This window comes from Frigoribacterium sp. VKM Ac-1396 (genome assembly GCF_015350895.1).
In the GTDB taxonomy this organism is placed as follows: Bacteria; Actinomycetota; Actinomycetes; order Actinomycetales; family Microbacteriaceae; genus Frigoribacterium.
The window spans coordinates 1,353,625-1,409,395 of record NZ_JADKSD010000001.1 but is presented as its reverse complement, the minus strand read 5'-3'; the positions used below and the strand labels follow the sequence as shown (position 1 = coordinate 1,409,395).

Sequence of the window (55,771 nt, the reverse complement as noted above, 5' to 3'; positions counted from 1 at the left end):
GTCCGACCGCGAGTTCACCTTCGACTACGACGCCTACCGCCTGAACCTCCTGCACCTCGACCGGCGCTGGCTCGCCTGGTACGCGTCGGTCCGCGACGGGCGCGAGCCGACACCGATCAGGCTGCGACACGACCGCGCCCTCGGCGGCGACCAGCGCACGGCGTGGCGGAAGGCGACCGCGACGCTCGCCGAGGTGCTGCTCGGCTCGGGCACCGCGACCGCCCTCGCGGTGGCCGACGCCACGGCGGTCGCGGCCGACACCCTGCTCGACGTCTTCGCCGAACCCGCCGGCGGCTCAGGAGGCGCGGGTGCGGCAGCGGGCCCCGGCGTCAGCCCGGCGCTTGTCGCCCGGCGCTTCCGGCTCGACGCCGCCGTCCAGTACATCGAGGCCCACGCCGACCGGCCGATCAGCGCGGTCGACGTCGCCGAGGCGATCGGCGTCAGCGCCCGCGTGCTGCAGAGCACGTTCCAGCAGCAACTCGGCCACACGCCCACGGCGCACCTGCGGGGCGTGCGGCTGCAGCGGGCCCACGACGAGCTCGCCGCCCTCGACGGGCGTCCCGGTGAGACGGTCGGCGCGGTCGCCCGCCGCTGGGGCTTCGCCCACCTCGGCCGCTTCTCGGAGCGGTACGCCCGCGAGTTCGGCGAGCGACCGAGCGACACCCTCGGCGGCCCTCGCACGCCCTGACGCCTCCCGGCTCGCCTCGAGGCCGTTGTCGCACCGCGATTCGTGCACTGCACCGCGTCGAGACCGGGCGTCGTGCACGAAACGCGGTGTGGACGCGACCCGCCTGACCTAGTCGGTGCCGTCGATGCCGCCCAGCCGTTCGAGCACGCCGGTCAAGATGGTGCCGGCCGCGTCGGGCAGCACGTGGTGGTTCATGTAGATCGCCTCGAGCCAGGGCAGCACCTCGTCGCGGCCCCAGCCGACGGCGTCCCAGTCGACGCCCGGCAGGGCCTTCGTGACGGGCTGGTCGGTGCGCGGGTCGAGCCAGGCCTCGGCGATCGCCACGCCGTCGGACGCGCCCTGCGGCGTCCAGGTCAGGGCGATCGGGTGGTCGTCGCCCTCGATGTGGTCGTGTTCGACGGCGCCCGAGCCGAGCCAGGGCAGGGTCAGCAGCTCGCCCTCGATGTCGACCTCGACCAGGTCGAGCTTGCGTGCCTCTTCGACCTCGCAGACGTAGAGGTCGAAGCCGGCGTCGTGCCAGGCGGCGGCCTCGTCGACCTCGTCGAGCAGGTCGGGCATGCGGCGGTGCAGGTCGACGATCAACCGGGTCGACCACTCGACCAGCACGCGCGTGTCGGCGACGCCGAACGGGCTGAGGTCGCTGTCGTCGCCGTTCGCGAGGTGGAAATGGTGCTCGACGTCGCCCGACGGCGTCGTCTCGAGGTGCACCTGCCCGGTCTCGTAGCCGACGTAGAGCGCCGTGATCAGGTCGTCGTCGTCGTACTCGGCGTAGAGGTTCGGCTTGCCGAGCGCGGTCGGCAGCGGCGTCTGCGCGGCCGGGCGTTGGCCCAGGTCGAACACGGCACGGAAATGGGTGGTGGGGAGCCTCAGGCTCATGTCGGTCACGGCGTGGGGTCCAATCGGTTGCTCACGCCAGGGTAGAGGACGCGGCCGTCCGCTCGCGGTCCGGTGACGACGGGGAGGCGCGCTCCGGGTCTCCCCGGAGCGCGCCTCCTCGTGTGGTCGCCTCGGTGCTACGCGACGGCCGGCGTGCGGGTTCCGCTGAGCGAGCCGATCTCGGCGTCCTCGGCCGCGACCTCGGTCGCGACGTCCGAGCGACGGACGAACTTCTTCAGCGCGACCAGCACGAGCGCGCTGACCACCGTGCCGGCGAGGATCGCGACGACCCACATGCCGAAGTTGCCGATGGCGAAGAAGACGAACACGCCACCGTGCGGGGCCTGCGACGTGACGCCGGCGGCCATCGAGATGGCTCCGGTCACCGCGCCTCCGACCATGCTCGCCGGGATCACGCGCAGCGGGTCGGCGGCGGCGAAGGGGATCGCGCCCTCCGAGATGAACGAGGCGCCGAGCAGCCAGGCCGCGCCGCCGTTGGTGCGCTCGACCTGGGTGAAGCCCTTGCGGTACAGCACGGTCGAGGCGAGGGCCATGGCGAGCGGCGGCACCATGCCGGCGCCCATCACGGCGGCCATGATCATCCACGGCGCGGGGTTGTCGATCGAACCGGCCGACAGCCCGGCCACGGCGAAGGCGTAGGCCACCTTGTTGACCGGGCCACCGAGGTCGAAGCACATCATCAGGCCGAGGATCACGCCGAGCAGCACGGCTCCCGTGCCGCTCAGGCCGTTGAGGAAGTCGGTGAGCGCGGCCATCAGGGCCGCGATCGGCCCACCGAGCACGAGCAGCAGCAGGCCAGAGGCGAAGATCGACGCGAGCAGCGGGATGATCACCACCGGCATGAGGCCGCGCACGAAGCGGGGGACGTTCCAGGTGCCGATGAAGTACGCGGCCGCACCGGCCAGCAGGCCGCCGACCAGACCGCCGAGGAACCCGGCGTTCATGAACACGGCGATCGCACCGGCGACGAAGCCGGGCGCGATGCCCGGTCGGTCGGCGATGGCGTACGCGATGTAACCGGCCAGGGCGGCGACGAGGAAGCCCATCGAGGCCCCACCGATCTGGAACGCCGCGGCGCCCAGGTAGTAGCCGAGGCCCTCGGGCGGCAGGTTCAGCAGCGAGAAGTTCTGCAGCGTGAAGACGGCGTTGTTGACGGTGTTGCCGTCGGCCGTCAGGGCGATGCCGAAGCCCGAGAGCAAGAAGCCCAGGGCGATCAGCAGGCCGCCACCGGCGACGAACGGGATCATGTACGACACGCCGGTCAGCAGCCAGCGTTTGAGCGACGAGCCGAAGCCCTGTCGTCCCTGCGCCATGGCCGGGCCCGACGCGGTCGAGCCGCTGACCCGGGTCGCCCGCGGGTCGGTGGCGGCGGCCAGGGCCTCTTTCACCATGGCGTCGGGGGCGTCGACGCCGCGCTTGACGGGGCCACGCACGACGGGCTTGCCGGCGAACCGGCCCTGGTCGCGCACGTCGACGTCGACGGCGAAGATGACGGCGTCGGCCTCGGCGATGACGGCGGGGTCGAGCGGGGTGACCTTCGACGAGCCCTGCGTCTCGATCTGCAGGTCGGCGCCGAGGCGCTTGGCCGCGGCGACGAGGGCGTCGGCGGCCATGAAGGTGTGGGCGATGCCGGTGGGGCAGGCGGTCACGCCGACGAGCTTCGGGCGGCGGGTGCCGCCGTCGGACGAGGAGGCGCCGGTCGCGCCGGCCGCGGAGGTCGCGGTGGCGCCGCGCGTCTCGGCGACCTCGCCGCTGACCTCGTCGTCGACGAGCTGCACGATGTCGGCGGGCGTCTTCGCGGCACGCAGCGCGGCGGTGAAGTCGTCGCGGATGAGCGCCCGGGCGAGGGTGGAGAGCACCGTCATGTGGTCGCCGTCGGCGCCCTCGGGCACCGCGATCATGAAGACGATGTCGGCGTCGCCGTCGGGGGCGCCGAAGCCGACCGTCCGGGCGAGGCGCGAGAAGGCGAGCGTCGGCTCGGTGACCGAGGCCGACCGGGCGTGGGGGATCGCGATGCCGCCGGGGACGCCGGTGCCGACCGACGCCTCACGCTTGATGGCGTCGTCGGCGAGCGAGTCGGCCGAGCCGGCGCGGCCCGAGGCCGCGACGCGCGCGGCCAGGGCGCGGATGACGTCGGTCGACGTGCCGCCCAGGTCTTCGTCGAGACCGACGAGGTCGGTGCTGATGAGGGATGACATGCTGTTCTGCTCCTTGGGGTTGGGCGACGCTGCTCAGAGGTGCCCGACGGCCGCGGGGGCCACCGGGACGACGTCGATGTCGTCAGGGAAGGTCTGGTCGAGGCGGGGGACGATGCTGCCGGGCAGGGCCGCGGCGGCAGCCCCGGACGCGACGGCCTGGGCGAGGCGGGCCGGGGCGGGGGCTCCGGCCGTCTCGGCGAGCAGGTAGCCCGACAGCGACGAGTCGCCGGCGCCCACCGTGCTCAGGGCGGTGATGACGGGGGCGGCGGCGAACCACGACCCCTCGTCGTCGATCAACAGGGCGCCCGCGCTGCCGAGGGTGAGCAGCACGGTCTCGACGCCCAGCTCGCGCAGGCGTCGGGCTCCGGCGACGGCCGAGGCCGGGTCGGCCTCGTACGCCTCGGGGTCGCCGCCGACGATCTCGGCGAGCTCGTCGGCGTTGGGCTTGACCAGGTCGACGCCGACGCCTGAGGCGATCAGCGCGGCGAACGGCTCGCCCGACGAGTCGACCGCGACGCGCGGGGCGGCGTCACCGCAGGAGGCGCGCACGGCTCGGACGACGTCGGCCAGCCAGGTCGTCGGCAGGCCGGGCGGCAGCGACCCCGCGAGCACCAGCCACGAGGCGAGTGCCGCGTGCTCGACGACGAGGGCCGTCAGCTCGTCGACGTGGGCGCCGAGGTCGGGGCCGAGCTCGTTGATCTTCGTGGTCGTGCCGTCGGGCTCGGTCAGCGTGACGTTGGCCCGGAGGCGCTGGGCGATCGGCAGGTTGACGGTCGGCACGCCGCGCTCGCGCAGGGCGGCGAGGACCGGGTCGTCGAGGGCGCCGGGCAGCAGGGCCACGGTCTCGGCCCCGGACGCGGCGAGGGCCCGCGAGACGTTGACGCCCTTGCCGCCGGGCTCGTCCGTGGTGCTCACCGAGCGCTGCACCGAGCCGCGCTGCAGGGCGCCCGGCAGCTCGATCGTGCGGTCGAGCGACGGGTTCGCGGTGACGGTGAGGATCATGCGGGCGCCTCCTGGCGGCGGAACGGGGTCGTGCGAGGTCACGAGGGGGCGGGGCGTGGGGGCGTCGGCGGTCACGCGACGATCACCTCGACGTCGGCGAGCTCGAGGGCGTCGGCCAGGTCGGGGGCGGGGGTCGCGTCGGTGACCACGGTGTCGACCTCGGTCAGGCGCGCGAACCGCACCAGCGCCTCCTCGCCGTGTTTCGTCTGGTCGACGACGGCGACGACGCGGCGGCCGGCCCGCACGTAGGCCGACTTGACGGCGCCCTCGAACTCGTCGGGGGTCGAGAGGCCGAAGCCGGCGCTGAGGCCGTTGGCACCGACGAAGACGATGTCGGGGCGGAGCGCCTGGATCTGCTCCACCGTGCTGGTGCCGACGGCCGCGCTCGTGAGGCCGCGGACCCGGCCGCCGAGCAGGTGCAGGTCGACGTGCGGGCTGTGCTGCAGCAGCGCCGCGATGGGCACGGCGTTCGTGATGACGGTGAGCACGGTGCCGGGGGTCGCGGGCGTCCACCGGGCGAGCTCGGCGGCGACGGCGGCCGTCGTCGTGCCGGCGTCGAGGGCGATCGAGCCCGTGAACGTCGGGGGCACGAGGTGGGCGGCAGCCCGGGCGACCGAGGTCTTCTCGGGGCTGTGCCGGGTCTCGCGCTCGCTGAGGCTGAGCTCGGTGACGCTCGAGCGGCCCGCGACGACGGCGCCGCCGTGCACGCGCTGCAGCAGCCCGGACTGCTCGAGGGCGTCGAGGTCGCGGCGGACGGTCTCGGCCGTGACGTCGAGACGGAGGGCGAGGTCGCTGACCGACACGCGGCCGGCGGAGCGCAGGGCCTCGGCGATCGACTCGTGGCGTTCGGTGGCGTACATGCGACCTCCTCGTCGTCTCGCCGTGCTGCTGATGTCGTGCTGCTGATGTCCGTCCGACTGTGTCTCTCGCCGTCGTTGCGCCGACTGTACGGCTCTTCCGACCCGAAAACAAGACAAAACCAGAAAAACGAAGAAGAACACAGATCAGGGCCCTCGCCGATCAGGCATGTCCGCAATGCGCACTCTTGCCGATCTGGCTAGATCATCTAGCTACTCACCTGTCAGAGTTGTCGACGTACCGGTTCACGGCGGTACGGGCACCGACTTCACGGGCGGTCCCCGCAGTTCCAGCAGGTTCCTCAGATGACGCAGGGTCATCAGAAATGAGAAGAACATGAACATCAGCAGCGCCTCGCTCCAGGGCCTCGGCCACGAGCAGCTCGTCTCCCTCGTCCGCGGCACGGTCGGTTCGGCTCGCCCCACGGCGACCCGCGTCAGCACCGGTCGGGTCGACTCGGGCCACTACCGTCGCGACCCTCGCGTCCCGGCGGCGCGCATCGAGACGTACCCGCGTCGTCGCCGCGCCCGTGCCGCCGCCGTCGCGCTGGCGGCGCCCGTCGCCACCGCCGTCTCGGCCGTCACGCCGGTCGACGAGCCCACCTACGCCGACTTCCTCGTGGCCGCTCCGGTCCACGCGATGTCGGCCTGAGGCAGGCTCGATGACCTTCGCGCAGCGCATCCTCGCCGACCAGGTCGGCGACCACGTGTCGTACTTCGACACCGCCCTCGACGACACCGACGACCTCGACTGAACGGCCCGACCATGACCCCCTCGCTTCCCTCGCTCGACACCCTCGTCCACCCCGACCTCCACGAGTACGTGGCCGACCGGTACCCCTTCGTGGCGGGCCTGGTCGACGACGACCAGATCTGACCCCCCCCAGGCCCCGGCCCGGTGCACGACTTCGGACGGGCTGACGCCCGGCCCGTCGACGGTGCGTACCAGCGACCCGCAGCGCGGGACGCCGACGAGCACCCCACGAGAGCCCCCTTGCCCCACGGCGAGGGGGCTCTCGCGCGTCCGCGGGGGCGCCGTCGTCGACGAGCCGCCGTTCGTCGCGCGAGGTCGACGCCCGTCGCCCGTCGCGGCGGGCGTCGACGGTCCGGTCGCGGTCGCGACCCGCGGGGGAGGCGCGTGGTCCTCGGGACGGACGCCGCGCCTCCTCGAGGTTCGTAGCGTGGACGGGGTCGCACCCGTCGGGGCGACGGTGCGCCCACCCGGCCCGCATCGACGACGAACCGAGGAGGCACGGTGTCCGCCGTCGAGATCGTCCCGCGTCACCGCCTGGGTCGCGTGGCCCGCACGCGCGAGGGCCTGCTCGACCTGCTGGCCTTCGGCCGCGCCCAGGCCCTCTCGTGCGCGTTCGCGGTCGCGATCTTCGCCGGGCTCGCCGTCACCCGCGTGGTCGACGTGGGCGTCCCGCGTTACGACGCCCTGCTGATCTGGTGCGTGCTCGTGCAGGTGGTCCTCGTCGCGACGCGGCTCGAGACCCCCGACGAGCTGCTCGTCATCGGCGTGTTCCACGTCCTCGGGCTCGGACTCGAGGTGTTCAAGGTCGCCGTCGGGTCGTGGTCGTACCCCGAGCCGGGGGTCCTGCGCCTGGGCGACGTGCCGCTCTACAGCGGCTTCATGTACGCGGCGGTCGCGAGCTACATCTGCCAGGCGTGGCGCCGGCTCGACCTGCGCGTCGACCCGGTGCCGATGGTGGCGACCATGGCCGTCGCGGTCGGGTTCTACGTCAACTTCTTCACCAACCACCGGATCACCGACCTGCGCTGGGTGCTGCTCGGCGTCGCCGCGCTGCTGATCGCCCGGCGGTCGGTGACCTTCCGCGTGCGGGGCGTCGACCGCCGCATGCCGCTGCTCGTGTCGTTCGCCCTGATCGGCCTGTTCATCTGGGTCGCCGAGAACGTCGCGACCCTGCTCGGGGCCTGGACCTACGCCTCGCAGGCCGACGGCTGGAGCCTCGTGCACCCGAGCAAGATCGGCTCGTGGATGGTGCTCGTGATCTTCAGCTTCATGCTCGTGCTCTGGCTGAAGCAGCGGAAGGGCGGCTCGACGGCCCAGGCGGCCCAGGCGGCCCAGGCGGCCTCGGGGGCGTGAGGTCGCACCACCGTCGCGTCGTCGCACCACGCTCGGGGGTGGTTCGACGACGCGGAGGTGGTGCGACCTCGCCGGGGGCCTGCGTCAGGGTGCGGCGTGGCGGCCGACCCGCGCGGGGGCGGGTGCTGCGAGTGCGGGAGCGGGCGCGGGTGCGGCGGGGGCGGGTGCGGCGGGGGCCGCGGGCGCGACGTTCGGTGCAGCGACGGGCGCGACGCCCGGCGCGACCGCGTCCGCGGCGTCGGCGACGCTCTGGGCCAGCGCGGCCACCTGTGGGGCGCGACCCGACAGGGCCGCCGCGACCGCCGCCTCCCGGGTCTCGTACATCGTCGGCAGGTCGTGTCCGCCCTCGGCCGTCTCGTAGCTCTGCAGCTCGAGCTCGGCGAGCCGGGCGAACTCGGCCAGCTTCTCGCTCGACACGCTCTTGGCCTTGCGGGGCCGCGTGTTGTGCAGGCAGAACGTGCCGATGGCCTCGCCCGACGACGAGTGGATCGGGTGGCCGGCGTAGAAGTAGCCGTGGTTGAGGTCGAGGTAGGGGTTGTCCTTGAAGCGGTCGTCCTTGCGGGCGTCCTCGACGATGACGGGGGCGTCGGCCGCCACGGTCACGTCACAGAAGGTCAGCTCGCGCGGGATCGACACCGGCAGCAGCTCGGTGTTGACGGCGTAGTACAGCTTCTTGCCGTCGAGCAGCGAGACGACCGCGACGTCGACGCCGAACTCCTTCTCGGCACGGCGGGCCAGGTCCTGCAGCGTGTCCGAGCCGCCGGTGCTCGCGAGCTCGACCAGCTTCTCGGCACCGGACCACTCGAAGGTCGGCTCGGGCAGCGCTCGCCGGGGGCGGGCGGCGGTCGCGAGCGCAGGAGGCGCGGCGGCGGGCGCGAGCGCAGGAGGCGCGGTGTCGGTCGCGAGCGCCGGTGCGGCCGGCGCGGTGGCCCGGGTCGCGGCGGCAGGCACGGGCAGGCCGGCGGGTGCTGGTGGCGTGGGCGTCGTCAGCGGTGCGGCCGGCGCGGTGGCGGCACGGTCCGCCTCGGCCCGGGCCTGCTCGAGCCGGGCGACCTCGGCCCGGGCGTGCTCGAGTCGGGCCGCGATCGGGTCGGCGGTCGGCGGCGCGGACGCGGCCGCGACCGCGGCCGGAGACGATGCCGCGGCCGGGGACGCAGCCACCGCCGGGGACGCGGGTGCGGCCGTCCACGGCGCGGGTGCGACCGCGGGTGCCGGAGAAGCCACCGACGCCGCGAGGCGCCGCGCCCCCTCGAGCTGGGCGGCGACCCGCTCGGGCACGACCGGAGCGATCGAGGTGCGCCCGATGTGCTCGACCGTCTCGCCTCGGCGGACGACGTCGAGCGTCGGGGCGACCCGGTCGGCGACCACGGCGCCCCACTGCCGGTACATCGTCTCGCAGCCGTGTGGGCGGCCCGGCTGCAGCTCGCCCGCGGGCAGGCGGAAGTACGAGGTCGACGGGTGCGCCGAGGCGATCCGTTCGGTGATCTCGTTCATGCGGGCGGCGTGCCGGTCGGCGACCGAGCCGAACGCGTTGTCGAACCGGGTCACCGAGCGCACGGGCTGCACCCCGACCAGCACGATGCGGGCGGTGGGGTGCACCCGGCGGGTCAGGTCGGTGACGAGCGCCGAGACGTCGCGCTGCCAGGAGTCGAGCGGGGTCAGCATGACGGCGTCGTTGAGTCCGAGCATCACGACGACCGTGTCGTAAAGGCTGAGGTCGTGGTCGCCGATCCACGAGCGGGCCGACCCGGCGTTCATCATCTCGTCGCCGATGTAGTCGACCGAGCACGCGCGCCCGGTCTCCTTCGAGGTCTCCTTGGCGATCTGGCCTGTGAGCGCCTGTTCGTGGCTGGTCACGCCGAAGCCGTGGGTCGGGCCGGTGCCGATCAGCAGCACGGTGTCGGGGTCGGGGGAGTCCGCGCGGTAGGTCGGGCGCCCGCGGGGCGAGGGCACGTGGCGCGAGCGCGAGAGCGTCCACAGGTAGAACAGGCGCATGGCCGGCCTCAGCCGTTCGTAGCTTCGCGTCGGGTGCGCGGGTGTGTCGACCGTCCTGGTCACGTGGTGCTCCTCGGGTGTCTCGCGGTGTCTCGTCCCCCTGATCCAGGCTAGGCAGCGGGCCCACGTCGGGCTGCCCCCAGTGCGGGTGCGCGGTGGCCCCCCTTCTGGTCGCAGGCCGGCCGCGGGCGTCGGGCTCGAACCTGGACGTCAGGAGGCGCGGTGCGAGCAGGGTGGTACCCGTGACTCCCACAGACAGCACGTCCCCCGACGACCAGGGCTCCGTCGCCACCGCCCTCGAGCTCGTGGCCGACGAGGTGGACGCCGCCGTCTCGGCGGTGCTCGACGCCGACGCGGGCGACGACGACACCTCGGGCCAGCTCGACGCGTTCGCCGACCTGGTCGACGACGCCGAGCGGGTCTTCGTCCACGGGGCCGGCCGTTCGGGCCTCGCCCTGCGCATGACGGCCATGCGGCTGATGCACCTCGGCCTCGAGGTGCACGTCGTCGGCGAGGTGACGACGCCCGCCATCGCGGAGGGCGACGTGCTGCTCACCGCGAGCGGTTCGGGCACCACGTCCGGCATCGTCGCGGCGGCCCGCACGGCCGTCGACGCCGGGGCCCGCGTGGCCGCGATCACCACCGCCGCCGACTCGCCGCTCGCCGACCTGGCCGAGGCCGTGCTCGTCGTCCCGGCCGCCGACAAGCAGGACCGTTCGGGCACCGCGTCCGCGCAGTACGCCGGCGGGCTGTTCGAGCAGACCGTCGTGCTGCTCGGCGACGCCGTCTTCCACGCCCTGTGGAAGCGCTCGGGCGCCGACGCCGACGAGCTGTGGCCGCGGCACGCGAACCTCGAGTAGCCGCACCGCGCCTCCTGACGGGCACCGCGCCTCCTGACCCTTCCGACCCGACCATCCGATCCACAGAGAGAAGAACGACATGAAGCTCCAGTTCGCCATGGACACCCTGACCACCGACGCCGCCCTCGAGCTGGCGGCCGCCGCCGCACCGAGCGTCGACATCATCGAGCTCGGCACCCCCCTGATCAAGGCCGAGGGCTTCCGTGCCATCACCGCGATCAAAGAGGCCCACCCCGACAAGATCGTGTTCGCCGACCTCAAGACGATGGACGCCGGCGAGCTCGAGGCCGGCGAGGCCTTCAAGGCCGGCGCCGACCTGGTGACCGTGCTCGGCGTCGCCGGTGACAGCACCATCGCCGGTGCCGTCAAGGCCGCCAAGGCCCACGGCAAGGGCATCGTCGTCGACCTGATCGGCGTCGGCGACAAGGCCGCCCGCGCCAAGGAGGTCGTCGCGCTCGGTGCCGAGTTCGTCGAGATGCACGCCGGCCTCGACGAGCAGGCCGAAGAAGGCTTCACGTTCGAGAAGCTGCTCGAGGCCGGCAAGGCGTCGGGCGTGCCGTTCTCGGTCGCCGGTGGCGTGAAGGCCGCCACGGTCGGTTCGGTGCAGGACGCCGGAGCCGACGTCGCCGTCGCCGGTGCCGCGATCTACTCGGCCGACGACGTCGCCGGTGCCGCCGCCGAGATCCGCGCCGCCATCAAGTAGCCCCCGCGGGCGGCCCGCCCCGCCCCTCATCGCACCGTCATGTGAACATCGCACCGCCGAATGTGGCGGTGCGATGTTCATGTGGCGGTGCGACAGGTGGCCTGTGGACAACTTTCGAGGCACGGACGTGATCTAGGGCACAGTGCCGGGGTGAGCGAACCGATCGTCGTGCCCCTTCCTCCTCTTTTCCGCGTGGACTCCGTCGGGACGCACAGTCGCGAGGCAGCGGCGCTGCGGCGACGCGCTCGACGTGGCGAGTACGTCGCTCTCGCCCTCGGCACCTACGTCGAGGCTCGCGCGTGGCGTGCGCTGAGCCCCCGCCCTCAGCACGTGCTGCGGACCCGAGCCGCGCTCGGACGACTGGACGGGCGGGTCGTGGTGTCGCACCTGTCCGCAGCTGCCGTCCTCGACGTGCCGGCCATCGGAACGTGGCCCGACAAGGTCCACGTCATCGACCCCCTCCGGCGTTCGACCCAGACCTCGCCCGGTGTCGTCCGCCACCCAGGGCCCCTCGACTCCGCCGACGTCCGGGTGGTGGACTCCCTGCGAGTCACCTCGCCGGCACGCACGGCCGTCGACCTCGCTCTCGCCTCGTCCTTCCGCGACGGCGTCGTGGCCTTCGACGGGGTGCTCCATCAGGGCACCGCGTCGCGGGCCGAACTGCAGACCGTCCTCGACGCCCGTCCGACCGCCCGCGGTCGCGCAGGAGCCCGGCGAGCGCTGGCTTTCGCCCACGAGGGGGCCGAGTCGGCCGGCGAGTCGTGGTGCCGAGTGCTGCTCGATCGCCTCGGGGCGCCGGCACCGGTGCTGCAGCGAGCCTTTCCCTGGGCCGGGGGCCGCGACATCGTCGACTTCTGGTGGCCCGAGTTCGGCATCGTCCTCGAGTTCGACGGGCTGTCCAAGTACACGAAGGCCTGGTGGCGCGGCGGACGGGCGCCCGAACAGGTCGTCGTGGACGAGAAGATCCGTGAGGATCGCATCCGTGGTCGCCCGGAGGTCAGGGGCTTCGGACGCGCCGTCTGGAACGAGCTGGTGCGCCCCGAGCTGCTCGAGGCCGAACTCGTGCGAGTCGGACTTCCTCTTCGCACCGCCAGGTGAACGTCGCACCGCCACATTCGGCGGTGCGACGTTCAGGTGGCGGTGCGCTGACGGGAGCGAGGGCGGGGCCGGGGGCCGCACGGCAGACGTTTTACCCGCGCGAAACAATTCGTATACAAAACTGGGGCGTGCGGCGCGATTGTATTCAATCCGCGTCGCAGAGACCGATACCGCCCGAGCATCGGAGGCCAGATGGCCCGCCCACCCCGCCCGACCCGCACCGCGGGTGCCGCGAGCGCGTCCCGCGCTGCGAGCACAACCCGCGCTGCGAGCACGACCCGCTGCCGTCGGACCCTCGCGCTGGCGGCCCTGGCCGCCGCGGCGACGCTCGCCCTGACGGCCTGCGTCCCGCAGCAGCCGGCCGGCACGAACCCGCCGGTCAAGGAGGACGTCACGACCGCTCCGATCGGCGACAAGACGATCGTCGAGGGCGGCGACCTCGTCATGGCGCTCTCGGCCGAGCCGGACGCCCTCGACCCCACCACGTCGTCGTCGCTGTACACGCGGTACGTGATGGAGACGATGTGCCAGAAGCTCTACGACATCGACGCCGAGGGCGACCTCGTGCCGTTCCTGGCGACCGAGCTGCCGACCCTGTCGGACGGTGGGCTCACGGTCGACATCCCGCTCCGCACTGACGCCGTCTTCGCCGACGGCACCCCGTTCGACGCCGAGGCCGTCGTCACGACCCTGCGTCGGCACCTCGACAAGCCGGACTCGTCGCGGGCCAGCGAGCTCGGCCCGGTGACCGGCGTCGAGGCCCTCGACGACGACACCGTGCGGCTGACGTACGAGCGTCCCTTCGCTCCGCTGACCGCGGCGCTCGCCGACCGGGCGGGCATGATCATGTCGCCGACCGCGCTCGAGGCCGAGGGTGACGACTTCGGTGACGCCCCGGTCTGCGTCGGGCCGTTCAAGTTCGTCGACCGGGTGCCGCAGACCTCGATCACGGTCGAGCGCGACCCGCTCTACTACGACGCCGCCGACGTGCACCTCGACACGATCACGTACCGCATCATCACCGACGCGAGCATCCGGGCGGCTAACGTCCGGGCCGGCGACGTGCAGGTGGCCGACTCGATGTCGACCATGGACGTCGACGCCCTGATGGCCGACGACGGCCTCACGGTGCTGCAGGTCGGCTCGTTCGGCTACCAGGGCCTGACCGTCAACATCGGCAACCAGGACGGCGTCGGCACCGACCCCGTGCAGATCGACACCCCGTTGGCGAGCGACGTGCGCGTCCGCCAGGCGCTGGCCATGTCGATCGACCGCGACTCGCTCGTGCAGAGCGTGTTCGGGGGCTGGAACGACACCGCCTGCTCCCCGATCCCGCCGACCAGTCCGTTCGCCACGGCCGCCAGCGACGACTGCCCGGGCTACGACCCCGGGGGTGCGAAGCGCCTCCTCGCCGAGGCGGGCGTGACCACGCCGTACGAGATCGAGATGCAGGTCAGCAACAACGCCGACACGCTGCGCCTCGCGCAGGCGTTGCAGGCGCAGGTGGCCGACGGCGGGTTCCGGCTGTCGATCACGCCGGTCGAGTACTCGACGCTGCTCGACGTGCAGTCGCGTGGCGACTTCGACGCGCTGCAGCTCGGCTGGTCGGGCCGCGTCGACCCGAACGGCAACATGGTCAACTTCTTGCGGACGGGTGGTGGCAACAACTACTCGGGCTACAGCGACGCGCGGGTCGACGAGCTGCTGGCCGACGCCGCCGCCTCGATCGACGTCGACGAGCGTGCCGCGCTGTACGGCGAGGTCGTGACCCAGGTGCAAGAGGACGAGCCGCTGATCTACCTGTACCGCACCCGAAGCCTGACCGCGCTGACGAACGAGGTCGCCGGGGTATCCACATACGCCGACGGCGTCGTGCGCCTCAGCGACGCCGCGTTCGTCGAGGGGGAGTGACCCGATGACCCGTTACCTGCTCACCCGGCTCTGGCAGTCGGCCGTCACGCTGGTGATCGCCTCGATCGTCGTGTTCTGGGGCGTGCGCCAGCTGCCCGGAGACCCGGCCCTGGCACTGGCCGGTGAAGAGGCGACGCCCGAGCGCGTCGCGGCGATCCGCGCCGACCTCGGCCTCGACGACTCGCTGATCGTGCAGTACGGCCGGTTCGTCGGCAATTTCTTCCGAGGCGACTTCGGCGAGTCGACCCGCACGGGCACGCCCGTCACCGAACTGATCGGCGCGACCCTGCCGGTCACGTTGTGGCTGGCGCTCTACGCGATCGTCGTCGCGGTCGTCGTGGGCGTCGCGCTGGGCGTCGTCGCCGAGCGCTATCGCGGCCGCTGGCCCGAGTGGATGGCCAACGCCGCCGCCCTGGTCGGTCTGTCGGTGCCGAACTTCTGGCTCGGCATCCTCGCGATCCTCTGGCTCGCGGCGGGCCTGGGCCTGTTCCCGGCGTCGGGCTACGTGCCGGTCGCCGAGAACCCGGCGAGCGCGTTCTACCACCTCACCCTGCCGGCGTTGATCCTCGGCACGAGCCTGGCGGCCGTCATCATGCGGCAGACGCGGGCCTCGATGATCGAGACGATGAAGACCGACTACGTGCGCACCGCCCGGGCCAAGGGCCTCGGCCGTGGCCGGGTGCTGATGCGCTACGGGCTGCGCAACTCGATGATCGTCGTCGTCACGATCGTCGGCCTGCAGCTCGGCGGCCTGATCTCGGGCGCTGTCGTCACCGAACGCATCTTCGCGCTGCCGGGCTTCGGCAAGCTGACGCTCGACTCGGTCTTCACCCGCGACTACCCGGTGATCCAGGCCGTCGTGCTGATCATCACGGTCGGCTACATCGTGATCAACCTGGCGGTGGACGTCCTGTACTCCGTCATCAACCCGCGCATCAGGGTAGGAGGCGCATCGTGACCGTCATCGAGACACCCACCGCCCAGGGGGCCGGCCTCGGCTCGGCCCGGGGTCGGGTCTGGCGGGGGCTGCGGCACAACCGGCTCGGCATCGCGGGCGGCGTGATGCTGCTCATCGTCCTGGTCGCCGGGCTCGCCGCGCCGCTGCTCGCGCCCTACGACCCGACCCGGGTGAACTTCGAGCTGCCGTTCCAGGTGCCCGGCACGGTCGGCTACCTGCTCGGCACCGACGACCTCGGCCGCGACATCCTCTCGCGGACCGTCTACGGCATCCGCGTCTCGCTGCAGGTGGGCGTGCTCTCGGTGCTGCTGGCCGTCGTCGTGGGCACCCCGCTCGGCCTGCTGGCCGGCTACTGGCGCTGGCTCGACGGCGTCATCTCGCGCCTGACCGACGTGATGCTGGCCTTCCCGTTCTTGATCATCGCCGTGGCGCTCGCCGCGATCAGCGGCCCGAGCCTGACGAACGCCGTGGTCGCCCTCGGCATCGCGCAGGTGCCGACGATGATCCGCGTGGTGCGCGGGGAGACTCTGCGCATCAAGTCGACCGACTTCGTGCTCGCCGCGACGACGATGGACGCCACCGGCCTGCGCGTGATCTTCCAGCACGTGCTGCCGAACTGCGTCTCGGCGATCATCGTGCAGGCGACGGTCATCATGCCGGTCGCCGTCATCGGCGAGGCCCTGCTGTCGTTCTTGGGGCTGGGCATCCAGCCGCCGACGGCCAGTCTGGGCATCATGCTCAGCGACGCGCAGCAGTACCTGGCGAAGGCGCCGTTCGCGGCCGTCGTGCCGGGGCTCGCGATCGCCGTGATCTGCCTCGGCTTCAACCTGTTCGGCGACGCCCTGCGCGACGCCCTCGACCCCACCGCCAGCGACCGGAAGTGAATCCCTCGTGAGCTACACCACCCCCGACGAGTTCGTCACCCGCCCCGACCTGCGGGGCACCTTCGGCATGACGTCGTCGACCCACTGGCTGGCGACGGCGTCGGCGCAGTCGGTGCTCGAGCGTGGCGGCAACGCCTTCGACGCCGCGGTCGCCGGAGCCTTCGTGCTGCACGTCGTCGAGCCCCACCTCAACGGCCCCGGGGGCGACCTCACCGCGATCTACGCCACGGCCGACGCGCCCGACGCCCCGACGGTGCTCGTCGGCCAGGGGCCCGCCCCCGCCGCGGCGACGCGCGAGCACTACCTGGCCGAGGGCCTCGAGCTCGTCCCCGGTTCGGGAGCCCTGGCCGCCGCCGTCCCCGGTGCCGTCGACGCCTGGCTCAAGCTGCTGGCCGAGCACGGCACCTGGCCGCTCGCCGACGTGCTCGCGTACGCGATCGGCTACGCCCGCGACGGCCACCCGATCGTGGCGCGCGTGGCCTCGACCATCGAGACCGTGGCCGACCTGTTCACCGAGCACTGGCCGACGTCTGCCGCGCAGTGGATGCCGGGCGGCGAGGTGCCCCGCGAGGGCGACCTGCTGACCAACCCTGCCTACGCGGCCGTCCTCGACGAGCTGGTCGCGGCCGGCGAGGCCCTCGGCCCCGACGCGACCCGTGAGGCGAAGATCGAGGAGGCGCGGGTCGAGTGGGGCAGCGGACACGTCGCGCAGGCGATCGACGCGTTCGTCCGCACTCCGCACCGTCACTCGTCGGGCACCGACCACGCGGGCGTCATCACGGCCGCCGACGTCGCTGCCTTCCGGGCGACGACCGAGCCCGCGACCACCGTCGAGTTCCGTGGTCACACCGTCGCCAAGACCGGTGCCTGGGGCCAGGGTCCGGCCCTGCTGCAGGTGCTGGCCCTGCTCGAGCCGCTCGACGACGAGGTGCTCGACCCGTCGACCGCCGACGGTGCGCACACGATCGTCGAGGCGCAGAAGCTCGCGATGGCCGACCGCGAGGCCTGGTACGGCCCGGGCGACGTGCCGCTCGACACCCTGCTGTCGGCCGCCTACGCCGACGAGCGGCGCGCGCTGATCGGCGAGCGGGCCTCGCACGAGCTGCGTCCCGGCGACGTCCCCGGCCGCGAGCCGTACGCCCTGCCGACGATGCGCACCGAGTACCTGCCGCCCGCACTCAGCGAGGCGCCCGCCGGCGTCGGCGAGCCCACGGTCGCCGCCCCGAGCGCCCCGAGCGCGTCGAACAGCCCGACCGCGTCGAGCACCCCGACCACGGCGACCGCGTCCACCGCCACGGCGACCGCGTCCACCGCCGCGGCCACCGCGCCCGCCGAGGACGCCCCGCCCACCGGCACCGCGCCTCCTGCCGACCGTCTGGCCGAGCCGTTCACCGAGCCGACGGGTGACACCCGCGGCGACACGTGCCACCTCGACGTGGTCGACCGCTGGGGCAACGTCGTCTCGGCGACCCCGTCGGGCGGCTGGCTGCAGTCGTCGCCGACGATCCCCGAGCTGGGCTTCTGCCTCGGCAGCCGCCTGCAGATGTCGTGGCTCGACGAGGGCACGGCGTCGACGCTCGAACCCGGCACCCGCCCGCGTACCACGTTGACCCCGACCCTCGTGCTGAAGGACGGTCAGCCCGTGGTCGCCCTCGGCTCGCCCGGCGGCGACCAGCAGGACCAGTGGCAGCTGCTCTACCTGCTGCGCACGATCGTCGGCGGCTACACGCCGCAGCAGGCGATCGACGCCCCGGCCCTGCACACCACGTCGTTCCCCGGCAGCTTCTGGCCCCGCACCTGGACGCCCGGCGGCGTCGTGGTCGAGGACCGCCTGGGCGACGACGTCATCGCCGCCCTGGTCGCCCGCGGCCACGTCGTCACCCGCGCCGGCGACTGGTCGCTCGGCCGGTTGTCGAGCGTGTCGCGAGACCCCGAGACCGGCGTGCTCTCCGCCGCCGCCAACCCCCGAGGAGCCCAGGCCTATGCCGCAGGACGTTGAGAACACGACCCCACCGCTGCTGAGCGTGCGCGACCTGCGCGTCTCGTTCGGCGACACCCCGGCCGTGCACGGCGTCGACCTCGACGTCCGGCCCGGCGAACGGGTCGCGATCGTCGGCCAGTCCGGTTCGGGCAAGTCGACGGTGGTCGCGGCCATCCTGCGGCTGCTGCCCGGTGCCGGCCACATCACGGGCGGCTCGATCAAGCTCGCCGGGCCCGACGGCGACGCCCTCGACCTGGCGCAGGCGTCCGAGGCGCCGATGCGCCAGGTGCGCGGCGCCCGCATCGGCCTCGTGCCGCAGGACCCCTCGACGAACCTCAACCCGTCGATGAAGGTCGGTGCGCAGATCGCCGACGCCCTGCGCACCCACGGCCTGCGGGGCCACGACGAGGTGCAGCGCCGCGTCGTCGCCCTGATGACCGAGGCGGGCATCCCCGAGGCCGAGCGTCGGGCGGGGCAGTTCCCGCACGAGTTCTCGGGCGGCATGCGCCAGCGCGTGCTCATCGCGATCGCCCTGGCCCGTGAGCCGCAGCTGCTGATCGCCGACGAGCCGACCAGCGCGCTCGACGTGACGGTGCAGCGGCAGATCCTGAACCACCTGCAGACGCTCGTCGAGAGCGGGGGCACGTCGCTGCTGTTCATCACGCACGACCTCGGGCTCGCCGCCGACCGCACCGACCGCATCGTCGTGATGCTCGAGGGTCGCGTCGTCGAGCAGGGCACCCCCGAGCAGATCCTGCGTCGCCCGCAGCACGAGTACACGAAGCGCCTGGTCGCGGCCGCGCCGACGCTGGCCTCGGCCACCGCGTCGCGTCGCGGCGAGACCGTGCTCGAGACGGCGACGGACGCCGAGGAGGCGCGGGTCGACCCGATCCTGACCGTCACCGACCTGGTCAAGGAGTTCCGCCTCCGGGGTCGCCGTGGCGAGCAGGTGCGGGCCGTCGACCACGTCTCGTTCGAGGTGCCGCGCGGCACGACGACCGCGATCGTGGGCGAGTCCGGCTCGGGCAAGACGACCGTCGCCCGCATCGTGCTCGGCCTCGAGACGGCCACGAGCGGGTCGGCCCTGATCGACGGCGAGAGCATCACGGCGAGCCGTGGTGCCTCACGTCGGGCGTTGCGGCGTCGGGTGCAGCCGGTCTTCCAGGACCCCTACGGCTCGCTCGACCCGTCGTACAGCATCGAGCGGCTGGTCGACGAGCCGCTGCGCATCTTCGGCGTCGGCGACCGCGCCTCCCGTCGGCAGCGCGTCGCCGAGCTGCTCGACCAGGTGGCCCTGCCGCGCTCGGTCGCGCAGAGCCGACCGAACGAACTGTCGGGCGGGCAGCGGCAGCGCGTGGCGATCGCGCGGGCGCTCGCCCTCGAGCCCGAGCTGCTGATCTGCGACGAGGCCGTCTCGGCCCTCGACGTGCTCGTGCAGGAGCAGATCCTCGAGCTGCTCGGCGACCTGCAACGACGACTCGGCCTGAGCTACCTGTTCATCACCCACGACCTCGCGGTCGTGCGGCAGATCGCCCACGACGTGGTGGTGATGCGCAAGGGTGCCGTGGTCGAGCGGGGTAGCGTCGACGACATCTTCCTGTCGCCCCGTGCCGAGTACACGACCGAACTGTTGGGAGCCATCCCCGGTGCCAGCCTCGCCCTCTGAGGGCACGCCCCCCGTCGTGCTCGTCGACGCCCTCCGCCGAGAGATCGTCGACGGCCGCCTCGTGCCGGGCACCCGCATCACCGAGGCGTCGGTCGCCCGCCGCCACGGGGTCTCGCGGGTGCCGGTGCGCGAGGCGCTGCGCGCGCTCGAGGCCGAGGGCTTCGTCGTGTCGACGCCGAACGTGGGCAGTCGGGTCGCGGCGATCCCGGTCGACGAGGCCGACGACCTCTTCGCGGTGCGCGAGGCGCTCGAGATCTCGACCGCGCGGCGGGCCGCACTGCGGGCCCGCGAGCTGTTCGGCGAGCCCAGCCCGCCCGAGGACTGGTGGCGCACCCGCCGCGAACTCGGGCAGCTGCTCGACGACGGCGACGAGGCCGTCGAGGCGGGCGACCTCGACCGGCTGGTCGAGCTGAACGACCGGTTCCACGTCGGCGTCGCGCGCCTGAGTGGCAGCGCCACGCTCGGCACCCTGCTGCGCCAGCTCTCGAACAAGATCGAGTGGCTCTACGCCCTCGACACGTTCTCGCGCGGCAAGCGGCTCTGGCCCGACCACCGCCGCATCCTCGCGGCGATCGACGCGGGCGACGAGGCGGCGGCCGCCGAGCTGATGGGCTGGCACGTGCGCGAGTCGCGCATCGGGTTCCTGGCCCGCACCGAACCCGCCGACCGCGTGGCCGACCTGCGGGCCACCCCGCCCGCCCTGCCGCCGACGATCGCGGCGTCGGCCAGCACGGCGCCGGCGTCCTCGACGACCTGACCCGCGCCTCCTCGGCTCGCCGCCGCCGCCGCCGGTCGTCGACGGAGGCCCGTCGGGGCCCGGGCGTGCAGGGGCTGCACGTTCTCAGGTGACGGGCGGCGTCGCTGCTTACTGTTCTCGGTCATGGACGAACCTCCCTCTCACATGCCCTGGCCTCTCCCGCGCCTGACCGCTCGTGCGGTCGTCACAGACGGGGAGGGGCGACATGAATGAGTGGGTCATGGTCGGCATCGGCCTCGTGCTGACCGTCGGCACCGGCTTCTTCGTCGCGTCCGAGTTCTCGCTGGTCAACCTCGACCGGAGCGAGCTGGAGGCGCGGCGCGACCGGGGCGAGAAACGCCTCGGTCCGACGATCGGTGCGTTGCGCATCACCTCGACGCACCTCTCGGGTGCGCAGCTCGGCATCACGCTCACCACGCTGCTGACCGGGTACACCTTCGAGCCGGCCATCAGTTCGCTGCTGAGCGGACCGCTCGACGCCGTGGGCGTGCCCGCCGGGGCCGTGCCGGTCGTGGGCAGCGTCGCGGGCATCGTGCTCGCCACCCTCTTCTCGATGGTGGTCGGCGAGCTCGTGCCGAAGAACTTCGCCCTCGCGCTCCCCCTGGCCACGGCCAAGTTCGTCGTCCCGTTCCAGGTGGCGTTCACGACGGTGTTCAAGCCGCTCATCGTGCTGTTCAACGACACGGCCAACGCCGCCATCCGTGCGATGGGCATCGAGCCGAAAGAAGAACTGTCGGGGGCCCGCTCGGCCGAAGAGCTCAGCTCGCTCGTGCGCCGGTCGGCGCTCGAGGGCCAGCTCGACCAGGACCACGCGACCCTGCTCGGCCGCACCCTGCGCTTCTCGCAGCACGACGCCTCCGAGGTGATGACCCCGCGCGTCCGCATGACGACCGTCGCCTCGACCGGCACGGCCGCCGACGTCGTCGAGGCCGCCCTCGCCTCGGGGTTCTCGAGGTTCCCGGTGATCGGCGACGACAGCGACGACATCGTCGGCGTCGTGCACGTGAAGCACGCGTTCGCCGTCCCGCTCGCCGAGCGCGCCTCCGTCGGCTCGACCTCGCTGATGCAGGAGGCGCGGTTCGTGCCCGAGAGCATGGGCACCGACTCGCTGCTCGGCCTGCTGCGCCACGGCGGCCTGCAGCTCGCGGTCGTCCGTGACGAGTTCGGCGGGACCGCCGGGCTCGTCACCCTCGAGGACGTCGTCGAAGAACTCGTGGGCGAGCTCGAGGACGAGCACGACCGGGCCCGCGTGGGCATCGTGCGCCAGGCCGGCACCGTGCTCTTCGACGGTGCTCTGCGGCCCGACGAGCTCGCCGACCGGGCGGGCATCCGCGTGCCCGACGACGGCGACTACGAGACCGTCGCCGGCTTCGTCATCGACCGGCTCGACCGACTGCCCGAGGTCGGCGACGAGGTCGCCCTCGAGAGCGGTAGCGGCAGCCTGCGGGTCGAGCGCGTCGCGCAGGGACGCCTCGAACGACTGCGCTTCGTCCCGGCGCCCGACCCCGCGGGCGGCCTCGACGCCGTCGCGCCCACCACCGAGCACGACCGCGTGGTCGCCTCACTGAGAGAAGGGGTCACCCGATGAGCGAGTACCTGCCCGGCATCGTCTGGCTCGTCGTGCTGCTGGTCGTCAACGGATTCTTCGTCGGCGCCGAGTTCGCCGTCATCTCGGCCCGCCGCTCGCAGATCGAGCCGCGTGCCGAGGCCGGCAGCAAGGCGGCGGCGAAGACGCTCTGGGCGATGGAGCACGCGACGCTCATGCTGGCCACCAGCCAGCTGGGCATCACCGTCTGCTCGCTCGTCATCTTGAACGTCTCGGAGCCGGCGATCCACCACCTGCTCGAGATCCCGCTCGGACTCACCAGCCTCTCGGCCGAGGCGATCGGCGTGGTCGCCTTCGTCGTGGCGCTCGTGCTCGTCACGTTCTTGCACGTGGTCGTGGGCGAGATGATCCCGAAGAACCTGTCGTTCTCGGTGCCCGACCGGGCCGCGCTGATCCTGGCGCCGCCGCTCGTCTTCGTGGCGACCGTCTTCAAGCCGGTCATCTGGTCGCTGAACGCCGTCGCCAACGGCGTGCTGAGGGCCTTCCGGGTCGAACCGAAGGACGAGGCGACGAGCTCGTACACCCTCGACGAGGTCGCGACGATCGTGCTGCAGTCGACGCGAGAGGGCACCCTGACCGACTCGTCGGGCACCCTGTCGGCCGCGTTCGAGTTCACCACCCGCAAGGTGCGCGACGTCGAGGTGCCCCTCGACGAGATGGTGCACCTGGCACCGGGGTCGACGCCGGCGGACGTGCAGCGGGCCGTGGCGGCCCGCGGGTACTCGCGCTACGTGCTGACCGACGGTGAGGGTCAGCCCACCGGCTACCTCCACCTCAAGGACGTCATGGACCTCGTCGACGACGAGTCGTTCGGGGCGCCCGTGCCCGAGAAGCGCATCCGTCGCCTCGGAGCGGTCGGTCGGGACACCGACCTCGAGGATGCCCTCGCCTCGATGCGCCGGGTCGGCGCCCACGTGGCCCGGTCGGTCTCGCCCGACGGAGTCACCACCGGAGTGCTGTTCTTGGAGGACATCATCGAAGAGCTCGTCGGAGAGGTCGACGACGTCACCGTGACGTGATGGTCGGTGCCGGTGCCGGTGCCGGTGCCGGTGCCGGTGCCGGTGCCGGCGGCCGGCGGGCGGCGCCTCAGCTGGGGGTGTGTGGGCCGGGCAGGGCGTGCACCTCGGCGGCCGCCGCCTCGGCCGCGATCGGGTCGCCCGCCTCGGTCGCCCGGCGGAGGGCCGTGAACGACGCGGCCATCGAGTCCCAGTGCAGCACCTGCACGATGTTCGGCACCCGCAACTTGTAGGCGAGGCCGTCGGTGACGTCCGAGCAGACCTTGACGAGGGCGGGGTTGCCGCAGTGCTCGACGTAGGTCGAGAACAGGGCGACGGCGTGGGCGTTGAGCGCCGGGCCGTCCTCGCGGGCGAGGTCGTCGAGGCAGACGTCGATCGCCCGCACGATGTCGCGGGTGACCTCGGGCGTCAGGTTCGGCACGGCGAGACGGACGGCACCCGCGAAGAGCACGCCCAGGGTCTGCACCGCCTCGACGGCCTCTTCGGCCTTGGGGGTGGCGACCTTCGTGTAGCGGTTCGGGGCCATCTCGACCAGACCGGCACGGACGAGGTCGCCGAGGGCCTCTCGGATGGGGGTGCGTGAGACCTGCAGCCAGGCGATCAGCTCGTCGTCGTGCAGTCGCTCGCCGGGCTCGAGCGTGCCGTCGATGATCGCGTCACGGATGCGGCTGCGGACCGTGTCGCGCAAGAGCTGCCGCTCGGCGGCTGGGGGAGAGACGGGGATCGGCATGCGGCCTCCTGGAGATCTGGGGCGGGATGCCCAGCCGACATACTAATACATTTTCGGCTTTCGTTGCCCGATGGGCAGTGAAGGTAGAATGTCAATTCTAACCCGCATGGCCGTGACGACGACGCCGGGACGACGCTGTCAGCACGACGAAGCCCCGCCCCTCGACGGAGGGGCGGGGCTTCTCGACTCGGGTCGGGTCGGGTCGGCGTCCTTACTCGGCGGTCGCCGTGGCGGGTGCCGCCACCGGGACGTGCTGCGAGGCGACCTCGACGCCGTGGGCGTCGCGCAGAGTCGTCAGGGTCTGCTCGATCTCGTCGTCGCGCTGCTCGGGCGTCCAGCCGAGCGAGTCGGCCATGACGTCCGCGATCTCGGTCAGCAGCTCGATCGTGACGCCTCCCACGAACGCGAGGTTCGTGCGGCGCAGGACGACGTCGGCCAGGTGGACGGCGTCCTCGTGCTCGGCGAAGTAGGCGATCTCGGCCGTGGTGAGCGTCGGGTCGGCCTCGAGGGCCTGCGACGGCTGGTCGAGCAGCACCTCGATGACCTCGGAGGCGCGGGTTCCGTAGCGGGTCAGCAGACGGTCGACCTGGTCGCGGTCGAGTCCGTCCGCGTGGGAGGCGATCCAGGTGGTGCGGGCGCCGTCGGTGGTCGGGAACCCCTTGCCGCCGCCGATCGCCATGCCCGTCGTGTCGACGGACCGGGTCACGCCGAGCTTCGTCGTCGCCTCGGTCGAGAGGTGCGCCGACAGGGCCCGGAAGGTCGTCCACTTGCCGCCGACGAGGCTGAGCACCGTCGTGCCGGGCAGCTCGGCGACCTCGGTCTCGACGATGCGGTAGTCGCGTGACACGAAGCCGGCGGCGAGGTCGTCGTGCTTCGGCAACGGGCGCACGCCCGAGTACCGGTACACGATGTGGTCGCGGTTCAGCTCGATGGTCGGGTAGACGTGCTTGACGAGGTCGAAGAAGTAGTCGACCTCTTCTTCGGTGCAGACGGCGGGCTCGGCCATGTCGGCCTCGAGGTCGGTGGTGCCGATCAGCACGCGGCCCTTGAGCGGATAGATCAGCACGATGCGGCCGTCGTTGTTCTCGAAGAAGATCTCGCGGCCGTTGGTGGCCTCGAGCAGCTCGGGGCTGTCGACGACGATGTGCGAACCCTTGGTGCCGCCCATGTACTGCGACTCGGCGCCGAAGGCCTTGTTGGTGAGGTCGGTCCAGGGGCCGGAGGCGTTGACGACCACGTCGGCCTTGACGGTGAACTCGGTGCCGCTGACCACGTCGCGCAAGGTGACGCCACCGTCGGCGGTGCCGACGGCCTCGAGGTAGTTCGCGCTGCGGGCGTTGTCGCCGGCGGCTAGGCCGTCCTTCAGCACGTCGAGGGCCAGGCGCTCGGGCTCGTGGACCGAGGCGTCGTAGTAGGTGCCGGTGTACTTGAGCGACTCGTTCAGGTGCGGCATCTCGGCCAGGGCCTTCTTGCGCCCGAGGAACTTGTGCCGCGGCACCGAGCCGCCGTCGCGCGAGAACGAGTCGTACATGGTCATGCCGACCTTGATCAGCAGTGCGCCGCGCTCCTTCGTGGAGCGCTGCTTGTGCGTGAGCATGCGCAGCGGCGCGTTCAAGATGCCGCTGAACGTCGAGAAGATCGGCATCGTGGTCTGCAGCGGCTTCACGTAGTGCGGAGCGATCTTGAGCAGCCCGTTGCGCTCTTCGACGCTCTCGCGGACGAGGCGGAACTCGCCGTTCTCGAGGTAGCGGATGCCGCCGTGGATCATGTGCGACGAGGCCGCGGACGCACCCGAGGCGTAGTCGGAGCGTTCGACGAGCACGACGTCGACGCCCTGCAGGGCGAGGTCGCGGAAGGTCGCGATGCCGTTGATGCCACCGCCGACGACGAGCACCTGCGCCGTCGGGCGGTCGACGATGCGCTGCACGTTGGGACGGATGGTGTCTGTCTTCTTCGACATGGTCACTGCTTCTTTCGATGCGATGTCTGGTGGTGGTGGCCGACTCGTCGTGCGGGCCGGTAGATTCATCGTCGTCCCGATGCACACAAGGTGCAACGTATCTGCACGAACGTGCAAGGAGGTCTCCGTGGTCGCTGGCGATCAGTCCGAACGCACCCAGGAGGCACTGCGCGCGGCGCATCTCTACTACATGCAGGACCTCACCATGGAGGCCATCGCGCACGAGCTGCAGACGTCCCGGTCGTCGGTGTCGCGCCTCCTGAAGTCGGCTCGTGAGACCGGTCTCGTGGACATCCAGATCAAGTCGCCCCTCGACCAGCCCACCGCCGTCGGGGACGGCCTGCACCGCCGCTTCGGCGTGGTCGCGCACGTCGTCCCGGTGCCCGACCAGACGAGCGACGTGGACCGGCTCGACCGGGTGGCGCTGTCGGCTGCACGAACGCTCACGCAGTACGTCGACTCGAACATGGTGGTGGGCGTCGCGTGGGGCTCGACCGTGAGTGCGGTGAGCCGGTACCTGGTGCCCAAGACGACGCACAACACCGTCTTCGTGCAGCTGAACGGAGCAGCCAACACCCGCACCACCGGCATCGAGTACGCGAGCGAGATCCTCCGCCGCTTCGGGCACGCGTACGGCGCGCTGATCCAGCAGTTCCCGGTGCCCGCGTTCTTCGACGACCCCGACACCAAGCGCGCGCTGTGGAGCGAGCGCAGCACTCGCCGCGTCCTGTCGCTGCAGGGCGAGATGGACCTCGTGGTCTTCGGCGTCGGCTCGCGCGAGGCGCACGTGCCGAGCCACGTCTACTCGGGGGGCTACCTCGAGCAGAGCGACCACGACAGCCTCGTCCACGACCACGTCGTCGGCGACGTCGCGACGGTCTTCTTCCGCGAGGACGGCTCGTCGGCCGACATCGAGCTGAACCAGCGGGCGACCGGGCCCGACCTGGCGACCATCCGGCGGACGCCACGACGCGTCTGCGTCGTCGCCGGCGAGGCGAAGGTCGTCAGCGTCCGGGGGGCCCTGGCCGCCGGCCTGGTCACCGACCTCATCCTCGACGAGGGGACGGCCCGGGCCCTCCTCGCGAGCTGACGCTCGAGGGCAGGAGGCGCGGTCGGGGTACAGCGGGCCAGCCGCGACCCAGCCCGCACGCGTAGACGGGAACGGTCGCACACCGGGCCCCCACGCGGGCCCCGAGAGGAGCATCACCATGGCAAGCACCGAACTCACCGGACGTCGCGTCCTCGCGATCGTCACCAACTACGGCGTCGAGCAGGACGAGCTCGTCGTCCCCGTCGCGAAGCTGCGCGAACAGGGCGCGACCGTCGTCGTCGCCGCCGTGTCGACCGAGCCGGTCGAGACCCTCGTCGGCGACAAGGACCCGGGGCAGACCGTCCGTCCCGACACGACGATCGCCGAGGCCGACGCCGCCGACCACGACATGTTGCTCGTGCCCGGCGGCACCATCAACGCCGACACCCTCCGCACCGAGAGCGACGCCGTCGACCTCATCAAGGCGTTCGCGGCGGCCGGCAAGCCCGTCGCGGCCATCTGCCACGGCCCGTGGGCGCTGATCGAGGCCGGACTCGTCGAGGGCAAGGAGCTCACGTCGTTCGCGTCGTTGCAGACCGACGTCCGCAACGCAGGCGGCACCTGGGTCGACCGCTCGGTCGTGACCGATGTCGAGCAGGGCTTCACGCTCGTGACGTCGCGCGACCCCGACGACCTCGACGACTTCGTCCGCGAGGCCTCGACCGCCCTGGCCGAGACCGCCTAGGGTCCGTCCCGCTGCGTGCGGGTGCCCATCGTGCCCCGACGGGGGACGACGGGCACCCGCACGGGTCTTTAATGGGTGTTCGGGCCGGTCGTCGGCCCGCACCCGGTCGCTGAGGCGACCGACCGATCGAGAGAGGGGCGCGACGATGTTCGGCAAGACGCGCGCCGTCCCCTCGGAACCCGCGACGCCCGACCCCGTCGCACTCGAACGCGCCGTGTCCGAGGGCGTCCTGATCTCACGGGCCGCGGCCGTCGTGTCGGTCGCCAACTCGATCGTGATCCGAGCCCTGCGCGACCACGAGCACTTCGACCACGACCGCACCCGCGAGGCCGTGCGGACGATCCTCGGGCGGCTCGCCGCCGAGCAGCGGGAGCAGAACGAACGCATCGCCGGCGAACGGGCCAAGGCCCTGAAGGCCAAGGGCCGGTCTCGCCACCAGCACGACTACCGGCGGGGCGACGACGACACCCTGTGGTTCCGCGAGAAGACCTACACGGCCGTGGCCGAGAGGCTCGACGACCTGCAGTCCGACGACGACTTCGTCGGCGGCATCGTCGCCGCAGCCGTCGAACGGGCCTGGGGAGACGTCGGTGCCGTCATCGTCACCCGGGTGTCGGCCGTCGAGGCGGTCGACCCGGCGTACCACGACGAACGCGACCAGCGCCTCCGGGACTTCGTCGACGGGGACATCGCGCGCCTGCTCGCACAGCCCCCTCCGGGGTCCGACGCGCCGCGGTCGTTCTGACGCCCGCGCGTCGGCCCCCGACCTGGGGCTGGCCGGCCCCGACGACGTCGGCGACCATGGAGTGACACCGCTCGGCCCTCACCACGCAGAGCCCTCGTCGATCAGGCCACCGTCGTGGGAGGAGCCCGGCATGAACCGTTTCGTGACCCTCGCGCTGCACGGGGTGATCCGGCAGCGCAACCGGTGGTTCGACCGCCGGCTCGGGCTGCCGAAGCCCGAGGGCGTCGCCCGGGCTCACGCGCCGGGAGTCAGCCCCGACCGCGTCCTGCTGTTCGGCAGCGGACCCGCCGTGGGGTGGGGCGTCCGCAGCCACGACCTCGGCCTCGCCGGGCACCTCGCACGCGCCGTCTCTCAGTCGACGGGCCGGGGCGTCGACGTCGACGTGCTCGCCGACCCCGCGATGCGCACGCCCACCGCCCGCCGCGTGCTCGCCGACCGCGACCTCACGCGCTACGACGCCGTGGTCGTGGTGACCGGAATCAACGACGCCCTCGAGATGACCGATCTCACGAAGTGGCGACGGGCCTTCGTCGACCTGCTCGTGCACATCGAGACCGAGACCGGCGGCGCCAGCAGCCCCGTGCTGGTGACGGGCATCCAGGCCCCCAGCGAGGTCACCGTGTTCCGCATCGCCTGCGGGGGTCTCGTCGACCGACACGCGGCCGCACTGAACGACGTCATCCGCGACGTCTGCTCGACGCATCCCCGCGTGCACGTCCTCATGCCGCCGTCGCCGCTCTCGGGCCACGACGACCGCGACCAGCTGATCGCGAAGTACGCGCGCTGGGGCGAGGCGCAGGCCGAGCTGCTCGCGCCCATGCTCGACGCCCAGATGTCCGCCGGCGGCGGGGTGGCGCGGGCACGCCGACACGCCCCCCAGGCCGAGGTCGACCGCGTCGAGGCGATCCGGGCGCTCGGCCTGCTCGACACCGACCCCGAGGAGCGCTTCGACGACATCGTCGAACGGGCACGGACCCTGCTCTGCGCGAGCGGGGCCGCGTTCTCGCTCGTCACGGCGGACCGCACGTGGAACAAGGCATTGGTCGGCGGCGGTGACCGCGAGATGCCGGCCGCCCTGTCGTTCTGCGCCCACACGGTGGCCGGCGGTCAGCCGTTCGTCGTCGAGGACGCCTGGGCGGACGAGCGCTTCGGCGTCGAGGCACCGGCGCGGTTCTACGCCGGATACCCGGTCGAGAGCCCCGACGGCGTCCGCATCGGCGCCCTCTGCGTCGCGGACCCCGAGCCCCGCACGATCGAGAGCGTCGACCTCGTCATGCTGCGCGAGCTCGCCCTCAGCGTGCAGCGCGAACTCGCCCGGCAGGTCGTCGCCCGCGCCTGACCTTCGATGTACACGAAGATGTACATCTTCTGCTCGTTCGGTTAGTCTCGTCGCATGGAATCCTCCTCAGGCGCCGCCGACGTCATGGCCGTGGCCGCCGCTCGGAGCGGGCTCAGTCGACTGATGAACGACTTCCGGCTCGACCCCGATCGCCCCGCCGTCGTCGTCGGACCACACCGACGACCCGAGGTCGTCATCGTCCCGTGGCGCCGGTTCGTCGCCCTGTCCGGCGTCGCGTCCTCGGCGCCCCCGACCACCTCGCTGTTGGACGAGATCACCTCCCGGGCCGGACTCGTGCGTCGACTGGCCGGTCTCAGCCACATCGAGGCGGTCAGCGTCTTCGGCTCGGTCGCTCGTCGAGCGGAGTCCTCCGACAGTGACATCGACCTCCTGGTCGACCCCGGGCCCGAGGCGACGTACTTCGACTTCGCCCAGTTCGAGCTCGACATGGAGGCGCTCTTCCAGCGTGAGGTCGACGTCGTGTCTCGGCGCGCCCTCGATCCCGAGGTCGATCGCGAGATCCTGGCCGACGCGGTGGCGGTGTGAGCCTCGCGACCGATCGCGCCGACCGGTGGTTGGCGGACCTCGACGCCTCCCTCCGTGCGTCGGACGAACTCGTGTCGCGAGGCCGGGAGGCGTTCGACGGCGACCCCGCCCTGCCGCTGGCGTTCGAGGCGCTGGCCAACCGGGTCGGCGACCTGAGCAAGCGCCTCGTCGCCCACGACCCCGGTCGCTTCCACGAGATCGAGTTCTCGCTCGCCGCGAAGAACCGGGACTTCGTGGTCCACCACTACGACCGCCTCGATCGCGAGACGCTCTGGCAGACGGTGACCCGTAGCTTCCCCGCCCTGCACTCCCTCGTGCGGCAGCACCGGTCGACGGCTCGAGGCTGACGGGCACTGGACACGCGACACGCCCGGGATGTAGGTTCGGTCTTCCGCGCCGATCGACGGTGCGGACACGTCGGAACGACGAGACAGAGCACGAGAGGAGGCCGCGATGTCGTACGAACGCACGCCGCGCCTCCTGAATCAGCAGCCCCTCGACGGCAAGCCCGTCGAGGGCACGCCCCTCCGCGGGCGACGCTGGCTCTCTCTCGACCCCCTCCGCTAGGCCCGACGACGTCACCCGACGCCCCGAGCCCACGAGGCCCGGGGCGTTCTCCCGTCTCTTCGACACCGCAGGCTCGACGGCCGCGGCACGAGGGAACGTCCGCCCGCCCCGGACGACGACCCCCTCACAGAATCGAAAGGACCATGGAGAAGATCACGTCCCGGCTGTTCAGCTGGGCAAGCCTGCTCGAGGCGAACACCGAGCAGCAGGCACGGACGACGTCGACGATGCCGTTCATCTACCCGCACCTCGCCCTGATGCCCGACGCCCACCTCGGGCTGGGCGCCACCGTCGGGTCGGTCATCCCGACGCTCGGCGCCGTCATGCCGGCCGCCGTCGGCGTCGACATCGGCTGCGGCATGATCGCCGTGAAGACGCAGTTCGTCGCGGGTGACCTGCCCGCCGACCGGAAGCCCCTGCGCGAGGCGATCGAGCGCGCCGTCCCGACCTCGGCCGGTCGCGCCAACGCGAAGGTCGTGGCGACGGCCGAGCCGCGCGTCGCCGAGCTGACCGCCCTGGCCGAGGCCGCGGGCTTCGACCCGTCGTCGTACGCGAAGACGTGGCAGCTGCAGCTGGGCACGCTCGGCTCGGGCAACCACTTCATCGAGGTGAGCCTCGACGAGACCGATGCCGTGTGGCTCTTCTTGCACTCGGGCAGCCGGGGAGTCGGCAACAAGATCGCCCAGACGCACATCAAGGTCGCCCAGGCGGCCATGAAGCGGTGGTGGATCACGCTGCCCGACCCCGACCTCGCCTACCTCGTCGAGGGCACGCCCGAGTTCGACCGGTACGTCGCCGAGCTGCGGTGGGCCCAGCGGTTCGCGCTGCTGAACCGCGAGGAGATGATGGACCGCGTCGTGCGGCAGTTCGCCGACTGGGTCGGAGCACCCGTCGACCAGCAGGAGCGCATCAACTGCCACCACAACTTCACCCAGCAGGAGCGGCACTTCGGCAAGGACGTCTGGCTGTCGCGGAAGGGCGCCATCTCGGCCCGCGCCGGTGAGCCGGGGCTGATCCCGGGGTCGATGGGCACCGCGTCGTACGTGGTCGAGGGCCGGGGCGACCCGGTCGCGCTGCAGTCGTCCCCGCACGGTGCGGGTCGCGCCTACTCGCGGAGCGCCGCCCGGAAGACCTTCACGCACGAGCAGCTGCGCGAGGCCATGACGGGCATCGAGTACCGCGACACCGACGCGTTCCTCGACGAGATCCCCGCGGCGTACAAGCCGATCGACCAAGTGATGGCCGACGCCGCGTCGCTCGTGACGATCCGCCACACGCTGCGGCAGATCGTCAACGTCAAGGGCGACTGACACCGGCGCCCGCAGGCGGGGCCGGCGGTGCAGACTCGGACCATGAGTGCTGCACCGCTGGTCACGCCCGACGGGCGGTACCTCGTGGTGCGCGGCCGGTTGTGGCGACGGACGGACCCTCGCCTCGACGAGGCGACCCGCGCCTCCTTCGTCCACGAACTGATGGAGGCGCGGCGCGCGAAGAAGACGGCGCTGGCCGACGACGACGCTGCCGCCGTCGAGGCCGCCCGGGCCCGCGTCGACGCGGCGAAGACCGCGCTCGGCGAACGCGGCCCGGTGTGGTGGGACGACGACGCGCCCGACGAGACCCGCCGCATGGCACGGAACACGCGGTACGCCGACTGGTTCGCCACGGTCGGGCCTGACGCCGCCACGAACTGAACACCGCGCCACGCAATCCGATGGCGCAGTGTCTATCTCGTGGCGGGCTGCGGGCCTAGCGGCCCTGGCGCTTCTTGAACGGCTTCGGCTGACCCTTGACGGCGGGCGTGCGTCCCTTGCCCTTGGACGCCTTCGCCTTGCCGCCGGCGGGCGGGGGAGGCGGTGGGGTCGGGGTCGACGGGCTCGCCAGCTCGTCTTCGGCGACGACGACCGCGGCCTTGCCGGCCTTCGTCAACCGGTACGGCGCGACGTCACGGTCGAAGAGCTTGGCCCCGAACTCGAGCTCGAGCGCCTCGATCGACGACTCGAGCTTCTGACGTGAGATGCCGAGCTTGTCGGCCGCCACGGGGAAGTGCAGCACCTCGGCGGCGACCAGGAAGTGCCGCAGGTGGCTGGTCTTCACGCGGTGGCGACCGAACCGCCGGCGGGGGAGTCGGCACGGATGCCGAGACCGTCGAGGGCCTTCTGGAAGATCGTCAGGCCGCTCATGCCGGGCAGGTTCGAGATGTTCTGGTCGAGCTTGACGGCCGCCTTGCGACCCTCTTCGCCGCTCATCAGCTGGCCGAAGACGAACTTGACGTCGTCGACCTCCATGATCGACGAGCCGACGGGGGCCCAGACCTTCGACAGCAAGAAGCGCGTCAGCTTCTGCGCCTTCTTGCTCGCGAGCAGACGTTCGCGGGCCTGCGAGACGTAGAACGCCACGTGGCGAGCCTCTTGCTTGGCGATGCGCTTCAGCAGCTCGGCGAGCACGGGGTCTTGTTCGAGCTCGGCCATCCGCTTGTAGGCCGACACGGCCGAGTACTCGTTGGCGGCGCCCCACGACATGTGGACGGCGACGAAGTCCGAGCCGACGATCTTGCCGAGCAGGCCCTGCTTCACCGGGTCGAGGCGCTCGCGCCAGCCGAGCTTCAGGCGGTTCGCCCGCAGTTGGTCGTAGTCGACCGTGATGCCGTGCACCTCGAGGATGGCGGCGAGGGCCTCGCCGTGCCAGAACTCCTCGCGGTTCCACATCGTCATGAACGTCGTCATCTCGTTCTCTTTGTGAGAAGGAGTCGTCAGCAGGTCACGGGTGTAGCAGACCGTGTGGTACTCGACGTCGGCCATGTAGCGCAGGGTCCGCAGCGAGTCGGCCGACAGCGGGTTCTTGCGGAAGTGGTCGAGGTCGAGGTCGTCCCAGCTCAGTCGTTCGGAGGTCGCGGCGAACTTGTCGATGTCGAAGGCCATGTGATGTCAGGAGGCGCGGGCTCAGGCCCTGCCTCCGTCTCCTTTCGCTGTGGTGCCGCTGGTGCCGCTCGTGCTGCTGGTGCCGCCGCGCGTCCAGTCGCGGATGCTCCATCTTCTTCGGAGCGCCTCGCGTGCCAGATTGCTGTCGGGGTTGACCGCGTTCGGGTGCCCGACCATCTCGAGCCAGGCGAGGTCGGCGAACGAGTCACCATAACCGTACGACCCCGAGAGATCGATGTCGTTCGCCTGGGCGTACTGCCGCAGCCAGGCGGCACGGGCCTCGTCGACCAGCGGCGGCTGCGCGAGGTAGCCGGTGTAGACCCCGCCGCGCTGGTGCATGGTGCTGGCGACGACCTCGTCGAACAGGTGCGCCAGGGGCGTCGTCAGGGTGTCGATCGAGCCCGTGACCAGCACCGTGCGGTGACCCGCGGCGCGGTGCTCGGCGAGGCGCGCCAGGGCGTCGGGCAGCGTGTGGCGCAGGACGGTGTCGGCGTAGCCCTTCGACCGCACGACGCCCGAGAGGCGGGCGACCGGCATGCCCTCGTAGCGGCGCGAGAAGGTGCGGATGAACTCGCCCCGGTCGCGGCCCTCGGCGCGCAGGTAGCGCGGCAGCGAGGTGAGCAGGCTCGCGACCTCGCCGGGCCACGCGGCCTTGCGGAAGCCTGCCGAGCGCACCCAGAGGTACTGCTCGACGATGTTGCTGGCGAGCACCGTGCCCTCGAGGTCGAAGACGGCCACGACGTCGTCGCGTCGGGGCAGCGCACGGGTGTCGGCGACCACGGCCGCCGCGGCGGGGCGCACCGAGAACGCCCGCGTCATCGAGGTGATCGACGGGAAGTGCACCTCTTGGAAGTAGGCCTCCCAGTCGACGTCGGTCACGTCGAAGCCGATGTCGGCGGGCGACCCCTCGGGCAACCCGGCGTGCAACGCCCTCGTACGGCGGTCGTCGAAGATGATCTCGGACTGCACGTAGTGGCGGTAGAGGTCGGTGAGGCTCTGCAGCGACTCGAGGTCGGCCCGACGGGTCTGCACCGTGGCCAGGGCCGTCCGGGTGCGCAGCGTGCTCGGCAGGCGGCTGAGCACGGCCTCGCGCACGTCGTTCACGCGGTTCGCGGTGCGGATGGCGCCCTCGACCTTGCGCACCCCCGGGAAGTTCCAGTGCGGGGCCTCGATCGACGAGTGCTCGTCGCGCGGCAACGGGTTCGCGGTGAAGAAGGTCTTGAGGTTCTCGAACATGCGCAGGATCGAGAACGGGTTGCTGCCGCCCGAGCTGGCGTGGAAGTACTGGGGGCTGCCGGCCTCGACCGGGTTGGCGGCCACGGCGAGGATCACGTTCACCACGTAGTCGACCGGGATGACGTCGAGCACGCTGTCGGGCACCCCGGGGAACTCGGGCAGCAGGCCACGCGCGTACGACATGATCAGCGGGTCGGCGACCTTGAAGCCGTCGATCCAGCCGGGGTACGGGTGGCGGTGGGCGCTCTCGACGATCGCCGGTCGGACGACCGACAGGCGGTGGCCCGCGCCGGCCCAGAGCTCTTCGGCGGCCCGCTCGGCGAACGCCTTGGTCAACGTGTAGACGTCGGTCCAGCCGAGGGTCTCGGCCCTGGTGCGCCCGTAGTCGACCAGGCGCGCCTTGACCCACGCGACCCGCGCCTCCTCGGCGGCGGCCGCGACCGCCTGCGGTCCGGTCTTGCCGTGCGCCGCACGGCCCTGCGCGAGGAACCCGCGCAACGTCTCGGGCTGGCGCGAGGCAGCCTCGACCCGGGCACGGGCGTCGGCGGCGGCGGCCCGTTCGGCACGCCAGTCGACGACGTGGCCGAGCGACGCCTCGGGGAACACGCCCTTGCGGATTCCGCCGACGTAGGCCGTCGACACGTGCACGACGTGCGGGTCGGTGCCGGTCTTCGCCAGGGCCTCGTACAGCCCGACCGCTCCGCCCACGTTGGTCTCGAAGGCCTGGTCGATCGGCGGGTCGAACGACACCGTCGAGGCGCTGTGGATGACGACGTCGAGGTCGCCGGGCAGGTCGGGCAGGTCGCCCAGACCGCTCTCGATCACCCGGAGCCGCTCGGCGAGGGCCTTCTCGACGCCCTCGGGCCCCACGGCGTCGCGCCACGACGAGAAGACCGGCTTCTTCAGCAGGTGACGCAGGCGCCCCTCGGCCGAGGTGCCCGCCTTGGGGCGGATCAGCAGGGTCACGATCGTGCTGGGGTGCGACGCGAGCAGTCGCTCGAGGATCGCCTGGCCGACGAAGCCGGTGCCGCCGGTCAGCAGGACGTGCGCGTCGCCGAGGTCGACCCGCGTGGCACCGGGGGTCCGGTCGGGCAGGGCGAGGCCGGGGGTGGAGCTCATGCGGTCAGCTTTCTGGTCACGGCCGCCGCGACGGCGGGGTCCATGCCCGGCAGGTCGGCGACGAGGGCGCCCACGCGGTCGGCGCGCACGCGGCCCTCGGCCCCGCCGAACACGATGGCGTCGAAGAAGGTGCGCTCGGAGTCGGCGCGCTCGACGGCGCCGACCGGCCAGACGGCCGTCAGCAAGGAGGCGCGGGTCATCTTGACCGCGCGGCGCGAGTCGCGCAGGCGCCAGTCCGCCTCGCTCGCGAAGAAGCGTTCGTGACGGGCCTTGACGACCCGTGCCCGCTCGACCACGGTCGTCAGCGTCGGGTGGGCACCGAGCTCGTCGAGCCGGTCGTATGCCTCTCGGAGCACCCACTCGTCGACGGCGCCGGTCGTGGTGTGGACGGCCACGATCGGCGAGCCGACGGTGACGGCCTGGAGGGCCCGCGTGATGGGCCCACGGCGTTCGGTCGCCTCGGAGGCGGCGTGACGCTTCGCCCCCTCGGGGACGTCACGGTTGCGGGGTTCGTCGTGAGCCTCGAGGACGGCGTCGAGGGCATCGGCCAGCCAGAACTTCTCGAAGGCCCACGTCACCAGGAACGCGGTGACCCGGGTGTCTTTGTGGGTGGCCGTGACGAGCAGGTTGCGGAGGTTCTCCATCGTGGCGCTCTCGAGCCGGCCGAGATGACGGACGAGGCGCAGGGCGTCGGCACCGAGGGGGGCGGCGGCGAAGCCGGACAGGTCGAGATCGGGGCGCCAGTTGCCCTGGGCCGTCTTGGTGAACTCGCGGATGTCGAAGTCGAGGTCGGCGCGCGGGGCATCTCTGGTCGTCATGACGGGTGGACCTCCGGGGCAGAAAAGGACGAGGCGAGAAGGGCCTCGAACGTGTCTCGATGCGCGCAGTCTGCTCTCAGCACCGTATCGTAAGCGGCATGGCTGTAGCGCTCGTCACCGGGGGCACGTCCGGCATCGGAGCCGAATTCGCCCGCCAACTCGCCACGCGCGGCTGGGACATCGTCCTGGTCGCCCGTGACCTCACCCGACTCGACGAGACGGCGACCGCGCTGCGCGCCCTCGGCCGCGACGTCGAGGTGCTCGCCGCCGACCTCGGCGACCGCTCGGACGTCGACCGCGTCGCCGATCGGTTGGCCGATCCGGCTCGCCCGGTCGACCTGCTCGTGAACAATGCCGGTTTCGGCATGCACACCCCGCTGACCTCGACGGACGTCGCCGCCCACGACCTCGCGTTCGAGGTCATGTGCCGCGCGGTGCTCGTGCTCTCGGGTGCCGCGGCACGGTCGATGCGCGAGCGTGGGCACGGGCACGTGGTCAACGTCTCGAGCACCGCCGGCCTCATGGCGATGGGCAGCTACTCGGCGATCAAGGCCTGGGTCACCTCGTACAGCGAAGGCCTCTCGGTCGAGCTCAAGGGCACCGGCGTGGGCGTCACGGCCCTGCTGCCGGGCTGGGTGCGGACCGAGTTCCATCAACGTGCCGGCATAAAGTCGTCGTCGATACCCAACGCCCTGTGGCTCAGCACCGAACAACTGGTCGTCGCGTGCCTGCGCGACGTCGACAAAGGCAAGGTGATCTCCATGCCCACGCTTCGGTACAAGGTGCTGATGGGATTGGTCCGGCACGCCCCGAAGGGCGCCGTCCGTGCCGCGTCCGGGGCGATCTCGTCGAGCCGTCGCAAGCCGGTGGGTCGGTGAGCGTGCGGCACGACCGCGACGGGCGTCGCGATCACGCCCGCCTCGACGCCGTGGCGCAGCGCGTCGACGACGTCCGCGCCGACGTGGCCCAGCGGGCAGGCGACGTCGCCCAGCGTGCCGGCGACGTGGCACAGCGCGCGGGCGGCGTGGCCAGCGACGTGCGCGACCGGTTCAGCTCGCGACGCCACGCGATGGCGCGCTACGTCGCCCAGCGCATGGTGCTCAAGCCGACCATCTGGTCGATCACCGACGTGACGGTCATCGACCGTGATCGCGTCGAGGGCCTCACGGGCGGGTTCATCGTGGTCGCCAACCACTCGAGCCACCTCGACGCCCCGCTCATCCTCGGCGCCCTGCCCCGCAAGCTCGCGCGCTACCTCGCGACCGGTGCCGCCGCCGACTACTTCTTCGACGTGCCGTGGCGGCGACAGCTGACCGAGCTGTTCTTCAACGCGTTCCCGGTGCAGCGGGGCTCGGGGACGGCGGCGTCCGCGGCCGACGCGACCCGCGCCTCCTCGTCCGGGGCCTCGGCGGGGTCGACGCCGCAGAGCTCGGCCCGTCGGCGGGCCGCGGCCAAGGCGGCCGCCCGGGGGCGCCAGGGTCAGCCCACCGTCAGCGCACGGTCGCTGCTGCAGCGCGGCTACCCCGTGCTGGTGTTCCCCGAGGGCACCCGCTCGAAGGACGGCACCGTGGCGACGTTCAAGCCCGGCGCCGCCGCACTCGCGTCGGCCTGCGGCGTGCCCGTCGTGCCGCTCGCCCTCATCGGCGCGAACATCGCCCAGCCCCGGGGTCGCAGCTGGCCCCGGCCCGGGCGGCTGCCCGTCGGCGTCGCGTTCGGCGACCCCATGCGGCCCCACGACGGCGAGTCCGTCTCCGACTTCTCGACGCGCGTGCGCACCGAGATCCTGCGTCTGAAGGACGCCAACACCGCCCGCATCCTGGGCTCGTCAGACCCGCTCGAAGGAGAACGCCCGTGACCGACGTCAAGCAGAAGAAGAGCCCCGCCGTCGACGGCGTCAAGCACATGAAGTGGTGGGGCTGGGGCGTCGAGGGCGTCGCCTTCCACCACGACGACAAGCCCGCCTTCGCACCCTTCGTCAAGAAGATCGTCGGCGTCGAGCTGTCGCAGGGGCACGACACCGGGCTCTCGTTCGACGACCTCGACGTGCCCGCCTCGCGCGCCGGCACCGAGGTGCTCGACTCGCTCGTCCAGATCGTGGGCGACGGGCAGGTCGTCACCGACGACCACGACCGCGTCGTGCACACCTACGGCAAGAGCATCCGCGACCTGATCCGCATCCGCGCCGGCCGTCTCGACCGCGTGCCGGACGTCGTCGTCTACCCGGCCGACGAGGACGAGATCCAGCGCGTCGTCGACCTGGCCGTGGCCAGCGACCTCGTGCTGATCCCGTTCGGCGGAGGCAGCAACATCGTGGGCAGCCTCGAGCCGCTGCCGACGGAGGAGCGCACGGTCGTCTCGCTCGACATGGGACGCCTCGACCAGGTGCTCGACATCGACGAGGACGGCGGCCTCGCCCGCATCCAGGCCGGCGGCCAGGGCCCCGACCTCGAAGAGCAGCTGAACGCCCGCGGCTGGACCCTCGGGCACTTCCCCGACAGCTTCACCCACTCGACGCTCGGCGGCTGGGTCGCCACCCGCTCGTCGGGCATGCAGAGCGACAAGTACGGCGACATCGCCGACATCACCAAGGGCCTGCGCGTCGTCCGCCCGGGCGGGGTGCTGTCGATCCGCGCCGTGCCGAGCGCCTCGACCGGCCCGTCGCTGCGCGAGATGATCATCGGCAGCGAAGGGCGCCTCGGCGTCATCACCGAGGTCACGGCCCAGGTGCACCGCCTGCCCGAGAAGCGCGAGATCCTGGCCTACCTGTTCCCGTCGTGGCACGACGGCCTCGCGGCCATGCAGGCGATCGCCGAGAGCGACGCGCGCCCCTCGGTCACGCGGGTCAGCGACGCCCACGAGACGGCGTTCTCGTTCGCCACCTCGAAGCCCGGCAAGGGCATCTCGCAGAAGGTCACCGACCTGCTGCCGACGATCCTCAAGGCGAAGGGCTGGGACGTCGACGCGATGTGCCTGTCGTTCATCGGCTACGAGGGCACCCCCGAGCACGTCGCCCACACGCAGAAGGCGGTCGGCAAGATCGTCAAGGCGAACAAGGGCATGAGCGTCGGCAAGGGGCCGGGCAAGCTCTACGACCAGAAGAAGTTCGACACGCCCTACCTGCGCGACTTCTTCATGGACCACGGAGGCGCGGCGGACGTCTCCGAGACCGCCGCCCCCTGGTCGAAGCTGCGCCTCGTCTCGTCGCGCGTCTACGCCGCGGCGAACCAGGCCTTCGACTCGATCGGCAAGCAGGGCTGGATCATGGGCCACCTGTCGCACTCGTACCACTCGGGCGCGTGCCTCTACTTCACCTTCGCGTTCGAGCACGGCTCCGACGCCGAGGCCGAGTACGACGTCGTCAAGCACGCCATCCAGCAGGCGTTCATCGACACCGGCGCGACCGTCTCGCACCACCACGGCGTCGGGCTCGAGCACCAGCCCTGGCTCGCCCAGGACGTCTCGCCCGAGGGCGTGGCCGTCATGCAGGGGCTGTTCGACTCGGCCGACCCGGGGCGCGTCTTCAACCCCGGCAAGGTGACCGGCGCGTAGTCCCGCGCCGCCGCCGGCTGCGCCGGCCTGCCTGCCGCCATGAGATGGGCACAGCACCACGACTAGTCATGGTGCTGTGCCCATCTCGTGGCGTCGTGCGTGATGCATCATCTCGTGCACAGGACCAGCGCCCCGATGGTGCGTCCACAAGGAGGCGCGGGTCGCGCCCCGAGGACGCGACCGGTCGGTCACGGTGTCCTCGTGCCCACCTCCCTTCCGCCCCTCGTCTTCGCGGCCACCCACGGTTCACAGAGCAGACACGGCTCCGCCCTGCGTCGTGACGCCAGGCGCGGGGTGTTCCATCGTGTGCATCCAGGGGCGTACGTCGTGACGGCGGACTGGGTGCGGCTCGACCCGCGTCAGCAACACGTCCTGACGGTGCGAGCCGTCCTCGCGGGACTGTCCTCGGGTGCCGTGGTGTCGCACGCGTCGGCGGTCGCCCTGCACGGGCTCCCGAGCGCGGGCTGGCCGCGCGGGCCGGTCCATGTGATCGATCCGTCGCGTGACCGGATGCACGTGACCGACCGTGTCGTTCGTCATCCCGGACCAGTCGGCGCTCGGGACGTCGTCGAGGTCGACGGGGTCCCCGTGACGAACGACGTACGGACGGCCGTCGACAGGTCCAGGACGGCGTCGTTCGCCGACGGCGTGCTCTGCGTCGATGCCGTCCTGCGGCGCGCGGCGATCCGGGCGGGTTGCTTCGCCTCGGCCGCTCGACGAGACCCGACGTCGGCCGCCCGACATCGGTCGCGCGTAGAGGACGTGGCCGAGGACGCGCGTCAGCTGCTGGTCGAACGGCTGGCCCGGGCACCAGGTACGCGGGGACTCTCCACGGCTCGGCGGGTCGCGCTGTTCTCGACACCGTGGGCCGAGAACGGCGGTGAGTCGCTGTGTCGCCTGGCGCTCCTCGAGCTCGGGGCCTCGGAGCCCGCGATGCAGGTTGAGTTCTTCGACGAGCAGGGGTTGGCGGGTCGCTGCGACTTCGTGATCGGTGACGCGGCGCTCGAGTTCGACGGCAAGGCGAAGTACGACGATGCGGCGATGCGCGCAGGCGAGGTCCCGTCGGCGGTGGTGAAGGCTGAGAAAGACCGTGAACGGCGGCTGCTGCGATCCGGTGGCATCCGCGCGCTCGGTCGATGTGACGCCGACGACGTCGCCCTGCGCCTTCCGCTCGCCAGGACTCTCCGAGACGTCGGCATCCAGCTCAGGCCGCGACACAACGCCACGATGTGGGCACACCGCCAGGTTTAGGCATGGTGCTGTGCCCACATCCTGGCGTGGTGGCGAGCGAGGGGCGGCGCGGGGCGGCGCGGGGCGGGTGGGGTCGCCGGGCGACACACAGGGGGGCGGCGCAGCGGGGCTGCCTAAGATGAGCATCGATTCGTCCGCACAGAACCCGCTCACGGAAGAGACCCGCGCATGCCCGGAATCCACGCCGACATCACCTCGGCCTTCGGCAACACCCCGCTCGTCAGGCTCAACTCGTTGCCCGTCGAAGGCGGTGCCGAGGTGCTGGCCAAGCTCGAGTTCTACAACCCGGGCGCCAGCGTCAAGGACCGTCTGGGCGTCGCCATCGTCGACGCGGCCGAGGCCTCGGGCGACCTGAAGCCCGGCGGCACGATCGTCGAGGGGTCGAGCGGCAACACCGGCATCTCGCTCGCCCTCGTCGGTGCCGCGCGTGGCTACCGGGTGATCGTCACGATGCCCGAGACGATGAGCGTCGAACGCCGCACCGTCATGAGGGCCTACGGTGCCGAGATCGTGCTGACCCCCGGCCCCGAGGGCATGAAGGGCGCCGTCGAGCGGGCGAAGCAGATCGCCGCCGAGACCGAGAACGCGATCTGGGCGCAGCAGTTCGAGACGCAGGCCAACGCCGAGATCCACCGCCGCACCACGGCGCCCGAGATCCTGCGCGACACCGACGGCGCGATCGACTTCTTCGTCGCGGGCGTCGGCACCGGCGGCACGATCACCGGCGTCGGCCAGGTGCTGCACGAGCAGGTCCCCGGCGTCAAGGTCGTCGCCGTCGAGCCCGCCGACTCGCCCCTGCTCAGCGAGGGAAAGGCCGGGCCGCACAAGATCCAGGGCATCGGGGCGAACTTCGTGCCCGAGGTGCTCGATCGTTCGCAGATCGACGAGGTGTTCCCCGTGCAGCTCGACGACGCCCTGCGCGTCGCCCGCGACCTCGCCACGAAGGAGGGCATCCTCTCGGGCATCTCGTCGGGTGCCATCGTCCACGCCGCCCTCGAGATCGCGAAGCGGCCCGAGAACGCCGGCAAGCGCATCGTCGCGATCGTCTGCGACACGGGCGAGCGGTACCTGTCGACGGTGCTCTTCCAGGACCTCGCGGACGCCTGAGGTGCGCCTGGTCGCCCGCCTGCGGGAGGACCTCGACACCGTCACGAGGCGCGACCCGGCGGCTCGGGGCCGCGTCGAGACCGCCCTGGTCTACTCGGGCCTGCACGCGGTGTGGGCGCACCGCGTGACCTCGCGGCTGTGGCGCGCGGGGCCGACGCCGCGCCTCCTCGGCTCGCGGTTCGTCGCGCGGCTGCTCTCGCAGCTCGTGCGGTCGCTGACCGGCGTCGAGATCCACCCGGGGGCGCGCCTCGGCGCCCGCCTGTTCATCGACCACGGCATGGGCGTCGTCATCGGTGAGACCGCGGTGGTCGGTGACGATTGCACGATCTTCCACGGCGTGACCCTCGGCGGCAAGGGACGAGGAGGCGCGCTCGGCCGCCGACACCCCACCGTCGGTGACGGCGTGATGATCGGTGCCGGGGCCGCCGTGCTCGGCGGCGTCACCGTGGGTGACGGCAGCGTCGTCGGGGCCAACGCGGTCGTGACGAAGGACGTCCCGCCCGGGTCGGTCGCCGTGGGCGTGCCCGCCGTGGTCAGGCGCCGCGCCGACTGACCAGGCCGGTTCCGGCAAGGCCCCGGCACCGGCGGCACCGGCGGCACCGGCACGGCACCGGCACGCCGGATCAGGCGTGGGTGAGCTCGGGCTCGCGGTCGGACGACGAGGAGGCGCGGCGCGGCTCGCGGGGCTCGAAGCGCCCCTTGAGCTTGAGGGCCGGCTTCTCGACGAAGTGGTGCGACAGGACGGACGTCCCGATCGCGGCGGCGAGCACGAGGACGATGCCGAGGGTCCCCTGGACGAACGGCTCGATCAGGGCGATGAACACGACGTGCCAGAGGTACAGCGGGTACGAGATGGCTCGACCGAACCAGGCGACGGGCGCCAGCGAGAGCACCCAGGCGACGGGCGACGCAGCCGTGACGAGACCGCCGATCAGCAACATGGACGCCAGACCGACGGCGGGCAGGGCGACCGCGAAGGTGAGGACGTTCTGCTGCCACCCCGAGCCGATCACGACGAGCGAGCCGACGACCCCGGCGAGGCCGAGCCAGGTGGCGAGTGCTCCCCAGCGGCCGGCCAGGGCCGTGCGGACGCGCTCGGACCGCAGCACGACGGCCAGGACGCAGCCCATCAGCAACGGGGCCACGTTGAGGACCGGGCTGAAGTAGATGTCGGGGGTCGCGCCTCCGGACGGACGGTCGTAGAGGAACCAGGTGGCGACGGCGGATGCGACGACGACGGTCGACAGACCGGCGACCAGGGCCTTGCGCCGCGCCGCCACGGCGAGCAGCAGGACGAGGACGGGCGGCCAGACGAGGTAGAACTGCTCCTCCATCGACAGGCTCCACATCGGGGCGAAGACGCCCTGCGAGGTGTCGAAGAACGCCCGCGCGAGGTTGCCGGTGTAGGTCAGGGCGATGAGGGCGGCGCCGATCGGGCCGAGGGTCGACCCCTGGTAGTCGCCGACCAGCCACCACAACGCGACGCCGACCACCACGACGGCGAGCAGCGTCGGGTAGAGCCGCAGCAGGCGACGCACCCAGAAGCGGCCCAGCCGGATGCGACCGGTCGATGCGTGCTCACGCAGCAGCAGCGTCGTGATCAGGTAGCCGGACAGGACGAAGAAGACGTTGACGCCCACGAAGCCGCTGCCGAAGCCGGGCACGTGCAGGTGGTACAGCACCACCAGGGCGATGGCCACCGTGCGCAGGCCGTCGAGCGGCAGCACCCGGTCGCGACGCGTGGTCGAGACGGGGTGCTCGGTCGGCTCCGTGGTCGGCAGGGCTGAGGGCATCGTTGCAGTGTGCCTCAACTTTCTTGGTGCCGCCCGGACGCGTGCCCCGAGCGCCGGCCCGGACGAGCTACCCGCGTTGCTGCGGCACGCGGCGCGGCAGGGCGAACACCAGCAAGAACGACGCGAGGGCGAAGATCGCGCTGACGAGCATCGCGTGGGCGGCGGCGTCGGTGAAGCCGGTCGCGACGTCGGCCGGGGTGCGGCCCGAGATCGTCAGGGTGCCGAACAGGACGCTGCCGATGATCGCGATGCCCACGGCCGAGCCGATGCGCTGGATCGCCGAGATGACGGCGCTGGCCGAGCCGGCGTCCTGACGGTCGACGGTCGAGACGATGAACTGCACGTTCGGCGCGATGAAGAAGCCGTTGCCGAGGCCGGCGAGCAGCAGCGGCACGAGCAGCAGCCAGTTCGTCAGGTCGGCGGCGTCGACCGTCACGAGCACGAGCCACATCCAGGTCAGGCCGACGGTGACGAGCGCCGTGCCGAGGATCAGCACGCCGCGACCGAGTCGGGCGGCGAGGCGGTTGCTCTGCGACGAGCTGATGATGCTGCCGATCGCGAAGGGGATCGCCACGGCGCCCGAGGCCAGGGCGCTGTGGCCGAGGCCCGACTGCCAGAGCAACGAGATCGTGAAGAAGATGCTGGTGAACGCCGCGAAGTAGACGAGCGCGAGCACGACGCCACCGGTGAACGAGGGGTGGGCGAAGAGCTTCGGCGGCACGAGCGGCGTCTTGCCGCGCTTCGTGTAGGCGACCTCCCACAGGCCGAAGAGGGCCAGCAGCACGACGCCCGCCGCGATGGTCAGGTAGGTCCACAGCGGCCAACCCTCGTCCTGCCCCTGGATCAGCGGCACGAGCAGGGCGACGAACGCGCCCGAGACCAGCACGAGCCCGATCCAGTCGAGCCCTCGGTCGGGTCGGGGCACCGACTCGTCGCGCTTCGGCAGCAGGACGGCGGCGGCGATCAGGGTGATGACGCCGAACGGCAGGTTGACGTAGAAGACGAGGCGCCAGCCGTTCTCGTCACCGAACGCCTGGATGATCAGGCCGCCGATGATGGGGCCGAGCGCCGACGAGACGCCGATGACGGCACCCATGATGGCGAACGCCTTGCCGCGCGACCGACCGGGGAAGAGCAACTGGATGAACGCGGTGACCGCGGGCACGAAGATGCCGCCGGCCAGGCCCTGCACGATGCGGAAGACCACGAGCTGCGTGTCGTCCTGCGCCAGACCGCAGGCCAGCGACGCCGCCGTGAAGAGCAGCACGCCGACGAAGTACACCCACTTGTGGCCGATGCGGTCGCCGATGCGACCGGCGGGGATCAGTGCCAGGCCGAAGGCCAGCGCGTAGCCCGAGATGATCCACGACAGGGTCGACTCCGAGGCGTCGAGGGTCGTGCGGATCGTCGGCAGGGCGACGTTGACGATGGTCGTGTCGAGCAGCGCGATGAACATGCCGAGCAGCAGCGCGACGAGGGCGTACCAGGCGTGGCGGGGCACGCCCGCGGGCTGGCCGGGGCCGGCTCCGGGCGTGGCGGGTGACGCGGCGCCGGTCGGGGCGGAGGCGTGGGACATGGTGTGGCCTTTCGGGCGGCGGCACGGGCCGTGAGGCGAGGCGGGTGAAGGCAGAGCGGGTGAAGGCAGAGCTGCTGAAGGCAGAGCTGGTGAAGGCAGAACTGGGAAGACGGGACGGCAGGAGCGGGGGAGGGCCGGAGGCGCCGGTGGGGAGCGGGAGGCCGGGGCGGCACGAGGCCGACGCGCGCGACGACGACGTCGGGGCGGGTGCGAGACGCAGGAGGCGCTGGTCACCGACCAGCGCCTCCTGATTTTTGCACGTTCTGCACTCGAGCGCGCACCGCGACGCCTGCGACGCCTGTGATGTCTCGGACGCCTGCGACCTCCACCGCGCCCGCGACGTCCTCGACGACGAAGGAGGCGCAGGTCACCGACCTGCGCCTCCTCCGTCGTCGAGGGCGGACCCCCGGGTCGCCTCAGCGGCGACCGAGGCGGCGCTCGCCGCCGGCGCCGGTCTGGTAGACGAGGCCGTAGTGCTCGAACACGGCGGGTTCGCGCGAGGCTTCGAGCTCGCCGTCGGTCTCGATCGACGGCGCGTCCTTGACGAGCTTCTTCTCGAACTGCACCTTGAGGTGCTTCGGGGTGACCACGGCGCCCTGCAGCGGCACGAAGACCAGGCGCGAGCGGCCGAGCAGCCCGGCCGTGACCGTGGCGAACGCCGGCTGGTCGGCGGCGGTGTCGAAGTAGATGCTCTCGAGCGAGCCGACCTTGTCACCCTCGGGGTCGACGACCGGCATGCCGATCCAGTCGCGGATGTTCTCGGCTTCGAACATGGGTGCCTCCTCTGGCGGGGGCCGCGTCCCGGCCCGTCCGGTCCGACGGTAGTAGGGCCGGGCCGTCGGCGCTCAGGCACGCCCGATGCGACGGCTCAGGCGGATGCCCGCCCGGCGAACACGTCGCCGATCGTGACGCCGTCGTCGGGCCGCGACAGCACGACGACGGCGTCGCCCGCTTCGACCGGTCCCGAGTGCACGACCTTGAGGTACGCGCCCGGACGCCCCTCGGCCATGAAGCGCTTGACCCACTGCGTCTCGCCGAGCCGCCGGGCGAAGGTGGCGCACGGAATGCGCGGCTTCGTCACCTCGAGCACGAGGGACTCGCCGACGGCCCACCGTTCACCGACCACGGCACCGGTGACGTCGACGCCCGACGTCCGCAGGTTCTCGCCGAACAGCCCCGGGGTGACCTCGCGCCCCAAGAGCTCGGCGAAGTGCGCCGCGTCTTCGTCGGCGAAAGCGTAGACCGCCTGCTCGGGGCCGCCGTGGTGCTTGCGGTCGGCCTGCACGTCGGCCCGGAGGCCCAGCGGCCGGACGTGCACGGGCCCGTCCACGGGACGCTTGTCGATGGCGGTGACGCCGATCGTGCCCGAGTCGGGCAGCAGGGCGGACACGCGGCAGACGGCGGTGACGGAGGCCTGTGTGGTGGTCATGCCTCCATGGTGGCGGACGACGCGACCGACGCGGCGTCGCGACCCGCGCCTCCTGGGCCGCGCCTCCCCGGTCGTCGCGTCCCCGGCGCCGCCCGCGGCGTGAGCCCCCCCCCCCCCCCGACGGAGTGTCACCCGGATGCGGGCTGGATGCCCATCGGGCAACCTGCCAGGCTCGCCCCGACGAAAGGGGTGGCATGGCTCACGGCGGCTACGCGGTCATCGACGTCGAGACGACCGGGCTCTGGCCCGGACGGCACCACCGCATCATCGAGATCGGCATCGTGCACCTCGACGCCGACGGCGAGGTCGAGGCGGCCTTCGAGACCGTCGTCGACCCGTCGCGCGACCTCGGGCCCATCCACGTGCACGGCCTGCGCAGCGCCGACGTGCGCGGAGCGCCCCGGTTCGAGCACGTCGTCGACGACCTGTGCGACCGCCTGCGCGGTCGCGTCGTCGTGGCCCACAACGCCCGGTTCGAGGCGCAGTTCCTCGCGGCCGAGTTCGCGCGGCTCGGGCTCGAGTCGCCGCTCGGGCCCGACGGTGCCGGCGCCCTCTGCACGATGAAGCTCGCCCCCACCTACCTGCCCGGTGCCGGCCGGACCCTCGCCGACTGCTGCGCGGCCATCGACGTCGACCTCACGGACGCCCACGAGTCGCTGGCCGACGCCACCGCCACCGCCCGCCTGCTCTCCGCCTACCTGCGCATGGGCGACGCCCAGTCGTCGTGGTGGCGCGAGTGGGGTCGGTACGCCGCGCTGCAGCAGTGGCCGACCGCCGAGACCCCCCGGACGACGCCCCACCCCCGGTTCGCAGGAGGCGCGGGCGGGGCCGACGACGGAGCCCACGGCCCCGGCCGCGCGGCCTGGCGGTCCCGGCGCCGCGTCGCCCGGACGCCCGAGCTCGCCCCCGTCCCCTCGGCGGGCGCCGTGCTGTCGGCCTCGGGCGCAGTGCCGCCCGCCGCCCCGGCCGCGGTGCCGCCGGCCAGCCCGACGGGCAGCATGCACCTCACGGGACCGGTCGACCTCGACCTCGATCGCGACGTCTTCGGCCTGACCGTCGAGCCGGCTCCCGCCGAGCCGAGGTTCCTCGAACGGGCCACCGAGCTGCTGCCCCAGCTCGACCTCGACCGCCGGCAGAACCAGTACGCGGCGATGCTCGACAAGGCCCTGTCCGACGGGTACCTCTCGAGGGACGAGGCCGACAACCTGGCCACGCTCGCCGTCGAACTCGACCTCGACGAGCCGGCGCGCGAGGTGCTGCACGACCGCTACTTCGCCTCGCTCGTCTCGACCGTCTGGGCGCACGACGTCCTCTCGGACGACGAGCGGCGGCAGGTCGACGCCGTCGCCGAGATGCTCCGCATCGCCCCGCACCGCCGCGACGCCGCCCTGGTGCCGTCCGTGGTCGAACGGGCACCGCGACCGGCGGACGACGACGAGCTCGACGAGTTCGACGTCATCGAGGGGCTCGACGAGTCCCTCGGCGCCGCGGTCGAGACCCGGGCGCCGACCCTGGCCCGGCCCGACGTCGGCCCGCTGGCCCCCGGCGCCCGCGTCGCCCTGACGGGGTCGCTGAGCCAGGGTCGCGACGTGCTCGTCCGCTCGCTCGAGCGGGCGGGGCTCGTCGTCTGGCCGGCGGTCACGACCGAGACGTCGTTGGTCGTCGCCGCCGACGTCGCCTGCAGCTCGGGCAAGGTGCGCAAGGCGCTGTCGTACGGGGTGCCGGTGGTGGACGAGACGCAGTTGCCGTTCGTGCTCGCCCGTTCGCGCCGGTCACGCACCGCGGCCTGACGGCTCCGACGCCTGACGGCTCAGACGCACCGCGGCCTGACGGCTCAGAGCGCGGGATCGTCCTCGGCGTGGTCGTCGGCGTCGAGCGAGGGCCAGACGGTCGGGACACCGCCGGCGCTGCCGAGCGGGGTGTGCGGCATGGGGTCGGATGGTCGAGGGTGCATGAGAGCTCCGGTCTGTCTGCCTGCGAGGTGCGGGAGACGGGCGACCAGGGTCCGGGGCTGCCGAACCTCACCGTACGCGCATCGGAGGCCCACGACCAGAGGGTCGGTCAGACGGTCAGGCGTCGGGCCACGATGTCGGAGGCGACCTCGACCAGCGGGCGCCGGTTCTCACGGGCGTGGCGGCGGATGCGTTGGAACGCCTCGTCCATGTCGACGGACTGGGTGTACGACACGACGCCCTTGGCCTGCTCGATGACGATGCGGCTGTCGAGGGCACGTTGCAGCTGGCCCCGGGTCGAGTCGATCTCGCGGAGGGCTCGTTCTTGCAGGATGCTGATGGTCGCCACGTCGGCGAGTGCCTGGGCGGCCGTCGCGTCGTCGGCGTTCAGGACCCCGGTCGTGTCGCGGAAGAGGTTCAGAGAGCCCAGGCTCTGGTCGCGGAGGCGCAGGGGGATGGCGTGGACCGACCCGTAACCGGAGTCGCGCGCGAGGTCGGCGAACACCGGCCAGCGCTCGTCGACGTCGGCCAGGTCGGGCACCGAGACGACCGTGCCGGTGGTGTAGGACTCGACGCAGGGCCCCTCGCCGGCACGCAGTTGCAGCAGCCCGACGAGCTTGCTGCGTTCGTTGGTCGACGCGATCACCTCGAGCTCGCCGGTCGCGCCTGCGAGGATGATGCCGGCGTCCGCTGCGTCGAAGAGGGCCGTGGTGCGCTCGACCAGCATCTGCAGCACGTCGATGGTGTCGAAGCCGGTCACGAGCGAGTCCGCGAGCGTGACGAACGTCTGCAAGAGCTGGGTCTCTCTGTCGCGGTCGGTCACGGGCGTCAGCCTAGGCCGTGTCGACGACGACCGTCGCCGGACCTCACGAGAAGTCCAGCCGGTGCAGCACGATCTCGCTGGCGACCTCGCGCAGCGGCCGGCCGCTCGACCAGGCGTGGCCGCGGATGACGAGCAGCGCCTCGTCGACACCGACGCCCAGCTGCATCATGACCATGCCCGACGCCTGGTGGACCTCGCGGGGGAACGAGGTCGGGAACAGGCTGTCGTCACCGGCCGCGAGAGCGTCGAGCGCCCGGGTCAGGACGCTGCGGCCCGCGATGCAGGCGAGGGTGGTCGCCTGGTCGACCTCGACGTCGTCCAGTTCTCGGCGTTCGTCGCTGTAGAGGTCGACGGCTCCGAGGTCGAGGCGACCGTACGAGAGGGGGAACGCGGCGACGCTGGCGACGCCCGCCGCGATCAGCGCGGACGCCGCGGCAGGCCACGCCCTCGAGGGCGACGTGACCAGGTCGGACTCGACCACCGCCTGCCCGGTCTGGTGGGCCTGCCAGCAGGGCCCCTCGCCCAGGTCGAACTGGATCTCGTCGCGGCGTGACGACTCGGCGTCGCTCGAGCAGACCGTGCCCGTGCCGAGGGGGCCACCCAAGGTCGAGACCGCGGCGCCGGTGACGCCGAACGTCTCGCGGAAGGGCCCGCAGAGGTCGCTGCCGGGTGCGGTCGCTCGTGCGAGGGCGGCCGCAGCCACCCGGACCACGCCGGCGTCAGCCATGTCGCGGCCCACGGCGGGCAGGCGACGGCGCTCGCGGTGGAGTCGGGTGCACGGATTCCTCCACTCGGGCCCGAGGGCCATCGTGACGATGATAGTCGGTCCCGACGCCTGCCGCGGGCGTTGGATGACGCCATGACCGACGCCATCGTCACGCCCCGCGGCTTCTCGCACGTGCGGCTCACCGTGACCGACATCCACCGCAGCAAGGCCTTCTACCAGCAGCTGTTCGGCATGCCTCCCGGCAGCGACTTCAGCGACCAGATCGACGACCCGACGATCTACGACGACCCGCAGCGCACCTACGGCGGCTGCTCGTTCACCTTCGCCGGCCAGACGCTGGGGCTGCGGCCCGTCGCCCCGGCCGGGGACCGCTTCGACCCCGACCGCGTCGGCCTCGACCACCTGAGCTTCTCGGTGGGTTCGGTCGACGAGCTGCACGAGGCCGCCCGTCGACTGGACGAGCTGGGCGTCGAGCACGGCGAGGTGACGCCGCTGCCCGCCTTCGGGCTCGTGATCCTGTCGCTGCAGGACCCCGACGACGTCAACCTCGAGCTCGCTGCGCCGCACCCGACGGCAGGGCGTAGCGTGCGGGCATGACCAACGACAACGGCATCCCGGACGGTTCGACCGACATCACCGAGGACGACAAGCAGTACACCGAAGACCTGGCCGACGGGGCGAAGCAGGGTCTCGTCGACGACTCCGAGCAGAGCGACGACAGCGAGGTCTCGGACGGCGCCGACAGCTAGCCGCCCGACCTTCCAGCCGCCGGGTCTTCGTACGTCGGCGAGACATCACATGCCGCTCACGAACGACCGTGAGCGGCATGTGGTGTCTCGAGACAGGTGGCGCGACGTCAGCGGCGGTTCAGCAGGCCCGCGAGGGGGCGCTGCTGCTCGCCCTGGTGGGCGCCGAGCACGATGAGCACGCCGGTCAGCACGGGTGTGACCCACTGCAACACCTTCTGCTGACGCTGGGCGCTCGCCAAGGCCTTCGACGAGCTCGAGCCGGGCTCGGTCGTGCCCTCGGCCCCCTCGGAGGCGTGCTTCGCCATGCGCGCGCCGGCGAGGCCCGACCACAGGGTGGTGCCGGCGGCCGCGACGGTCAGCGCGAGCTTGACGCCCGTGTTGTCCCGCCCCTCCTGCTGGGTCGCGAGGCGGCCCTTGTTCGAGACGATGAGCCCGGCGCCGCCGATGCCGTGCACGACGATCGCCGCGACCTGCACGGGGGCCCATTTCGCCCAGCCGAGCGACGAGAGGGTGAGGCGTTCGACGGGGTCCTTCGCGCCCGCGGCGGCGCCGTTGAGGCCCACGGCGCCCATCAGGCCACCACCGAACCAGGCGGCCATGCCGAGGTCGTGCATGCTGCGGATGACGGTGTTTCGTCCTGCCATGGTGTTCTCCTTGGGGTGTGTGGTGCGGTCAGTCGGGTGGTCGGGTGGCCGGCTCGCGCGTCACATCGACGCGCTCGTGCCGCAGGGTGGTGGCGACGTCGACGTCGTCGACGATCCGGTCCACGGTCACGTGGACGCGTTCGACCGGGACGACGACGTGGCCGACGACCGGGCGTTCCTCGTGCAACACGAACACGAGGGGCGTCGCGGGCGTCCCCGCCGACGGGGTCTCGCCCGGCAGCAGGTCCTCGTGGACGACCTGAAGCTCTTCTCGGCGGACCGTCACGGTGATCGTCTCCTCACGGGAGACGACGACCTTCCGGAGGCGCACCCGGCCGACCGGGACGGCGACCGTCGTGAGGTGCGCCCGTTCGGCGGAGAGCAGCACGCTCGCCGCCGCCGCGGCGGGCACCGACGACCCGTCGACCCCGTCGGCCCGACCCTCGGCCGGCGACGGGTCGACGGGGCCGACGGTGCCCGTGGTCATCGACGCGGGGCGGTGCCGCCGGTCGTGGGGTCGTCGCCCTCGAGCTCGATCTCCTCGTGGGCGATCTCCTCGGTCACCTGCTGCTGCTCGGTGACGGTCTCGGTGCCGAGCTGGACGCGCTCGACGGGGACGGTCTCCTTGTCGGTCACGACGCGGTCGGCCGTCGGGGTGACCTCGTGCTCCTCCTCGGTCAGCTCGCCGCCCGAGAGGGCGTCGCCGACGTTCGCGTCGGTGATGGGCTCGCGCGTGACGCGGACCTCGTCGTGGCTGACCGGGACCGTCTCGGTGACCTGCTCCGAGACGACGTACTTGTGCAGGCGCGCGCGACCGGCCTCGGTGGTCTCGGTGCCGACGTGCAGGCGCTCCTCGGAGCGGGTCATGGCGTCGTCCGTGTCGGGGCCCGACGTGTCGTGGCCGGCGCCGGTCCCGGTGACCGAATCCGCCGACGTGCCGCTCGTGCCGGCGTCGAGGTCGACCGCGTTCCTGTCGGCGTCCTGATCGAAGAGCGGTGTCTCGACTCCACGACCGTCGAGGTGGTAGTAGCGGAACAGGTCGGCCTCCTGGTCGGGCGAGAGGTGCCCGTCGGAGTCGTCGCTGTGCGGTGCGTCCTTGACCATGGCCTTCGTCACCGGCACGTGGACGTCGTCGCCCTGGACGGTGGCCTCGGCGAGGGGAGCGAACGATTCGCCCGTGCCGAACAGCCCGGTCTTGACGGTGACCCACGCGGGCTGGCCGCCCTGGTCGTCGAGGTAGACCTGGCCGATGCCGCCGATCTTCTTGCCGTCCTGGTCGACGACGTCGCCGCCGCCCGCGAGCAGGGCGTCGAGCTGGGTGGTGCTGATCATGGGGTTCCTCACGGAGGGTCGAGCACCGGGCGGGGTGCCCGGGCTCAGGGTGGTGCCGACCGGTCGTCGCAGAGGACGACTGGCGCACGCAGACTCGGACGCCGACCTTCGGGGGACGACGGCTGCCGTGCGTGGGGGAGGAGGTCGGGGAGGACGCTCGCGGGCTGGATGATCTCTCGGTCGGACGGGTGGCGCGACGGCCACCGACGGGTCCTCGTGGAACGTACGCCGCGCCTCCTGAAGCCGACCGACCCGGTCGCCTCCGCGGGCGACCGTCGGTGAGGGGGTCGGGCCGCCTCGCGGATCGTGCGCACGTGACCCCGTCGGTCGCAGAAGTCAACCCCCTGAGGTGTTCTCACCATGTGCGGCCTCCGTCCCCCGACAGGGGGACAGAGTGACAGGTCCGACCACGACCGTCGACCGACGGTCGCCGGCGACCCGAGAGGCACGACATGAGCGACGACAAGCGCTACGACGGAGACCCGTCCACCCCGGTCTTCGACCGCGCGACCGAGGGGCAGCCGCAACGCGGCGCCGCCTCGGGCCACGACCACCTGCGCCGTGACGACGCGGTGACCGACCTGGGCGACCAGGTGGGCGCCTACGCCGACATCACCGACCCCGGGGCGACGGCCAGCGACTTCAGCGCGAACGCGGCACCGGTCGTCGAGGAGCACCCCGCCCACGACCGGACCGGCTCCGACGGCGGTTCCGGTGCCGCGGATGCGGCGAAGGCGAAGGCCGGCGCCGCGAAGGACGAGGCCGCCGGTGTCGCCGACGACGCCAGGACCGCCGCGTCCGACGTCGCCGGCACGGCCAAGGAGCAGGCGTCGAAGGTCGCCTCGGAGGCGACCGGCCAGGCCAAGCAGCTGTTCGGCCAGGCGACCGGCGAGCTCAAGGAGCAGGCCGGCGCCCAGCAGGAGAAGGCGGCCGCGGGCCTCCGCCAGGTCGGTGAGCAGCTCGGCTCGATGGCCGACTCGGCCGACGGCGGCGTCGCGGGCGAGCTCGTCCGCAACCTCTCCGGCCGTGCCCACGGCGTCGCCGGCTGGCTCGAGGGCCGCGACCCGGGCACCCTGCTCGACGACGTGAGGTCCTACGCCGCCCGCAAGCCCGGCACCTTCATCGCGATCGCCGCCGTGTCCGGTCTGCTCGCCGGTCGCGTCGTCAAGGCGCTGACCGCCGACGCGAAGGACGAGCACGCCGCCGCCACCGAGCACGCCGCGACGACCGAGAACGCAGGAGGCGCGGCGAGTCGACCGGCGCCTCCCACCTCGGCCACCGCACCGCAGCGTCTCGTCGGTGACGTCGGCCCCGTGGCCGGCGAGTACGACGTCGTCACCGAGGGCGACGTCCCCGGCTTCGGCACCCCGGTTCCCGACACCAGCGTGCCCACCACGTGGCCCGGCACCCCGGGGACGCGCGCGTGAGCGACCCGTTCCGCGAGCCCGCGTCCACACCGCCCGCTCCCGAGGAGAAGGCGGCGTCGACGTCGCTCGGCGACCTGCTGACCGGCGTGACCGGCGACATCTCGACGCTCTTCCGCCAGGAGGTCGAGCTCGCCAAGGCCGAGCTGACCCAGTCGGCGAAGAAGGCCGGCAAGGGTGCGGGCATGTTCGGCGGTGCAGGGCTCACGGCGCTGTTCGCGCTGCTGTTCGTGTCGCTGGCCGCCATGTGGGGCCTCGGCGCGCTGATCGGCCTCGGCTGGTCGTCGCTGATCATCGCGGTCGTCTACGCGATCGTCGCCCTCGTGCTGTTCGTGCGCGGGCGGAAAGAACTGAAGAGCATCAAGGGGGCACCGAAGACGGTCGACTCCCTGAAGAAGATCCCCGAGACCGTGACGCCTGGAGGCACCGCATGAGCACCACCGACCAGAACGGCAGCAGCCGGACGCCCGAAGAGATC

Annotated in this window: 54 protein-coding genes (2 of these 54 running past the window's edge); 34 read left to right on the top strand and 20 right to left on the bottom strand. The window is 72.2% G+C overall.

Annotated elements, in window-relative coordinates:
• Positions 1-688: the 3' portion of a helix-turn-helix transcriptional regulator gene (locus ITJ55_RS06540; protein ID WP_194594572.1), read on the top strand. It extends 317 nt beyond the left edge of the window; the window shows 688 of its 1,005 coding nt (coding positions 318-1,005); the start codon falls outside the window, past its left edge; the stop codon is at positions 686-688.
• 108 nt (positions 689-796) lie between these two features.
• Here ITJ55_RS06540 and ITJ55_RS06535 read toward each other — a convergent pair whose 3' ends face one another.
• From ITJ55_RS06535 to ITJ55_RS06520, 4 genes are all read right to left on the bottom strand, one after another.
• On the bottom strand, positions 797-1,573 hold the full coding sequence (locus ITJ55_RS06535) for a hypothetical protein (RefSeq protein ID WP_194594571.1): 777 nt from the start codon (positions 1,571-1,573) through the stop codon (positions 797-799).
• Between the two features lie 128 nt (positions 1,574-1,701).
• Positions 1,702-3,783, bottom strand: a complete 2,082-nt coding sequence (locus ITJ55_RS06530; protein WP_194594570.1) for a fructose-specific PTS transporter subunit EIIC — start codon at positions 3,781-3,783, stop codon at positions 1,702-1,704.
• 33 nt (positions 3,784-3,816) lie between these two features.
• Positions 3,817-4,785: a 1-phosphofructokinase family hexose kinase gene (locus ITJ55_RS06525; RefSeq protein WP_194594781.1), complete on the bottom strand. Its 969-nt coding sequence runs from the start codon at positions 4,783-4,785 to the stop codon at positions 3,817-3,819.
• A 71-nt stretch (positions 4,786-4,856) separates the two neighbouring features.
• A complete protein-coding gene (locus tag ITJ55_RS06520) occupies positions 4,857-5,645 on the bottom strand; it encodes a DeoR/GlpR family DNA-binding transcription regulator (RefSeq protein WP_194594569.1) in 789 nt (262 codons plus the stop codon).
• Between the two features lie 334 nt (positions 5,646-5,979).
• Here ITJ55_RS06520 and ITJ55_RS06515 point away from each other — a divergent pair, with 334 nt between their 5' ends.
• Together ITJ55_RS06515 and ITJ55_RS06510 are read left to right on the top strand one after the other, a co-directional pair.
• Positions 5,980-6,294, top strand: a complete 315-nt coding sequence (locus ITJ55_RS06515; RefSeq protein ID WP_194594568.1) for a hypothetical protein — start codon at positions 5,980-5,982, stop codon at positions 6,292-6,294.
• A gap of 603 nt (positions 6,295-6,897) precedes the next feature.
• The gene (locus ITJ55_RS06510; protein WP_370544050.1) at positions 6,898-7,749 is read left to right on the top strand and encodes a DUF817 domain-containing protein; all 852 of its coding nucleotides are present in this window, start codon (positions 6,898-6,900) and stop codon (positions 7,747-7,749) included.
• Between the two features lie 84 nt (positions 7,750-7,833).
• Here ITJ55_RS06510 and ITJ55_RS06505 read toward each other — a convergent pair whose 3' ends face one another.
• Positions 7,834-9,807, bottom strand: a complete 1,974-nt coding sequence (locus ITJ55_RS06505) for a GAF domain-containing protein (RefSeq protein ID WP_194594567.1) — start codon at positions 9,805-9,807, stop codon at positions 7,834-7,836.
• 179 nt (positions 9,808-9,986) lie between these two features.
• Here ITJ55_RS06505 and hxlB point away from each other — a divergent pair, with 179 nt between their 5' ends.
• From hxlB to ITJ55_RS06450, 11 genes are all read left to right on the top strand, one after another.
• Positions 9,987-10,604: a 6-phospho-3-hexuloisomerase gene (gene hxlB, locus ITJ55_RS06500; protein ID WP_370544049.1), complete on the top strand. Its 618-nt coding sequence runs from the start codon at positions 9,987-9,989 to the stop codon at positions 10,602-10,604.
• A gap of 79 nt (positions 10,605-10,683) precedes the next feature.
• Complete coding sequence (gene hxlA, locus ITJ55_RS06495; protein ID WP_043597635.1) at positions 10,684-11,307, top strand: 3-hexulose-6-phosphate synthase; 624 nt, start codon at positions 10,684-10,686, stop codon at positions 11,305-11,307.
• A 150-nt stretch (positions 11,308-11,457) separates the two neighbouring features.
• Positions 11,458-12,405: a hypothetical protein gene (locus tag ITJ55_RS06490; RefSeq protein WP_194594566.1), complete on the top strand. Its 948-nt coding sequence runs from the start codon at positions 11,458-11,460 to the stop codon at positions 12,403-12,405.
• A gap of 192 nt (positions 12,406-12,597) precedes the next feature.
• Positions 12,598-14,316 (top strand): ABC transporter substrate-binding protein, encoded by a 1,719-nt coding sequence (locus tag ITJ55_RS06485; protein ID WP_194594565.1) that lies wholly within the window; start codon positions 12,598-12,600, stop codon positions 14,314-14,316.
• A gap of 4 nt (positions 14,317-14,320) precedes the next feature.
• The gene (locus tag ITJ55_RS06480; protein WP_056259014.1) at positions 14,321-15,274 is read left to right on the top strand and encodes an ABC transporter permease; all 954 of its coding nucleotides are present in this window, start codon (positions 14,321-14,323) and stop codon (positions 15,272-15,274) included.
• Entirely contained in the window at positions 15,271-16,158 is an 888-nt protein-coding gene (locus ITJ55_RS06475) for an ABC transporter permease (protein ID WP_370544048.1), read from the top strand. Before ITJ55_RS06480 ends, ITJ55_RS06475 begins: the two co-directional genes overlap by 4 nt.
• A 7-nt stretch (positions 16,159-16,165) precedes the next feature.
• A complete protein-coding gene (locus tag ITJ55_RS06470; protein WP_370544047.1) occupies positions 16,166-18,157 on the top strand; it encodes a gamma-glutamyltransferase family protein in 1,992 nt (663 codons plus the stop codon).
• Positions 18,141-19,805 carry an ABC transporter ATP-binding protein gene (locus ITJ55_RS06465; protein WP_194594564.1) on the top strand — a complete coding sequence of 555 codons (1,665 nt, stop codon included), beginning with the start codon at positions 18,141-18,143 and terminating at the stop codon, positions 19,803-19,805. The genes ITJ55_RS06470 and ITJ55_RS06465 overlap by 17 nt, the downstream gene beginning before the upstream one ends.
• Positions 19,786-20,562 carry a GntR family transcriptional regulator gene (locus ITJ55_RS06460; RefSeq protein WP_235491427.1) on the top strand — a complete coding sequence of 259 codons (777 nt, stop codon included), beginning with the start codon at positions 19,786-19,788 and terminating at the stop codon, positions 20,560-20,562. The genes ITJ55_RS06465 and ITJ55_RS06460 overlap by 20 nt, the downstream gene beginning before the upstream one ends.
• Positions 20,563-20,767: 205 nt before the next feature.
• Entirely contained in the window at positions 20,768-22,150 is a 1,383-nt protein-coding gene (locus ITJ55_RS06455; protein ID WP_194594563.1) for a hemolysin family protein, read from the top strand.
• Positions 22,147-23,187, top strand: coding sequence for a CNNM domain-containing protein (locus ITJ55_RS06450; protein WP_194594562.1), 1,041 nt, complete (start codon positions 22,147-22,149; stop codon positions 23,185-23,187). Before ITJ55_RS06455 ends, ITJ55_RS06450 begins: the two co-directional genes overlap by 4 nt.
• Before the next feature lie 67 nt (positions 23,188-23,254).
• Here ITJ55_RS06450 and ITJ55_RS06445 read toward each other — a convergent pair whose 3' ends face one another.
• Positions 23,255-23,914 (bottom strand): GntR family transcriptional regulator, encoded by a 660-nt coding sequence (locus ITJ55_RS06445; RefSeq protein WP_194594561.1) that lies wholly within the window; start codon positions 23,912-23,914, stop codon positions 23,255-23,257.
• Between the two features lie 211 nt (positions 23,915-24,125).
• Entirely contained in the window at positions 24,126-25,874 is a 1,749-nt protein-coding gene (locus ITJ55_RS06440; RefSeq protein ID WP_194594560.1) for a glycerol-3-phosphate dehydrogenase/oxidase, read from the bottom strand.
• Positions 25,875-26,064: 190 nt separating this feature from the next.
• On the opposite strand from ITJ55_RS06440, the gene ITJ55_RS06435 reads away from it, so the two are divergent.
• The 8 genes from ITJ55_RS06435 (at position 26,065) to ITJ55_RS06400 (ending at position 32,537) form a co-directional block, all read left to right on the top strand.
• Complete coding sequence (locus tag ITJ55_RS06435) at positions 26,065-26,964, top strand: sugar-binding transcriptional regulator (RefSeq protein WP_228498015.1); 900 nt, start codon at positions 26,065-26,067, stop codon at positions 26,962-26,964.
• Between the two features lie 118 nt (positions 26,965-27,082).
• Positions 27,083-27,649, top strand: coding sequence for a type 1 glutamine amidotransferase domain-containing protein (locus tag ITJ55_RS06430; RefSeq protein WP_194594558.1), 567 nt, complete (start codon positions 27,083-27,085; stop codon positions 27,647-27,649).
• 145 nt (positions 27,650-27,794) lie between these two features.
• Positions 27,795-28,394 (top strand): hypothetical protein, encoded by a 600-nt coding sequence (locus tag ITJ55_RS06425; protein WP_194594557.1) that lies wholly within the window; start codon positions 27,795-27,797, stop codon positions 28,392-28,394.
• A gap of 130 nt (positions 28,395-28,524) precedes the next feature.
• Complete coding sequence (locus ITJ55_RS06420) at positions 28,525-29,733, top strand: GAF domain-containing protein (RefSeq protein ID WP_194594556.1); 1,209 nt, start codon at positions 28,525-28,527, stop codon at positions 29,731-29,733.
• A gap of 54 nt (positions 29,734-29,787) precedes the next feature.
• Positions 29,788-30,279, top strand: a complete 492-nt coding sequence (locus tag ITJ55_RS06415; protein ID WP_194594555.1) for a nucleotidyltransferase family protein — start codon at positions 29,788-29,790, stop codon at positions 30,277-30,279.
• Complete coding sequence (locus tag ITJ55_RS06410) at positions 30,276-30,626, top strand: HepT-like ribonuclease domain-containing protein (RefSeq protein WP_194594554.1); 351 nt, start codon at positions 30,276-30,278, stop codon at positions 30,624-30,626. The genes ITJ55_RS06415 and ITJ55_RS06410 overlap by 4 nt, the downstream gene beginning before the upstream one ends.
• A 363-nt stretch (positions 30,627-30,989) precedes the next feature.
• A complete protein-coding gene (locus tag ITJ55_RS06405; protein WP_194594553.1) occupies positions 30,990-32,156 on the top strand; it encodes an RtcB family protein in 1,167 nt (388 codons plus the stop codon).
• Between the two features lie 42 nt (positions 32,157-32,198).
• On the top strand, positions 32,199-32,537 hold the full coding sequence (locus ITJ55_RS06400; RefSeq protein ID WP_194594552.1) for a hypothetical protein: 339 nt from the start codon (positions 32,199-32,201) through the stop codon (positions 32,535-32,537).
• 55 nt (positions 32,538-32,592) lie between these two features.
• Here the strand turns inward: ITJ55_RS06400 and ITJ55_RS06395 are convergent, their stop codons facing one another.
• The 4 genes from ITJ55_RS06395 to ITJ55_RS06380 are packed head-to-tail and all read right to left on the bottom strand — an operon-like array spanning position 32,593 to position 36,937.
• Entirely contained in the window at positions 32,593-32,940 is a 348-nt protein-coding gene (locus ITJ55_RS06395; RefSeq protein ID WP_056259049.1) for a LysR family transcriptional regulator, read from the bottom strand.
• On the bottom strand, positions 32,937-33,764 hold the full coding sequence (locus ITJ55_RS06390) for a hypothetical protein (RefSeq protein WP_056259055.1): 828 nt from the start codon (positions 33,762-33,764) through the stop codon (positions 32,937-32,939). The genes ITJ55_RS06395 and ITJ55_RS06390 overlap by 4 nt, the downstream gene beginning before the upstream one ends.
• 21 nt (positions 33,765-33,785) lie before the next feature.
• Positions 33,786-36,119, bottom strand: a complete 2,334-nt coding sequence (locus tag ITJ55_RS06385; RefSeq protein ID WP_194594551.1) for an SDR family oxidoreductase — start codon at positions 36,117-36,119, stop codon at positions 33,786-33,788.
• Positions 36,116-36,937: a hypothetical protein gene (locus ITJ55_RS06380; protein WP_194594550.1), complete on the bottom strand. Its 822-nt coding sequence runs from the start codon at positions 36,935-36,937 to the stop codon at positions 36,116-36,118. Before ITJ55_RS06380 ends, ITJ55_RS06385 begins: the two co-directional genes overlap by 4 nt.
• A gap of 98 nt (positions 36,938-37,035) precedes the next feature.
• Here ITJ55_RS06380 and ITJ55_RS06375 point away from each other — a divergent pair, with 98 nt between their 5' ends.
• The 6 genes from ITJ55_RS06375 (at position 37,036) to epsC (ending at position 43,397) form a co-directional block, all read left to right on the top strand.
• On the top strand, positions 37,036-37,815 hold the full coding sequence (locus ITJ55_RS06375; protein WP_194594549.1) for an SDR family oxidoreductase: 780 nt from the start codon (positions 37,036-37,038) through the stop codon (positions 37,813-37,815).
• Positions 37,812-38,792, top strand: coding sequence for a lysophospholipid acyltransferase family protein (locus ITJ55_RS06370; RefSeq protein ID WP_194594548.1), 981 nt, complete (start codon positions 37,812-37,814; stop codon positions 38,790-38,792). The genes ITJ55_RS06375 and ITJ55_RS06370 overlap by 4 nt, the downstream gene beginning before the upstream one ends.
• Complete coding sequence (locus tag ITJ55_RS06365; RefSeq protein ID WP_370544046.1) at positions 38,789-40,486, top strand: FAD-binding oxidoreductase; 1,698 nt, start codon at positions 38,789-38,791, stop codon at positions 40,484-40,486. The genes ITJ55_RS06370 and ITJ55_RS06365 overlap by 4 nt, the downstream gene beginning before the upstream one ends.
• A 327-nt stretch (positions 40,487-40,813) precedes the next feature.
• Positions 40,814-41,737: a hypothetical protein gene (locus ITJ55_RS06360; protein ID WP_194594547.1), complete on the top strand. Its 924-nt coding sequence runs from the start codon at positions 40,814-40,816 to the stop codon at positions 41,735-41,737.
• 168 nt (positions 41,738-41,905) lie between these two features.
• Positions 41,906-42,844 carry a cysteine synthase A gene (gene cysK, locus ITJ55_RS06355; RefSeq protein WP_194594546.1) on the top strand — a complete coding sequence of 313 codons (939 nt, stop codon included), beginning with the start codon at positions 41,906-41,908 and terminating at the stop codon, positions 42,842-42,844.
• Position 42,845: 1 nt separating this feature from the next.
• Entirely contained in the window at positions 42,846-43,397 is a 552-nt protein-coding gene (gene epsC / locus ITJ55_RS06350; protein ID WP_194594545.1) for a serine O-acetyltransferase EpsC, read from the top strand.
• 70 nt (positions 43,398-43,467) lie between these two features.
• Here epsC and ITJ55_RS06345 read toward each other — a convergent pair whose 3' ends face one another.
• The 4 genes from ITJ55_RS06345 to ITJ55_RS06330 all read right to left on the bottom strand — a co-directional run bounded on the left by ITJ55_RS06345 (position 43,468) and on the right by ITJ55_RS06330 (position 47,642).
• Positions 43,468-44,637, bottom strand: coding sequence for an acyltransferase (locus tag ITJ55_RS06345; RefSeq protein WP_194594544.1), 1,170 nt, complete (start codon positions 44,635-44,637; stop codon positions 43,468-43,470).
• 67 nt (positions 44,638-44,704) lie between these two features.
• Positions 44,705-46,213, bottom strand: a complete 1,509-nt coding sequence (locus tag ITJ55_RS06340) for an MFS transporter (RefSeq protein WP_194594543.1) — start codon at positions 46,211-46,213, stop codon at positions 44,705-44,707.
• 416 nt (positions 46,214-46,629) lie between these two features.
• The gene (locus ITJ55_RS06335; protein WP_056259078.1) at positions 46,630-46,986 is read right to left on the bottom strand and encodes a PRC-barrel domain-containing protein; all 357 of its coding nucleotides are present in this window, start codon (positions 46,984-46,986) and stop codon (positions 46,630-46,632) included.
• Between the two features lie 95 nt (positions 46,987-47,081).
• Positions 47,082-47,642: an MOSC domain-containing protein gene (locus tag ITJ55_RS06330; protein ID WP_194594542.1), complete on the bottom strand. Its 561-nt coding sequence runs from the start codon at positions 47,640-47,642 to the stop codon at positions 47,082-47,084.
• A 194-nt stretch (positions 47,643-47,836) separates the two neighbouring features.
• On the opposite strand from ITJ55_RS06330, the gene ITJ55_RS06325 reads away from it, so the two are divergent.
• Positions 47,837-49,432 carry a 3'-5' exonuclease gene (locus ITJ55_RS06325; RefSeq protein WP_194594541.1) on the top strand — a complete coding sequence of 532 codons (1,596 nt, stop codon included), beginning with the start codon at positions 47,837-47,839 and terminating at the stop codon, positions 49,430-49,432.
• A gap of 271 nt (positions 49,433-49,703) precedes the next feature.
• On the opposite strand, the gene ITJ55_RS06320 is transcribed toward ITJ55_RS06325, so the two are convergent.
• Positions 49,704-50,417 carry an ANTAR domain-containing protein gene (locus ITJ55_RS06320; protein WP_370544045.1) on the bottom strand — a complete coding sequence of 238 codons (714 nt, stop codon included), beginning with the start codon at positions 50,415-50,417 and terminating at the stop codon, positions 49,704-49,706.
• 43 nt (positions 50,418-50,460) lie between these two features.
• Positions 50,461-51,144 (bottom strand): GAF and ANTAR domain-containing protein, encoded by a 684-nt coding sequence (locus ITJ55_RS06315; protein ID WP_194594540.1) that lies wholly within the window; start codon positions 51,142-51,144, stop codon positions 50,461-50,463.
• 132 nt (positions 51,145-51,276) lie between these two features.
• On the opposite strand from ITJ55_RS06315, the gene ITJ55_RS06310 reads away from it, so the two are divergent.
• Both ITJ55_RS06310 and ITJ55_RS06305 read left to right on the top strand, forming a co-directional pair.
• On the top strand, positions 51,277-51,741 hold the full coding sequence (locus ITJ55_RS06310; RefSeq protein ID WP_194594539.1) for a VOC family protein: 465 nt from the start codon (positions 51,277-51,279) through the stop codon (positions 51,739-51,741).
• A complete protein-coding gene (locus tag ITJ55_RS06305) occupies positions 51,738-51,893 on the top strand; it encodes a hypothetical protein (RefSeq protein ID WP_194594538.1) in 156 nt (51 codons plus the stop codon). The genes ITJ55_RS06310 and ITJ55_RS06305 overlap by 4 nt, the downstream gene beginning before the upstream one ends.
• Before the next feature lie 107 nt (positions 51,894-52,000).
• On the opposite strand, the gene ITJ55_RS06300 is transcribed toward ITJ55_RS06305, so the two are convergent.
• The 3 genes from ITJ55_RS06300 to ITJ55_RS06290 are packed head-to-tail and all read right to left on the bottom strand — an operon-like array spanning position 52,001 to position 53,869.
• Positions 52,001-52,537, bottom strand: a complete 537-nt coding sequence (locus tag ITJ55_RS06300; RefSeq protein ID WP_194594537.1) for a hypothetical protein — start codon at positions 52,535-52,537, stop codon at positions 52,001-52,003.
• Between the two features lie 28 nt (positions 52,538-52,565).
• Positions 52,566-53,024 carry a DUF2382 domain-containing protein gene (locus ITJ55_RS06295; protein ID WP_194594536.1) on the bottom strand — a complete coding sequence of 153 codons (459 nt, stop codon included), beginning with the start codon at positions 53,022-53,024 and terminating at the stop codon, positions 52,566-52,568.
• Entirely contained in the window at positions 53,021-53,869 is an 849-nt protein-coding gene (locus tag ITJ55_RS06290; protein ID WP_194594535.1) for a DUF2382 domain-containing protein, read from the bottom strand. The genes ITJ55_RS06295 and ITJ55_RS06290 overlap by 4 nt, the downstream gene beginning before the upstream one ends.
• Before the next feature lie 452 nt (positions 53,870-54,321).
• Between ITJ55_RS06290 and ITJ55_RS06285 the strand changes: the two genes are divergently transcribed.
• The 3 genes in view from ITJ55_RS06285 to ITJ55_RS06275 are tightly spaced (each overlapping or abutting the next) and all read left to right on the top strand, a layout consistent with a single transcriptional unit that may run on beyond the window.
• Complete coding sequence (locus ITJ55_RS06285) at positions 54,322-55,296, top strand: hypothetical protein (protein WP_194594534.1); 975 nt, start codon at positions 54,322-54,324, stop codon at positions 55,294-55,296.
• Positions 55,293-55,727: a phage holin family protein gene (locus ITJ55_RS06280; protein WP_194594533.1), complete on the top strand. Its 435-nt coding sequence runs from the start codon at positions 55,293-55,295 to the stop codon at positions 55,725-55,727. The genes ITJ55_RS06285 and ITJ55_RS06280 overlap by 4 nt, the downstream gene beginning before the upstream one ends.
• Positions 55,724-55,771: the beginning of a DUF3618 domain-containing protein gene (locus ITJ55_RS06275; protein WP_194594532.1), read on the top strand. Its footprint extends 552 nt past the window's final position; only the first 48 of its 600 coding nucleotides appear in the window; it begins with the start codon at positions 55,724-55,726; its stop codon lies off the right edge, out of view. The genes ITJ55_RS06280 and ITJ55_RS06275 overlap by 4 nt, the downstream gene beginning before the upstream one ends.

What these genes read in the sequence shown, in the direction of transcription:
- ITJ55_RS06530 (WP_194594570.1), bottom strand. Translation starts at nt 3,783, where the DNA reads ATGTCATCCCTCATCAGCACCGACCTCGTCGGTCTCGACGAAGACCTG.
- ITJ55_RS06525 (WP_194594781.1), bottom strand. Translation starts at nt 4,785, where the DNA reads ATGATCCTCACCGTCACCGCGAACCCGTCGCTCGACCGCACGATCGAG.
- ITJ55_RS06520 (WP_194594569.1), bottom strand. Translation starts at nt 5,645, where the DNA reads ATGTACGCCACCGAACGCCACGAGTCGATCGCCGAGGCCCTGCGCTCC.
- ITJ55_RS06515 (WP_194594568.1), top strand. Translation starts at nt 5,980, where the DNA reads ATGAACATCAGCAGCGCCTCGCTCCAGGGCCTCGGCCACGAGCAGCTC.
- hxlA (WP_043597635.1), top strand. Translation starts at nt 10,684, where the DNA reads ATGAAGCTCCAGTTCGCCATGGACACCCTGACCACCGACGCCGCCCTC.
- ITJ55_RS06485 (WP_194594565.1), top strand. Translation starts at nt 12,598, where the DNA reads ATGGCCCGCCCACCCCGCCCGACCCGCACCGCGGGTGCCGCGAGCGCG.
- ITJ55_RS06480 (WP_056259014.1), top strand. Translation starts at nt 14,321, where the DNA reads ATGACCCGTTACCTGCTCACCCGGCTCTGGCAGTCGGCCGTCACGCTG.
- ITJ55_RS06465 (WP_194594564.1), top strand. Translation starts at nt 18,141, where the DNA reads ATGCCGCAGGACGTTGAGAACACGACCCCACCGCTGCTGAGCGTGCGC.
- ITJ55_RS06455 (WP_194594563.1), top strand. Translation starts at nt 20,768, where the DNA reads ATGAATGAGTGGGTCATGGTCGGCATCGGCCTCGTGCTGACCGTCGGC.
- ITJ55_RS06450 (WP_194594562.1), top strand. Translation starts at nt 22,147, where the DNA reads ATGAGCGAGTACCTGCCCGGCATCGTCTGGCTCGTCGTGCTGCTGGTC.
- ITJ55_RS06445 (WP_194594561.1), bottom strand. Translation starts at nt 23,914, where the DNA reads ATGCCGATCCCCGTCTCTCCCCCAGCCGCCGAGCGGCAGCTCTTGCGC.
- ITJ55_RS06440 (WP_194594560.1), bottom strand. Translation starts at nt 25,874, where the DNA reads ATGTCGAAGAAGACAGACACCATCCGTCCCAACGTGCAGCGCATCGTC.
- ITJ55_RS06435 (WP_228498015.1), top strand. Translation starts at nt 26,065, where the DNA reads ATGCAGGACCTCACCATGGAGGCCATCGCGCACGAGCTGCAGACGTCC.
- ITJ55_RS06430 (WP_194594558.1), top strand. Translation starts at nt 27,083, where the DNA reads ATGGCAAGCACCGAACTCACCGGACGTCGCGTCCTCGCGATCGTCACC.
- ITJ55_RS06425 (WP_194594557.1), top strand. Translation starts at nt 27,795, where the DNA reads ATGTTCGGCAAGACGCGCGCCGTCCCCTCGGAACCCGCGACGCCCGAC.
- ITJ55_RS06420 (WP_194594556.1), top strand. Translation starts at nt 28,525, where the DNA reads ATGAACCGTTTCGTGACCCTCGCGCTGCACGGGGTGATCCGGCAGCGC.
- ITJ55_RS06415 (WP_194594555.1), top strand. Translation starts at nt 29,788, where the DNA reads ATGGAATCCTCCTCAGGCGCCGCCGACGTCATGGCCGTGGCCGCCGCT.
- ITJ55_RS06405 (WP_194594553.1), top strand. Translation starts at nt 30,990, where the DNA reads ATGGAGAAGATCACGTCCCGGCTGTTCAGCTGGGCAAGCCTGCTCGAG.
- ITJ55_RS06400 (WP_194594552.1), top strand. Translation starts at nt 32,199, where the DNA reads ATGAGTGCTGCACCGCTGGTCACGCCCGACGGGCGGTACCTCGTGGTG.
- ITJ55_RS06390 (WP_056259055.1), bottom strand. Translation starts at nt 33,764, where the DNA reads ATGGCCTTCGACATCGACAAGTTCGCCGCGACCTCCGAACGACTGAGC.
- ITJ55_RS06385 (WP_194594551.1), bottom strand. Translation starts at nt 36,119, where the DNA reads ATGAGCTCCACCCCCGGCCTCGCCCTGCCCGACCGGACCCCCGGTGCC.
- ITJ55_RS06380 (WP_194594550.1), bottom strand. Translation starts at nt 36,937, where the DNA reads ATGACGACCAGAGATGCCCCGCGCGCCGACCTCGACTTCGACATCCGC.
- ITJ55_RS06375 (WP_194594549.1), top strand. Translation starts at nt 37,036, where the DNA reads ATGGCTGTAGCGCTCGTCACCGGGGGCACGTCCGGCATCGGAGCCGAA.
- cysK (WP_194594546.1), top strand. Translation starts at nt 41,906, where the DNA reads ATGCCCGGAATCCACGCCGACATCACCTCGGCCTTCGGCAACACCCCG.
- ITJ55_RS06345 (WP_194594544.1), bottom strand. Translation starts at nt 44,637, where the DNA reads ATGCCCTCAGCCCTGCCGACCACGGAGCCGACCGAGCACCCCGTCTCG.
- ITJ55_RS06340 (WP_194594543.1), bottom strand. Translation starts at nt 46,213, where the DNA reads ATGTCCCACGCCTCCGCCCCGACCGGCGCCGCGTCACCCGCCACGCCC.
- ITJ55_RS06335 (WP_056259078.1), bottom strand. Translation starts at nt 46,986, where the DNA reads ATGTTCGAAGCCGAGAACATCCGCGACTGGATCGGCATGCCGGTCGTC.
- ITJ55_RS06330 (WP_194594542.1), bottom strand. Translation starts at nt 47,642, where the DNA reads ATGACCACCACACAGGCCTCCGTCACCGCCGTCTGCCGCGTGTCCGCC.
- ITJ55_RS06325 (WP_194594541.1), top strand. Translation starts at nt 47,837, where the DNA reads ATGGCTCACGGCGGCTACGCGGTCATCGACGTCGAGACGACCGGGCTC.
- ITJ55_RS06315 (WP_194594540.1), bottom strand. Translation starts at nt 51,144, where the DNA reads ATGGCTGACGCCGGCGTGGTCCGGGTGGCTGCGGCCGCCCTCGCACGA.
- ITJ55_RS06310 (WP_194594539.1), top strand. Translation starts at nt 51,277, where the DNA reads ATGACCGACGCCATCGTCACGCCCCGCGGCTTCTCGCACGTGCGGCTC.
- ITJ55_RS06305 (WP_194594538.1), top strand. Translation starts at nt 51,738, where the DNA reads ATGACCAACGACAACGGCATCCCGGACGGTTCGACCGACATCACCGAG.
- ITJ55_RS06300 (WP_194594537.1), bottom strand. Translation starts at nt 52,537, where the DNA reads ATGGCAGGACGAAACACCGTCATCCGCAGCATGCACGACCTCGGCATG.
- ITJ55_RS06295 (WP_194594536.1), bottom strand. Translation starts at nt 53,024, where the DNA reads ATGACCACGGGCACCGTCGGCCCCGTCGACCCGTCGCCGGCCGAGGGT.
- ITJ55_RS06290 (WP_194594535.1), bottom strand. Translation starts at nt 53,869, where the DNA reads ATGATCAGCACCACCCAGCTCGACGCCCTGCTCGCGGGCGGCGGCGAC.
- ITJ55_RS06285 (WP_194594534.1), top strand. Translation starts at nt 54,322, where the DNA reads ATGAGCGACGACAAGCGCTACGACGGAGACCCGTCCACCCCGGTCTTC.